Below are 57,671 nucleotides of genomic sequence, written 5' to 3'. Positions count from 1 at the left end.
TTACACTTACAGAATGATTTCCAACCATTCTAAGCAAACCTTTGAGCGCCTCCGTTACTATTTAGGAGGCGACCGCCCCAGTCAAACTGCCAACCAGACACTGTCTCCGAGCACGCTAAGTGCTCAGGGTTAGAGTGTTCACATAGCAAGGGTAGTATCCCACGGGTGCCTCCACCGAGACTAGCGTCCCGGTTTCAATGGCTCCTACCTATCCTGTACAAGCTATGTAAACACCCAATATCAAGCTACAGTAAAGCTCCATGGGGTCTTTCCGTCCTGTCGCGGGTAACCTGCTTCTTCACAGGTATCTTAATTTCACCGAGTCTCTCGTTGAGACAGTACTCAAATCGTTACGCCTTTCGTGCGGGTCGGAACTTACCCGACAAGGAATTTCGCTACCTTAGGACCGTTATAGTTACGGCCGCCGTTTACTGGGGCTTCATTTCGAGGCGTCGCCGAAGCTAACCTTTCCACTTAACCTTCCAGCACCGGGCAGGCGTCAGCCCATATACTTCATCTTACGATTTTGCATAAACCTGTGTTTTTGATAAACAGTCGTTTGAGTCTCTTCACTGCGGCTGACCTGACGGTCAGCACCCCTTCTTCCGAAGTTACGGGGTCATTTTGCCGAGTTCCTTAACGAGAGTTCTCTCGCTCACCTGAGGATACTCTCCTCGACTACCTGTGTCGGTTTGCGGTACGGGTAGTTAATTACTAACTAGAAGCTTTTCTCGGCAGCGTGACATCGGTTCCTTCTCTACTTTAATTTCGATCCTCATCATCGCTTGTCAACCCGGTGAGAAGCATTTCACTCCTTACCTGACTTACGATTTGAACATACTTTTCCAATCGTATGCTAAACCTAGCCTTCTGCGTCCCTCCATCGTTCAAACATAATTAACTAGTACAGGAATCTCAACCTGTTATCCATCGCCTACGCTTCTCAGCCTCGGCTTAGGTCCCGACTAACCCTGGGAGGACGAGCCTTCCCCAGGAAACCTTAGTCATTCGGTGGATCAGATTCTCACTGATCTTTCGCTACTCATACCGGCATTCTCACTTCTAAGCGCTCCAACAGTCCTTCCGGTCTGCCTTCATTGCCCTTAGAACGCTCTCCTATCACGCAACGTAGTTGCGTCCGCAGTCTCGGTAATATGCTTAGCCCCGGTAAATTTTCGGCGCAGAATCACTCGACTAGTGAGCTATTACGCACTCTTTAAATGGTGGCTGCTTCTGAGCCAACATCCTAGTTGTCTAAGCAACTCCACTTCCTTTTCCACTTAGCATATATTTAGGGACCTTAACTGGCGGTCTGGGCTGTTCCCCTTTCGACGATGGATCTTATCACTCATCGTCTGACTCCCGGACATAAATCAATGGTATTCGGAGTTTATCTGAACTCAGTAATCCAAGACGGACCCCTCGCTCAAACAGTGGCTCTACCTCCATGATTCTAATTCCGAGGCTAGCCCTAAAGCTATTTCGGAGAGAACCAGCTATCTCCAAGTTCGTTTGGAATTTCACCGCTATCCACACCTCATCCCAGCACTTTTCAACGTACACGGGTTCGGACCTCCGGTGCGTATTACCGCACTTTCATCCTGGACATGGATAGATCACCTGGTTTCGGGTCTACGGCAACATACTAATTCGCCCTCTTAAGACTCGCTTTCGCTACGGCTCCGCTTCTTCGGCTTAACCTTGCATGCAACTGTAACTCGCCGGTTCATTCTACAAGAGGCACGCTATCACCCCTTAACGGGCTCTAACTGCTTGTAGGCACATGGTTGCAGGAACTATTTCACTCCCCTTCCGGGGTGCTTTTCACCTTTCCCTCACGGTACTGGTTCACTATCGGTCACTAGGGAGTATTTAGCCTTGGGAGATGGTCCTCCCGGATTCCGACGCCGTTTCACGTGTGGCGCCGTACTCAGGATCCTGAACTGAGGGAATTCAATTTCGCTTACGAGACTATCACTCTCTTTGGTGCAGCTTCCCAACTGCTTCAGCTATCAAATTCTTTTGTAACTCAAATGTTCAGTCCTACAACCCCGAACCACGAAGGTTCGGTTTGGGCTATTCCCAGTTCGCTCGCCGCTACTATGGGAATCGAAATTTCTTTATCTTCCTGTGGGTACTTAGATGTTTCAGTTCCCCACGTCTACCTCTCCGCAGCTATGAATTCACTACGCAGTGATTAGTCATGACACTAATCGAGTTTCCTCATTCGGAAATCTCCGGATCAAAGCTTACTTACAGCTCCCCGAAGCATATCGGTGTTAGTTCCGTCCTTCATCGGCTCCTAGTACCAAGGCATTCACCATGCGCCCTTCTTAACTTAACCTATAATCCTGCGGATTATAAATCATTGAGTTTAGCGATCAAACTATTAAAAAACTCAAATTACACAATGGTTGTTCTCGGTTGAAATTATATTAACAATATAATTCTTACAGAAAATAATATTATCTAGTTTTCAAAGAACAAAAGTTGAGAGTAATCCTCTCAAAACTAAACAAGACTTTGATCGGTGTAAGGTTCCGTATTATTCCTTAGAAAGGAGGTGATCCAGCCGCAGGTTCTCCTACGGCTACCTTGTTACGACTTCACCCTAATCATCTGTCCCACCTTAGGCGGCGGACTCCTAACGGTTATCCAACCGACTTTGGGTGTTACAAACTCTCATGGTGTGACGGGCGGTGTGTACAAGACCCGGGAACGTATTCACCGTGGCATGCTGATCCACGATTACTAGCGATTCCAACTTCATGCAGGCGAGTTGCAGCCTGCAATCCGAACTGAGAACGGCTTTAAGAGATTAGCTTGACCTCGCGGTTTCGCGACTCGTTGTACCGTCCATTGTAGCACGTGTGTAGCCCAGGTCATAAGGGGCATGATGATTTGACGTCATCCCCACCTTCCTCCGGTTTATCACCGGCAGTCTCTCTAGAGTGCCCAACTGAATGCTGGCAACTAAAGACAAGGGTTGCGCTCGTTGCGGGACTTAACCCAACATCTCACGACACGAGCTGACGACAACCATGCACCACCTGTCATTCTGCCCCCGAAGGGGACACCTAATCTCTTAGGCTAACAGAAGATGTCAAGACCTGGTAAGGTTCTTCGCGTAGCATCGAATTAAACCACATGCTCCACCGCTTGTGCGGGTCCCCGTCAATTCCTTTGAGTTTCAACCTTGCGGTCGTACTCCCCAGGCGGAATGCTTAATGCGTTAGCTCCGGCACTGAGAGGCGGAAACCTCCCAACACCTAGCATTCATCGTTTACGGCATGGACTACCAGGGTATCTAATCCTGTTTGCTACCCATGCTTTCGAGCCTCAGCGTCAGATGCAGACTAGACAGCCGCCTTCGCCACTGGTGTTCCTTCATATATCTACGCATTTCACCGCTACACATGAAGTTCCACTGTCCTCTTCTGCACTCAAGTTTCCCAGTTTCCGATGCACTTCTTCGGTTAAGCCGAAGGCTTTCACATCAGACTTAAAAAACCGCCTGCGCTCGCTTTACGCCCAATAAATCCGGACAACGTTTGCCACCTACGTATTACCGCGGCTGCTGGCACGTAGTTAGCCGTGACTTTCTGGTTAGATACCGTCACGCCGTGAGCAGTTACTCTCACAGTCGTTCTTCTCTAACAACAGAGTTTTACGAGCCGAAACCCTTCTTCACTCACGCGGCGTTGCTCCATCAGACTTTCGTCCATTGTGGAAGATTCCCTACTGCTGCCTCCCGTAGGAGTATGGGCCGTGTCTCAGTCCCATTGTGGCAGATTACCCTCTCAGGTCTGCTACGTATCATCGCCTTGGTGAGCTGTTATCTCACCAACTAGCTAATACGCCGCGGGTCCATCCAAAAGCACTAGCGCAAAGGCCAGCTTTCAAACTAAAACCATGTGGTTTTAGTTGTTATACGGTATTAGCATCTGTTTCCAGGTGTTATCCCCTACTTCTGGGCAGGTTACCCACGTGTTACTCACCAGTTCGCCACTCGGTCCGATCTAAAATCCAACCCGTGCAAGCACGGTTTTTCAATTAGGAGACCGCGTTCGACTTGCATGTATTAGGCACGCCGCCAACGTTCGTCCTGAGCCAGGATCAAACTCTCATTTTAAATGAGAACTTTACTAGCTCTACTTGATTTGTTTCTTAAAGCGAATTGACTTCGCAATTGTTTAATTTTTAAACTTCCGTCTAAAAATTCCTTACACTTTTGTAATCAAAATCTTGTTCAGTTTTCAAAGAACTACTTTCGCACTGCTCTTGAGTGCATAAATAATCATACCTCGATCTAAGCCCAAAGTCAACCATAATTTTGAATTTTACTAATGAAATTTACCGCCTAAGTTCCCCCAAACAAAAAAGCCCTCAATCGCTTGAGAGCTTTTGTCAGTTATTTTAAATGCATGGATTGTGCAACCTGTTCAGCCAGTTGCCGTTGGGCCTTCTGTTTTAACTGTTGCTTAAATTCAGTCTGCCACTTCTTCATTAATTGTTGGCGTTGCTGGTCTGAAAGCTGCGGGTGTTTTTGCAACTCAGCTGCTAATTTACCCTGCACATACTGTTGCGCTTGTTGTTGAACTGCCATTTGCGCAGCGGGGTTTTGTTGTTGCTTTTGTAAGCCAGCGGCTGCCTGTTGCATCCGCTTGCCAAATTCTTTCGCCTGGTTGGGCGTCATCACAAGGTAATCTTGTGCCACGTAAAAGGTATTGGTCCGATTAATAAAGGTTTCCTTTTGCGCTAACCCAAATAACATCCGGTAAAAATTATTCTTATATACCCACTCTTGCTTTTGGGTTACTAATCGATTCTTGGTACCTTCATGATGAATCACGTTGTGCGTCTGCACCGCGGGAGTGGTCGTCGGTTTCTTTTGACTAGCAGTCCGCTTGTAAATCACAACCTGTTCGTTCCCCTGCTTACCGAGCTTTTGGTATAACACCATGTTAAGTTGCCGGTTAATAGAGGTAAACGATTGGGTCGTTTCAACCGTCGCTTTTTTCATTCCCCAGTGGTAATGAAAATTCCCAATGATACTCAAAACGGTCACAATTACTAAGAAACCAGCTACACAACCCGTCACGTTGGCAACCTTATGATTCGGAATTAAATTAAAACACAGGAAAAACGCAAGAACCGTTCCAATTAAAATCACAAAAATCATTCTTCGTCTCCCCCTTTCGTTACCGGACCCTTTTTCAACGCAAAGGCCACGATGAAGGCAATCACAGAAATCAGAAAGGCAATTCCAAAGGCGGCCGTATACCCCTTCAAGGTTGCCGAAATGGCTAAATCACGAAAATGAATCGGATCATTTACCTTTAAGGTTCCACTAGGCATGTTGTTTTTGGTGACGTTCGATAAGATCGAAACCATGACCGCCGTCGCAATTGAACCACAAATTTGCCGAATTGTGTTGTTAACGGCCGTTCCGTGCCCCATCTTCTGGACTGGCAAAGCGTTCATTCCAGAAGTTGTGACCGGCATCATCACCATGGCAATCCCAAACATTCGAACTCCATAAAGAACCATGATGTAAGCATTGGAAGTGTCTTCCGTTAAAAACATAAACGGAAAAGTTCCCACGGAAAGTAAGAACAGCCCACAAATGGCTAAGCGCCGGGCTCCAAATTTATCAAATAACATTCCCGTAATGGGACTCATTATCCCCATCATCAGGGCTCCTCCTAACAGAGTTAGTCCGGAATGGAAGGCCGTCATCCCCTTAACAATCTGCAAGTAGAGGGGCAGCACCATTTCGACCCCGATCATCGCCATGAAGGCAATGGAGGCCAGGGAGGTTGAGACACTAAATTCAAATGATTTTAAAACCCGTAAATCCAAGAACGGATTCTTCAGGTGTAGTTGCCGCCAAATGAAGATGGCAATGAAAAAGGCTCCAATCAATAGCGACCAAATTACCGTGGCGCTTCCCCAACCATCGTTCCCAACGCTGGAGAACCCGTACAGGGCGGAACCAAATCCAATGGTCGAGAGAATTAACGAAATGTAATCCAACTTTGATTTGTGCGTTGGTAAAACGGGTTTAATGAAGAATAATCCTGCAATCAACACAAACGCTGCAATTGGAATTAATAATTCAAAAATCAGCCGCCAGGAGTAATTATCAATGATCCAACCGGACAAGGTGGGACCAATCGCCGGAGCTAATCCAATGACAATTCCACCCATTCCAAGCGCCGCTCCCCGTTCGTTAGCAGGGAAAATGGAGAGTAGGATCGTTTGCATCAACGGCATAATGACCCCCACTCCCACGGCTTGAATAAGGCGGGCAATGAATAACACGCTAAAGGTTGGTGCAAAGGCCGCTAAAATGGTCCCAATTTCAAAAATTAGCATCGCACCTAAATACAACCACTTGGTGTTCATTCTTCCAGTCAGCCACGCACTCACTGGAATTAAAATTCCGTTTACCATCATAAATCCGGTGGTTAACCATTGAACGGTCGAAGTGCTAACGTGAAACGCCTGCATCAACGTTGGAAATGCCGTCCCCAAAATAGTTTGGTTTAAAACGGCGACAAACGCACCCACCAATAAGATGAGCACAAAGATTGTTCGATTATACGGGCGTCCGTTCGCATCAACGGTTTGTTTTTCGCTCATTGAAATACCTCCAGTTTTTTAAAGTCTACCAGTTACTATACGAGCATCAATTTTGCTTGTCAAGTAATCTAACAATTAATCTGGCCACAAAAAAAGATCGCTAAGTCCACTAGCGATCTTTTACAATTTCAAAAGGTAAGAATGCTTTATTCTCCTAATTTTTGCTTGCTAACCACGTTCAAGTTGGAATCAATGTCATACACAATTGGTTCCCCAGTAGCAATTTCAACATCCATAATGTCTGCATCAGAGATGTTTTCAATGTACTTAGTTAAAGCCCGGAGTGAGTTCCCGTGCGCTGCAATAATTACGTTTTTGTTATCTAATAACTTCGGTGCAATGTGATCCTGCCAGAAGGGAATTACCCGTTCCAAGGTCGTCTTCAAGTTTTCCCCAGCAGGAATGGACCGTGGATCCAAATCAGCGTAGCGACGATCTTTTGTGGCAGAACCTTCGTCATCAGCACTTAACAGGGGTGGCAAGACGTCGTAAGACCGGCGCCAGATGTGAACTTGTTCGTCCCCATACTTTTCCGCTGCCTTAGCCTTATTTTTACCCTGTAAATCACCGTAGTGCCGTTCGTTTAAGCGCCAGGTTTTCATTTCTGGAATCCAGAGTTGGTCGCTTTCATCTAAGGCGTAGTGTAAGGTCTTAATGGCCCGCTTCAAAACAGAAGTATATGCTTGGTCAAATTCTAACCCAGCTGCTGCAATCAACTTCCCGGCGTTTTGCGCTTGCTTGACTCCCTCTTCACTTAGGTCAACGTCTACCCAACCAGTAAACTTGTTTGCTAAGTTCCATTCACTTTGTCCGTGTCGAATTAAACATAATTTAGCCATTAGCTTAAACCTCTTTCATTAATTAGTTCGCTTTCATCATACATCACTTTGTTGCGTTTTTTAAGTTCTTTTTCTTTGGCTTTGGCTTCCGCAACCGGGGTCGATCGACCTTTTGCACTCCAAACACATCTAAGAAGAAGGTAAAGACCGGTACCGCTACGATTAATCCCCAAGTTCCCCAGAAGTGTTCACCAATTAACAAGACCACAAAGGTATAGAAAATCGGCAGTTCGGTCTTTGATGACATAAACTTCGGGTTCAGGACATAGGCTTCCAGCATGTGCACCACCACGACGATGATGATAACGTAAATCACGTACCGGATTCCGCCGACCGTATAGGCCGAAATCGACAGCGGGATTAACGATAAAATAACCCCCGCCACCGGGACCAAACTTAATAGGAAAATCATGATGGCAAAAATCACCAGTTGCGGCATGCCCAAGATGGCCAGACAGATGGTCGTTAGCACCGTATTACAGATGGCGATGAAGAACTGGGCTTCCAATACCACCCCAAAGGTTTTAACAAAGATGTTCCCAAAGTAGGCCACGTCTTGGAAAAACCAGCCGAAGGTGCTACTCAAAAACTTCTCGGAAAATTCCTTGGTCTGCTTGAGTTCGAGGGTAAAGAAGAAGCTCAGCAGTAAGGAGATAAACATCGAAAACCCAATGTTACCCGCACTCGTCACGTAATCTAAGATGACACCCATACTATCTTTCAACTGTTTGGGAACATTCACCGTCTTGATTAAATTAACGACCGCATCACGCACTTGCGGATTTTCAATTGTATGTGGGCGCTGGTAAAACTTGTACAGCACCTTTGAATACTCGATGCCCTGCTCCACAATCGTAGGCAGATACAAGACCGCAATCACAACAATCGAACCAACAATTAACAGATACAGTCCAATCACAAGTAGCGGCGTGGGAATCTGAACGCGTTTTCGGACCCATAACACCGCTTTGGTGACCAGTAACGTAAAAATGAAGGTTAACAAAATGGTGGTGATCATTTCCCGGCAAACGTAAATCAATCCAATTAACAGCATTAAGACGACGGCGCGCCGTAGCTGCACGTTCTTTAAAAAATTTTGCCAATGAGTCTCCATCTTAATTTATCTCCATCTGTTTAATTAGTTAAACCGGTTGGCGTATTCACCGGGGTTCGTGTAAACGTTGTACGGATCGTTGTTAGCCGTGTAATTGTTAGGGTCAGTTGCCCCAGCATTGTTAGCATTACCAGCATTTCCAGCATTTCCAGTGTTGTTCGAGTTATCTCCAGCCGTCGCATTCGAACTATTGCTGGTATTCATGTTTTGACCCGTCGTTGGATCTACAAACCGGTTGGCGTATTCACCAGGGTTTTCGTACACGTTAAAGTTGCTCGTGTTTGCAGTTGGGTTCGCTTTCTTCGTTGCGGCAGCTGCGGAGTTGGAGCTTTGGGCGTTGGCTTTCACTGCTGCTTGGGTTGAACCAACTTCATTAACAGCGTTGGTAACGCTCGCGCTCTGGTTGGCATCCATTGCTGAAGCTTGTTTAGCCTTCGTTGACATCTTCTTCAGTTCTTTGTCGTTTGACTTCTTCAGGTCCGTAGCTTTGCGCTTGATGTCACTGTAGTAAGATTGGTTGATTACCCGAGCTGTCAAAATGCCCTGTAGGGTTTGGTTCGAAGCATCGTACTTCTTATCATTGTGTTGCCGCACCGCTTCTTTGTAAATTTGTTTGAACAATCCATCATTTTTAATGACTTCGTTTACGGTTTTAACCTTACTGTTCGCCCGTTTCACCATTAGATCAGAACCGTTTTTTTCGTTCTTAACGGCCACGTAAGACTTCTTGGCGCTAGTAAATTCCTTATCCTTCATCTGGGTGTTTCCATCGATAAAGTGTTGGGTCTGGTTCAAGAGCGCGTTGGCTTCCTTAGAACCCGGTTTTTTATCAACCGCCGTTTGAAAGTCATTCTTTGCTTCCGTGTAGCTAGCGTCTTTTAGGGCTGTTTTCCCATTGCTAACGCTACTTGCGTATGCTTGGGTACTGTTCGTGTGAGCTGCATAATACCAGCCCCCACCAACGGCAATAATCACAACCGCGATAAGCGCCCAAATCCATTTCTTCATGCTAATTACCTCCATAAACTTCCTTTAGATTCGAGGTTCATTATATCATAGATACGAATTTGATTTCCGATTGCCACATTGGTTACGGAAAAAAAGAAAAAAGCATATAATGGGAATGTATTTCACACGGAAAAGCGAGGTTAAACCATGTTAGAGAAAATGTTTTACAACGAATTTTTGAAACGCAGTTTTGCCGAACCAATTGAAGTTACTTTTTGGGACGGTAAAACAAAGAAGTACGGGAATGGGACCCCCAAAGCTCACATTACGATTAATAAGCCCATTCCCATCCGCGAGCTAAAAAAGAATGCATCGATTGCGCTCGGTGAAGCTTACATGAACGGAACGGTAGACGTCGATGGGAACCTAGAGGATCTCATTACCTCGGCCTATGAAGCTGCCGATAGCTTTTTCCGCAATAAAAAGTTTATCAAGTTCTTGCCCCATGCTTCCCACTCTGAATCGGAAAGTAAGAAGGACGTCCAGGATCACTATGACATCGGAAACGACTTCTACCGACTCTGGCTAGATAAGACGATGACTTACTCCTGTGCCTACTTTGAAAAACCGACCGATTCACTGTACCAAGCCCAGGAAAACAAGATTCACCACATTATCCAAAAGCTGAACCCTCAACCGGGTCACACCCTCCTAGACATTGGCTGTGGCTGGGGAACCTTGATGCTAACGGCTGCTAAGCAATACAACCTACGGGTAACTGGGGTAACGTTAAGTCAGGAACAATATGACTACGTCCAGGCTCAAATCAAAAAATACGGCTTGGAAAACCTTGCCGACGTCCGGCTTCAGGATTACCGTGAACTGCCAAAGGATGAACAGTTCGACTACATCACTTCCGTTGGGATGTTTGAACACGTTGGAAAGGAAAATCTCGATGAGTACTTCAAAACGGTTAGCACCCACCTTAAAGACAACGGGAGCGCTCTGATCCATGGAATTACGCGGCAACAAGGTGGCGCGGTCAACGGGTGGATTAACAAGTGGATCTTCCCTGGTGGCTACGTTCCTGGTTTAACCGAAAACATCCAACACATTGTCGACAACCGGATGCAGGTTTATGACTTAGAATCGTTGCGGAGACACTACCAACGGACTTTGGAAGAATGGGATAAGAACTTTAACCGCGTTCGCTCTGAAGTAACCGAAATGTTTGACGAACAATTTGTTCGCATGTGGGATCTCTACCTGCAAGCCTGTGCCGCTTCCTTTAAATCTGGCAACATCGATGTCATGCAGTACCTCATCACGAAGGGACCATCCGGAGCATCGCTCCCAATGACTCGTGATTACATGGCTGACCACCACGACAACTAAACCAAATTAAAAAGAGCTGAATGACATTCAGCTCTTTTTTTATTTGCTTTATTTTGCTAATTACTGATCTAGAGCGCAAACGTTAACGCAAAGACCAGTCCCAACCCGATAATTACCGAGAGGGCCATCGACCGGGTCCAAAACGCCACCGCGATAACCACAACGCTTGCAATCAGCTCTGGTAACGAACCGGCCACGGAAAAGGTATAGTTCTTGGTAATAAAGAGGTCCTTCACAACTAACGAGGTAAACAAACAGATTGGCACAAACTCCATCCACTCGTTAAACCACTTGGGAATTTGCCGTTTTCGAAAGAAAAATAAAGGGACAAACCGCGGGACTAATGCCACAAAGAAACATAGTATCACTAACAGAAAGTGTTGCATTCCGTTCCATTCCATAATCTTCGTCCTTCCGCTTACTCTTTAGGGGTTCCGGCTGGGTTCTTAAACATTTTAACCAGCCGACTCTTCTTCTGTTGCTTCGTGAGGTAATTGTCTGCTAAAAAGCCGACGAATGAAGCCACCAGCGTCGCAAATACTAGTCCTAACGTGGACTTCGTTGTCACAAGGAAGAAGATTGCCAATACGGCTGCTAAGCCCGCAATGATAATCTTCAAAAAGCTTTTTATCTGCATCACAATCATGAAGAGGAAGAGTGCCGTGAGGGCAAAGTGGACCACGGTCAAATCAATCGTGATCGCTGTCCCCACCAAACTACCGATTAAATTGCTGACGGTCCAAAAGAGTAAGGACCAGTGCTCAATTTGCAGGGCATCCCGCTGGGTAAAGTGCTTATCGGTCGAAAACTTTAGGTAGTTCACCGCATAGTTTTCATCATTCATTGACCCGGCAAACAAAAGCAGGAACCATGTATTTTGCCCCCGCAGGTACTTTGATAAACTAGATCCGAGTAATGCATACCGCAATTCCAGGAAAAAGAGCATCAGCACAATGGTTAATAAGGGGGAATTGATGGTCAACATGGAGGCAATCAAAAATTGGGCGCCCCCAGAAAAAACCAACAACGAGACTAGAATTGTGTTAAAAGTGTTAAAGCCCGCGGCATGCAATAAAATCCCGCAGGCAATTCCGATTGGAATATAACTAATGTCTAATGGAAACGATGTGCGAAAATTTTTCCGCCAAGCTGGTTCATTTGGATTTGGTACCACTTTAGTCAATTGAAATCCTCCAATAATGATTTCATGAAATCCTCGGTTTGTTGCACCGTACACTTAATTATATTGGATTTAGAATGAATAAAAAACCATTTTCGCTCAATTTTTTAAATTAGTTGTGAGAGATTAAGTAGCAAAAAAACCAGTTAGGGAGCTAACTGGTTTTTTTGCTGGGTTGAATTGGTAACGTCACCGTAAACGTCGTCCACTGATTGTTAGAATCAACCGTCACCTGGCCACCCTGCCGACTGACAATCTCGCGGACAATCGCCAAGCCAAGTCCACTTCCACCCGTTTCCAGGTTTCTAGAACTTTCTTCGCGGTAAAAGCGATTAAAAATCTTGCGCAGCACCTTTTTCGGAATGGCTTTCCCATCGTTTGCGACCTGAAACGTCACCGTCTCCGCCGAGTCTTTACGAGCCGTAAGTACGATTTGCGTCCCATCGTTACCGTACTTCAAAGCGTTCGTAATCAAGTTATTAAAAACCCGCCCTAACAATTCGGCGTTCGCCACCATCGTGATGTCCGGATTCAGGGGGTGAACCTTGATCTGCATCCCCTGCTTTTGCGCCTCTAACGCAAATGACGTCTCTAACTGCGTCAGCAACTGGTTGACATCAATCTGATTCAGTTCTACCTGCTGGTCGCCTAGGTTGTTGGCCTGGGTGTACTCAAACAACCGGTCAACCAACTTCTTCATCTGTTGGGCCTTTTCGTAGGCAATGTGACAATACTTCCGTAGCTCGGCTTCAGTTTGATACTGATGGGCTTCAATTAACCCCAGATAGCCGATGATGGACGTGAGCGGCGTCCGTAAATCATGACTCACACTCGTCACCAGATCATCCTTTGATTTTTCGATTCGGCGTTCGTCTTCTAACGACTGAATCACATTCTCCACCAGCGTGTTAACACTATTTACCACCCGTTCGTTATCCCCCGTCAGGTGAAAGGGGATTTGGTGATCAAAGTGGCCGTTCGAAATGTAGTGCAGTTCGTCAATAATCCGACTAATTTGAATCCGGCGGTAAACTCGAATAATCCGCCACCAGACAATCACCGTATCTAAAAACAACATCAGAATCCAAAAGAGACCTTCCCAACTAAGAAAGTGTTGGTGCAGTGGCCCAAAGGTGATCGATTGTTTAATGATGAAAATCCCGTCGTTGACCCCTTGGTTCGTGCGAATGAAGTTCGTTAAAATGTTGCCGACTGCAATGTTAGCTAATAACAACAACACAATCGTCATGATGGTTTCAAACCACAGTTCGTTCTTTTCCCGATTAGTCAGTTTGAAATTCTCATTTGCCATTGCTTTAACCTTCAACCTTGTATCCAACTCCCCAAACCGTCTTAATTACATCCTGGCCATTCGTAGCCGCCTCAATCTTGTCCCGTAGGTGACTCATGTGCACCATCACGGTTTTCGCTGAAATCACGCTTTCCTGCTTCCACACCCGTTCAAAGATTTCATCGGCTGAAAAAACGCGGTTGGGATGACTGGCAAGCAGATATAAAATTCCAAACTCAATCGCCGTTAGTTGAATCTTGGTTCCATCTTCCGTGACCACTTCGTGTGAATCACGATTAATCGTCAACATGTCAGCATGAATTTCTTCGGGCTCAGCGTTCTTCATCGCATTTTCACTTCGGCGTAACAACGAGTGAACCCGTGCCATGACCTCTAACGGATTGAAGGGTTTGGTGACGTAGTCGTCCGCACCGGTGGTTAGACCCTGGATCTTATCGAGGTCTTCCGTTTTAGCGGACAACACGATGATCGGAATCTGGGAATCCTTGCGAACCTGGTTGATCACTTCCATCCCGTTAATGCCCGGCATCATGATGTCCAAGATGACTAACCCAATGTCTGATTCAGTATGCAACTTGGAGAGGGCTTCTTCACCGTCGTAAGCGGCTACGGGCTCGAACCCTTCGTTTTTAATGTAAATTTCTAATAACTGGGCAATTTCTTGATCGTCATCAACTACTAATATTTTCATCTGTTGAACCCCTTTTTCGTTGTTTTTGTTTAGTTTACCAAATCCAACTCCAAAAGAAAGAAATTTGGCTAAAGATAAGAAAAACTTAGCAAACAAAAAACGGTCTTCGCAAGAAAACCGTTCTCATAATTTAGCGACGACCCGCAAAGATTCCACTCGTGATTTTGAAACGGGAGCGCATGTATAAAATTGCTACAACCCCAATTACGCCAATTACGATGTTAACAATCGGGTTCACAACGGGGTTGATGATCCGGGGGAGGAGATTGGAGCCATAAAAGACCAACATCCATACCAAAAACATCAACGCCATCATTCCTGCTCGAACCAGCCAATTATGCTTGTGCTGAACGTCCGGAGCAAAGAGTTGGGTTACAAACGGCATTCCCAATCCCGCTACGATTGATGAAAGCACAATACACGTAATTCCGGCTGCGCCCGCTTGATTAGCGGAATCCGGAGCCATAAATGCCATTGCCCCATACATAAAATTAAAGAGAATCAGGAACCAGAGGAAGTTATACGTAGCATCCGTCAGGTACCGTTCCTTTGTCATTGGTCCAGCTGGTTCCTTAGGCGGATTCAACGTTACCTTCAACTTTTCTGTGACCGTCCCATACAGATTTTTGGCAGTGGTACCCCGTTTTTGGGCTGCTAAAATTTCCTGCATCATGGTCTGAATCAACTCAGTTCGTTGTTCTGCCGGATAGTTAGTGTCAGCTAACGCTGCACTAAATTTCACCATGTATTCTTCATTGCGTTTGGTTAAACCCTGGTTTGCAAATTCCGCGTACCGTTCCTTCTGACTCGAAGGGCGTTGTTGTACGTGGGCATTCCGTTTTTCCTTTTCAGTCGCCATAGTTCCTCCTACACGTTAAAGCGGAAGTTTACGATATCGCCATCCTGCATTACGTAGTCTTTTCCTTCAATTCTCAGTTTCCCGGCTTCCTTCACAGCTGCTTCACTTTCGTACTGGTCCAGATCGGCAAAGGACATGACCTCGGCCCGAATGAACCCGCGTTCAAAGTCGGAGTGGATGATTCCCGCGGCTTGGGGAGCTTTGGTGCCCCGTAAAAAGGTCCACGCCTTGGTTTCCTTGCCTCCAGCAGTAAAGAAGGTTTCTAAGTCCAGTAGTTGATAAGCTGCCCGAATTAACTTGTCGAGCCCCGGTTCTGTTACCCCGGCGGCGGCTAAAAACTCCGCTTTGTCATCGTCATCAAGTTCTGCAATTTCCTCTTCACTTTCAGCAGCAATCCCAATTGCTTCGGCCCCATGTGCTGAAGCGTACTGCTCCACTGCTTGAAAGTACGGATCCTGTTCGGGATGAGCCATCGATGCTTCACTCACGTTCGCCACGTATAGCACTGGTTTCGACGTTAACAAGAACAGCCCCTTTACAATCTTGGCCTCTTCTTCATCAAAATCAAGGTCCCGCGCGGCGCCCCCGTTTTCTAACACCGGTTTTAGCTTGTTGAGCACGTCCAGCTCTGCCTGGGCTTCTGCACTCCCCTTGGCAGCTCTCGTTACCTTGCCAATCCGTTTGTTAACGGCTTCTAGGTCAGCCAGGGTTAATTCCAAGTTGATGGTTTCAATGTCTGCAACGGGATCAACCTTGTCAGAAACGTGGGTAATGTTGTCGTCATCAAATGCCCGGACCACGTGCACAATTGCGTCCACCTGCCGAATGTTTTCCAAGAATTTATTTCCGAGGCCTTCTCCCCGGCTCGCACCTTTAACAATCCCGGCAATATCGGTAAATTCAAAGGTAGTTGGCACTACTTTTTTTGCTGGGATCAGTTCCTGAATCCGATCCAACCGGTGGTCTGGTACTTCTACCATTCCGACGTTCGGATCAATGGTGGCAAACGGGTAGTTCGCCATCTCCGCCCCGGCTTTGGTAATGGCGTTAAACAGGGTTGACTTGCCGACATTCGGCAACCCCACAATTCCCGCTGTTAATGACATCTCGATTCCTTCTTTCCTACTCTTCAGTGTGTTTACTTAAAACTTTTTTCATCCGCTTTTCGAACTGTCTGCGTGGCATCATCACGATGTGACCACATCCCTGGCATTCCAGTTTAATGTCAGCCCCAACCCGAATGATTTCCCACCGGTTGGCACCACATGGATGGGCTTTTTTCATTTCAACCACATCATGTAAGTCATACATCCCAATTCCTCCTAATCTAGATGAACATCTAATAGGTCTAAAATCCGGTTTAAGTCGTCGTTGGACAGATAATCAATTTCAATCTTGCCTCGGCCTGATTTCGGCCGGCTTTCACTAATTGCCACCCGGGTTCCAAACTTATCCTGGAGCTGTTCTTCACCCGCGCGCAGGTAGGGCGACTTCCGGTTCCGCTTCGTTGCTTTTGGTTGCTGAGGATTCTTTTGGTTTAAACGTTCAATTTCTTTTTCGAGTTGCCGGACCGTAAGCGTTTTGGCAACGGCCTGTTGTGCTAACTGCACAAGTTCCTGCTTATTTTTCACGGCAAGCAAGGTCCGGGCTTGGCCCATCGATAGCTGCCCCTTTTGTAACATTTCTTTTACAGGCAGCGGAAGGTTTAAAAGCCGTAAGTAGTTCGCGATGTACGGACGACTCTTCCCTAACCGTTTTGAAACCTGGGCCTGGGTGATATCTAGATTCGTCATCAGCATCTCGTAGGCCTTGGCTTCATCTAACGGGTTCAAATCTTCCCGTTGTAAGTTTTCCATGACTGCGATTTCCATCATCTGGGCATCGGTCGCATCCCGAATAATCGCTGGAATGGTTGTCTTCCCGGCTGCCTTTGAAGCCCGGAATCGCCGTTCTCCTGCGACAATTTCGTAACTCGCCACGTGGGGATTTGGTTGCCGGACAATGATTGGTTGAAAGACCCCTGAAACCTTAATGGAATTGGTTAAATCCTGCAAGGCCTTCTCATTAAACTTCTTCCGTGGTTGGTAGGGATTCGGTTGCAACTGTTGTAAATCTAGTTGTTGCACCGCTTCATCGTTCACGCTAATGTCGTTGCCATCAAAAAGGGCATCCAACCCCCGGCCGAGGCCCTTGCTGTTTTTACTTATCATTGGCCGCCAATACCTCCTTGGTTAGTTCCAGATAAACCTGTGCACCCTTTGAACTTGGATCATAGTCAATAATCGGCAGCCCATGACTTGGCGCTTCCGACAGGCGAACGTTTCTGGGAATGACCGTTGCATATACCTTATCCTTAAAGAATTTTCGGACTTCTTCATTCACCTGCGCGCCGAGCTTCGTGCGGGCATCGTACATCGTAAGTAACACACCCTCAATGTACAGATTGGGATTAAAGTGCTTTTGAACCAGTTGAACGGTATTCAAAAGCTGACTCAGCCCTTCTAGGGCGTAGTATTCGCTTTGCACGGGGATTAAGATTGAATCACTCGCCGTAAAGGCGTTAATGGTAATCAACCCCAGCGATGGCGGACAATCAATCAGCACAAAGTCGTACTGGTCGTCAACTGCGCCAAGGGCATTTTTCAGTCGGGTTTCCCGCGCCATTTGGGGGGTTAATTCAATTTCTGCCCCGGACAACTGAATCGTCGCAGGGACAATATCCAAACCGGGGTGTTGACTGTGCATGATGACGGACGTCAACGGTTCCTCATTAACCAAAACATCATACACATCGTGTTGGATGTCTTGCTTACTAATTCCAACCCCACTCGTGGCATTGCCCTGGGCATCGGAATCAATGATTAGAACACGTTGTCCTTCACTTGCTAAATCTGCTCCCAAATTAACGGCCGTGGTTGTTTTTCCAACCCCACCCTTTTGGTTTGCTAACGCAATAATGTGTGCCATCTGGTAACCTCCTTGTTGGTTATTGAATCGGTTCCTTATTAGGTGTTCCAGCTTTGCGGGGATACTTGCTCGGAGTCTGCTTTACTTTTTCAATGACAATAATGTGGCGTTCTTCGTGGCTCGCTGGCAACGTAAACGAATTGTCTTCAGTGACCTTCCCACCTAAAACGTGGATTGCTTTGGTGGCCGCTGTTAATTCTGCTTCTGCCTTCGCCGCTTTCAGGGCAATTAGTGCGCCCCCGACTTTAACGAGTGGCAGACACAGTTCACTCATCACATGCAACCGGGCAAGCGCACGGGCAGTCGCATAATCAAACTGCCCGCGATCATGCGACCGGCGTCCGCCAAACTCTTCTGCGCGAGCGTGGACAAGCCGAACGTCAGTCAGACCGAGTCGCTCGACTAACTGCTGTAAAAAGACAATTCGCTTATTCAATGAATCAACGATGGTCACTCGTAACGCCGGATTCAAAATTTTCAAGGGAATTGAAGGAAACCCTGCTCCTGCGCCGACGTCGACCAGCGTAGCATCAGTACGCAACCCCGACACGTAGAACGCGGGGGTCAGTGAGTCATAAAAATGTTTCAAATAAACGTCTGCTTCCGCCGTAATCGTCGTTAAGTTAACCCGTTGGTTATACGCAACGAGTAATTGGAAGTATTCGCGAAACTGTTCCAGTTGGTGGTCGCTCAATTTAATTCCCTGCTCGGCCACGGCCTGTTGAAACTCTTCTGGCGTCATTAATAACTCCTAACTACCACGCGGACGGGTAACCTGCTCCCGCCACCATTCAGCACTTGTGTAACTCTTATCATACTATACATTATAACGAAAATTTACCCGTTTCGTTACAAAGAATAAAATTTTGCCAAAGAAACCGGGGATCTGTTGTGCAGGATTCAATCCCAAAAATAGTCATCAACTAGCTTTACGAACCCACCCCATGAGCTTAGCTTTAGCCAACGTTTATTATTTAAATGTGATTCATCATGATCCATTTTGGGGCAATTTCAATTCCTTGTAACTTACGTTCTCTAATTTTTTGCGTTCTACTTCCGGATGATAGTTATAAATTTCAATAATTAAATTAGAATCCGTTATCACATCAAATGATGTTAAGGATAAGGCCCAAAAAGTAGCTTGTTTTTCTCTAATTTTGGTAATTAGAGCACCCTCAAAATTCACAAAAAAAAAGGAAAAATGCAAAACGCAATATTATTATCAGACCATATTAAAGGAGTTGATAATAATGAACGAAAATAACATTTGTTTACTTAGTTCGATAATTTCGATGTTAATATCTATTGCAATATTTAAGAGCAAAAATAGAATGTTGATAACATTAGCTCACTATTTAGGATTCATTAATCTAAAAAATATTGTGAAGCTATTAATATATTTAATTCTATCGATGATTTAACCCATAAATTTTGGTATGGTAACTAATTAAATGAACAGTACCACAATCTTTAATTTGTACAGAATAAACATTTAACTAAACCAAAAGAACCCTTAAATTGTAATTTCCAATTTAAGGGTTCTTTAAAATTCAATTATAACTAATCCATCACCACAGATTACTTCATCCCGCGCACTTGCGCAATGAACCACTGGTTAAAGGCGGCTGCATCAATGGCAGTGCCGACGAGGGCATTGGTCTGACCTTGATGATAAGCCCCACGCACATCCGCAACCGTTTCCCCAATCGCTGGCCCGGTCGTCTGAATGTCAATCCAGTACGGCACCGTGGTCACTGCTTCCGGATGCCGCAGGTAAAAGATCGTATTCACATCGTGCATGGCCACTCCGGCTGTACTCTGATCCCCATCGCTACTGATGATATCATGGAGCATTTCTCCCGCGCGGTTAAGGTTCTTGATCGTTGCCAACGTTTCCGGCGTCAACAAGGCCTGAAGGGTCACATCTAAGCCAATCATTACAATGGGAATGCCTGCTTGATACATGATTTTCGCCGCATCCGGATCGGTAAACACGTTAAATTCAGCAGCGCTGGTCATGTTTCCCTTGCCCAGGGTGCCACCCATCGCCACAATCTTTTTAATTTTAGGTTTAACCGCTGGATACTGGGCCAGTAACAAGCCAATGTTCGTATACGAACCCGTGGGCACGAGGGTAATTGGTTCGGGACTAGCCATGATCGTATCATAGAGAGCCGTGACCGCTGTCTTAGCAATGGGCGCCGTCTTCGGGGTAGGAAAATCATAGCCCCGCATCCCAGATTCTCCATGAATCCGGGCGGCATCCTCAAACGGCTTAATCAGTGGTTGGGTAGCCCCCGCGGCAACCGGAATATTCCCGGCCTTGCCAAAAAAATCCAAGATCTTCAAGGCGTTTTGGGTCGTTTTATCCACCGTGACGTTCCCAGCCACCGTGGTCACCAACTGCACGTCTAACTCTGGATGGTTAATGGCAACCGCCAGGGCCGCTGCATCATCAATTCCGGGATCCGCATCAATGATAATTTTTTCCATTACGATAGTTCCCCGTTAAGAAATTGTTGCTTTCCGTTTCCGAAACTAAAGTCTTCCGCGTGGTTCGTGGCAAACACAATCATAACGTCTGCTGGATCCATGCCCAGTTCCTCGTGAAAAGTCTGTGCCATGTCCTGGCAGTATTGCTTCTTTTGCCCCATGGTCCGTGGCGTTGACAAAATATCAAATAACAAAATGTCATCACTCCGTTTGATGCCTAAGCCAGCATCCATCAGTTTCATTTCGTATGCTTCGTGTTGCGTTACCACTTGGAACCGGTCATCTTCCGGCACTCCGAGGTCTTTACGCGTTAGGTCATACGATAACTGCATCACCCGTTTAATTTCGTCCGGTGTCCGCCGGCCCTTTACCATGTCAATTCGCATTAATGGCATTTCATTCACATCCAATCTCTTAGTTTGCCTCCATTTTAGCATAGCTAGCCAATTTTACCGGTTCAAACGCGTTGACCAATAAAAAAACGCCCTTTCTTTCGAAAGCGACGTTTGAATTTATTCTATAAGTGTAAGGATTGCTTACCAAACAAAGAGACCCACAATTCCAGCGGACATCAATGAAACTAAGATTCCAGACAGGAAGAGGTACACAATGTTTTTGGAAATAAAGTCGTTCTTTTCCCGACTCACAATTCCCTTCAAGCAACCAACAATCATTCCCACCGTACTGAAGTTCGCAAAGGAAGTTAAGAAGACCGTGAGTTGAGCTTGGTAGTGGGGACTAAAGAAGTGGTGGTTGTTAATGTGGGGAGCAATCTCACCCATTACCACGAATTCGTTCGTCACTAACTTTGTTCCCATGTATTGAGCAAACTGGAAGGCATGGTTGACATCTAATCCCATTAGCCATGCAAACGGGAACATGATGGTTCCCAGGATGTGTTCGAGTGACAACCAGGGATTGATTAAGCCTAATAGTTTACTAATCAAGGCTGCCAGCGCTACGAACGCAATTACGTTGGCTACGATGATTAAGATCAACTTTCCCGCTCCCAAGATGGAATCCCCTAAGAACGAGAAGAACGGTTCCTTGTGGGGTTTTTCTGGACGATCATCGACGGTCTCTTCTGCAATTTGTTCGTCCGCAGTCGAGCTTCCACCAAACTGATAAATAACGTCTTCATCGGGAGTAACCTGAACCGGGTTTAACAGGTTTGTAATGATGATAGCATTCAAAATGTTCAAAGGAATGGCCGTCAAGACATACTGACCGGGAACCATTTGGGCGTAAGCACCCACCATGGCCGCCGTAATACATGACATGGACATCATGGAAATCGTTAGGACCCGTTTCGCTGAGATGTTCTTTAACTGTAAACTGGAAACCGCCATGGCTTCTGTATTACCTAAAAACATCATTTCAACGGCATAGAACGATTCAAACTTCGGTTGGCCAGTCACAAAGGCCATCCCCCGCCCAATCCATTTGATACAGAAGGGCATGATCCCAAAGTACGTCAGGATATCAAACAAGGGCACAATCATTAAGATTGGCATCAGAGCCGCGGTAAAGAAGTTCATTTGCTTTACGTGAACCCAATCAGGAAACGCAAAGGCAATCCCGGTGTAAGAAACGTTTACTAACCACTGGAATCCTTCGGCCACGCTCTTAACTAAGTCTCGACCCAAACTAAAGTTGGTCAGCAGGTAGGCCACCACTAAGTTTAGTACCAAGACGATTAAAACCGAACGCCAGTTGACGTGCTTGTGATCCTTCGAAAACAAGAAGGCAATTCCTAAAAAGACTAAAACCCCAATAATATTAACAAGTAGATACATGTTAAAATCCTTTCATTGTACGGCAGCAGCTAATCGACTATTACTTCTGAGTTGGGTAACAAGTTATGTTTGGGCGAGATTACATCCTGTTGCAGGCCAAGGGCCGCCAAAACGGTCCCCCCGACTTCACATACAAACGGTTTATCCAAGAGATGTTCCGCTTTCAGGTTCTGATTGTAGAGCATAAACGGCAGGATTTTGTAAGTCGAAAACCCGTCTTTAGAACGGTTATCCCCCACGCGACTAGAAACGACCATCAACAAGTCATCGTCATGTAATTGCTCCATCACCTGGTTTAAGTACTGATCCACATCGTTTAAGGCATCCGTAAAGTCCTCAAACTCATTTTCCTGGGCGTACGTTTGTAGACTCGGCACCTGGAGGTAAAAGAACCCGGCTTGGTTCTTTTCTAACTGGTGCTTTAAAACCGCAAAGGCATCCTGGTCGTTGCCGACTTGAATGTGGCGACTGTGTTCCTGCGAGAACAGGTAGCTCACAAACCGAGAAATTGTAATGGAATTAGTCCGTTTGCCGACCTCTTCAAAAACACTAGAAACCCGGTAACTCAAGGCACAATCAAACATCTCACGCAGACCGGAGCACGCCTTATTTACGATCGAGCGGGTTCTGGTTAGGCCGTACGTCGCAATCGGCGGATTATCGGATTCCTCATCGCTATCAAAATAAACGTTAAACAACCCTAACTTATGAAAGGTTGGTAACGCCGATTCCGCGGATTGGTTTAAGACGTGAGTCAACAACGTATCATTATCTGAATTATGTTGAGCAGACTCATTGTCAGACCGCAATCCCAAGGCTGCCAAATCAACTAATATAACTCGTTTATAACTCACTTGTTTGACCTCCATAGAGTAATCATCTTACGCTTAATAATAACTTAATCTTTCTCTCCTAGCAATAAGGAAAACTTCGGATTATGTTAAGATAAACAAAAACACAGGAGGGCCTTATGACTACTACCAAGCACTTAATCATGTTAGGTGATTCCATCACAAATGGGTTTGATGGAACGCGGGATCTGACCCACAACCTTTCATACTACTTACACCAATTACTCCCTAACTGGGAAATCACCAATGCCGGCGTAAATGCGGGCGCCATCATCGGCACCACCGAACGCGACCTGACCTTTCAGGTTGAAACGCATTCCTTTCAGGACTATCAGTTAGCCACCCTGTTCTTTGGCACGAACGACTTTGCCCATTCGGAAGCCCCGCTTTCCCAAGTTACCCAGACATTAACAACGAACATCACCCGGATTAAGGAAGAGAATCCGAACATTACCGTAGTCGGAATTTTGCCCCTTAAACGGTTCGATGGCGGGGTCGACAATCAAACCATCACGGGCCTTGGTCAGTACACCCTAGATGAACTAGACGATGCCCTCACCACCGTTTATCACCACTTTAACATTCCCGTGCTCGACTGGCGGACCGTTGCCCCGGAACTATTAACCATTGACAACTACCAAACCACTCTAGCCGATCAGCGGTTACATCCTACTGCAACCACCTATCACGAGATGGCGGTCATTCTTGCAGACTTTCTGCACCAACACCACCTCAGCTAACTAAAAAAAGCATTCGCAACCGCGAATGCTTTTTTTACTGCACAATTTGATTAGTTTGAATTTCTAATGGTTGCCCTGCGCCAGCAGCCACCCGGGCCTGATAACGATTATCGAGGGTTCCCGTCGTGTCGTTAACCTTCACGTCACTTTGAACGCGGTACGTTACGAGACTCGCATTGTCATTCAGGGGTTGGACCTTTTCAATTTGTAAGTGAATGGTGCCAAACTGTAAATGACTCTGTTGGTTTTGCTTCACCACGTCGTTCAGCGCTTGGTAATCAGGATTATTCGTACCGTCCTGAAAACTTCCCGCCACGTTCTGATCATCCAAACTCCGGTTTAAATTGGTGGCGTTCCCAATTCCCGTCCATAAATTTTGGAACAACTGGAAACTATCGTCTTTACTTACCACGCTCGGAAAGGTGTAACTAAGCAACTTGCCGTTATCCCGTTTCGTTAACGTGCGATTCTCGCTTCTAACCGTTTGACCATCTACGTTAACTTGTAACCAGGTCGTGTTCTGCTGGTTCATCGGGACATCCGTGACGGCCCCAGTCCCATCATTTGCAATCGTGCCCCGCCGTTGATCGTTCACGTAGATTTCAGCTCCCGCTGGTCCCTTCACTCGAAACGATAACATCGCTAACGGAACGGTTACCTTTTGGTGTTCGTTGGCAAAGAAACTAGTCTGTTTAAAGGCTGACAGGTGCTGTCCGTCAACCTCAGCGGTCACCTTGACACTATGAAACCCAGGAATAAGGGCGGGAGCCTGGAGTTGCTGCTCTGCGTCCGTTTGCCCGATTGAGTGGCCGTCAACCTTAATTGTGGCACCCGGTGCGTTCGTCTGAATAATTGGTCGAATGGGCGTAATGGCGAGCCGGTAGTGTGGGAAAATCCCAAAGTAGGTGCCCTTTTTCACCAAGCGGAACCCATTCGGAGCGGCGTTATTTTGCTCTAGCTGATCTTTTAATACCGCTAATTCATGAGGATGTTGCTGGTAGTAGTTCACCACTGGTTTCATGGTATCAGAGGTGACGGTCCCCGTTCGCCCGGTGATTTGTACATTATCCGCAAACGTCTTTTCCTGTTCGTTTAAAATACCACTGGTAATCCGATCGACCTGCTGATCCTTCGCATAGTAGCGGTAGCCGATAAACAATAGTCCCGCTGCTACTACAACGAGGATGAGGATTAGCAAAATCCGTTTCCAGGGCCGGGGGCGCGTTGGTTGCTCGTGTTTCGGTTTTGTCATTCGTTAACTCCACTTTCAGTTCAATTCGGTTGTCACGTTGCTGATTCTATCATACTCTCCCTAATTAGTAGGTCATGACGCTACGAAAAAAAGCATCTGATTCATGCAGACGCTTCTCTGAGTTCTATGCACAACTAATTATCACTTGAAGTCGTTGGGTTCGCGTTTGGAGAACTCGCCGCGTTCCCCACCGTTGGCTTATTAACGACCGCCGGCGTGTTAACCGGTTGGACCTGATTCGTAGGCGCCTGATTAAGCGGGGACTCCGGTAACTTCGCCTGCACTGGCGTAGCCGCCTTTAATTCAACCTGCTTAGTTTGGGGTTGGTACGGATCACCCGTTACCGTCACCGGATCACCGAGCGTGGCCTCATTGGGATCAGCCTTTTCCGTTGGCGCCGTTGTAGACGCTCCGTGGGGATCAAAGGCCACCACTTGAGGATTGCGGTCGCGATCGTCACCAGTGTAATTGGCCACCGCGGTACTGTTATCAACGTTTGGTGTCGGTGTAAAATCAGTCGGAGCGCCCTTGGAGTACGGATCGTTGCCATTTTGACCGTTCGGAGTCGAATTAGTGCTCGCTCCTGAACCAACCGGTCCCTTGTAATCATCCGGAGCATTGAACGCTTCCTGATCCACCCGCTCCAAATGGTTTTGTTGAATACACATAATCAGAGTTTGGGCGTAATCGGGAGCCGTCGCATAACCAGCTTCATGCAAAGCGTTCGCTACCGAAACGTAGTCCCGCACGCCGATTAATTTGGCATACCGACTATTGCTATGTAAAAAATCTCCGTAATCTTGAATACTCGTGGACCAGTCCGGGTACGCCCGAAAGGCATCGGTAATGGTAACGTACCCGCCCCCACTAAATTCTTGGGTTGGCAAAAAGACCGCCTGCCCGTTCCAGGCTCCTTTAATCCCAAACAGATTGTGGCTTTGCGCGGCAAGGCCTGACGTTCCCCACGCACTTTCGATAATTGCTTGGGCAATGGCGACGGACGGTAAGACCCCATATTGTTTCCACGCCATTATGGCACCCGGGCGCACCTGATTAATAAAATTGCGTTGCTGCGGGGCTAAATCTGCAAAGTCATTAGCTTGCGCTTGCGGTGCCGTTGGCTGGGGATCAGCGTGGACTGTTTGGTGATTCAAACCACTTCCCGCCAGTAATAACGATGAGAATAGAACCATGTGTAGTTTTAAAAATTTCATTAGCATGATCTCCTCTATCCAGAGCTGGACAGCACTTAACAATGTTTCTAGACACGTTTAAATACGACAAAATCGCATGATTTCGTCGTAACAAGCAAAAATTCATAATCTAATTATAGCACAACTAAATCGAAACCTTTTTAAATCGTATCAAATTTGCATAAAAAAAGAACAATTCCTAAGAATTGTTCTTTTCCCCGTGCTTACTGCTGTTCGCCGGTCTCGCCCAGCTCCACAACTTTGCCAGTGTCACTGTAAATCAGGTACTCGGCGAGGTTCACAATGTGATCACCAATCCGCTCTAGTAACCGAATCACCATCAGATAACTAGACGCCGCCACTGCCGTTTCGGGATTAGCCAGAATCCCTTCCGTAATCGCCGTCCGTGTGTTCTGGTAGTACTCATCGATGCGCCGGTCCTCCTGCACAATTACCGGGGCAATCTGAGCGTCAAAGGTGGTATAGGCGTCCAGGATTTCCTCGAGCATTTTACGGATGTGCTTTGTGATCTTAGCAATCACGATTTCAACGTCTGGAATCCGGGGATTTCCCTTCGCCTGTAAGGTTTCGCGCGCGATGTTAACCGCATTATCCCCGATCCGTTCGAGGTCCGTACTCGATTTCAAGTAACTAATGATAATCCGAAAGTCGCGGGCCACCGGCTGTTGCAACGCAATCAGGTTCATGGCATCCTTTTCCAACTTCGTTTCGTTTCCATTAACTTCGTTATCGCCATCGATCACCTGGTTTGCAAGGTCAACATCATGGTCAATGTAGGACTTCGTGGACTGGTAAATCTGCTCACTAACGTCCACGCCCATGTCCGTGAAACTCTGCCGTAACTTTGCTAACCGATCGTCAAACGTATTCACCATGTTACTTCCTCCTCTGGTCCTTAACCAAACTTCCCGTTCAGGTAGTCACTCGTCTCCTGTTTTTCCGGATTCAAAAAGATGTGCTTTGTCGCCCCCACTTCGACCAAGTCCCCGTTGAGCATAAATGCCGTCCGGTCAGAAATCCGTGAGGCCTGTTGCATACTGTGGGTCACAATGATGATGGTGTACTGATCCTTGATTTTTAACAGGGTTTCTTCAATTTTGGCGCTGGAAATCGGATCCAGGGCACTCGTTGGTTCGTCGAGCAAAATCACTTCGGGGCGCACCGCTAACAAGCGGGCAATGCAAATCCGTTGCTGCTGACCACCGGAAAAAGCCAGGGCGTTTTTATGTAAATCGTCCTTGACTTCATCCCAGACCGCAGCTTGGCGCAGACTCGCTTCCACCCGCTCGTCTAGGACGTGCTGATCCTTGATGCCCTGCACCCGGAGTCCATACGCCACGTTATCGTAAACCGAGAAGGGAAAGGGGTTCGGCTGTTGAAACACCATGCCGACCCGTTTGCGGAGCGCAACCACGTCCTGTTTTGGACTATAAATGTCTTGTCCGTCTAACCGAAAACTCCCGGTAATCGATACTCCGTCCACCAGGTCGTTCATCCGGTTGAGACACCGTAGGTAGGTTGATTTTCCGCATCCCGAAGGACCAATTAAAGCGGTAATTTCGTGTTGATCAAAATCAAGGTTAATCCCGTGTAACGCCTCGTGTTCTCCATAGTACAGGCGCACATCATTCGTCGTTAAGAGCGGTGTTTGGGTGCTTGTCATGCGTTCCTCCTTAACCAAAGTGCCCGGAAATGTAAGCTTCCGTCGCTTGCATGCGCGGGTTGGTAAACAATTCTGTGGTTTTATTAAACTCAATCACATGACCGAGGTGAAAGAAGGCCGTGAGATCACTGGCCCGGGCCGCCTGCTGCATGTTATGCGTCACAATGATAATCGTATAGTGGGCTTTGAGCGTTTGCATCATGGTCTCAATTTTTCGACTCGAGATGGGGTCTAGGGCACTGGTGGGTTCGTCCATCAGTAAAATATCGGGCTTCACGGCAATCGCGCGGGCGATGCATAATCGCTGTTGCTGCCCTCCCGACAGGGATAGTGCGCTCTGGTGTAGCTTATCCTTAACCTCGTCCCACAGTGCTGCGTCCTTGAGGCTGGTTTCCACCTGTTCATCCAGATTATCCGTCATCCCGTTCTCGCGCAACGCAAAGGCAATGTTTTCGTAAATGGACTTTGCAAACGGATTCGGGTGCTGAAAGACCATTCCGATGTTTTTGCGCACTTCGTAAACGTTAATCTGGGGTTGGTTGATGTCTAAACCCTGGTATTCGATCGCTCCTTGAACGGTGGCGACGTTATCATTTAACCGGTTCAAGCTGCGTAAAAAGGTTGATTTCCCCGACCCAGAGGCCCCGATGAGGGCGGTAATCTTATTCTTCGGAAACTGCAGGTTGGCATCAAAGGTGGCCTGCTTGGCGCCATAAAAGACATCCAAATGTTTGGTTGCAAGGGCCACGGGGCCGTGCACCGGCAGTAAGTAGTGCTCATCTAAATTATAAGTTGCCACAAGCGTTCCTTTCTCCTACTTGGTTCCACTTAGTTTCCGGTAACAGTAGTTGCCGAGGTACCGGGATAACAAGATAATCAACAGAATGACAATGATTAATACGGCCGAGGCCCCACTAGAAATCTGGTCGGCATCCGGCGTAATCCCATCCGTATTGAGCTTCCAAATGTGGACCGCCAGGGTTTCAGCCGGACGCATCGGGTTTAAGAAACTCGTCGGACTAAGGGGATTCCAATCACTGTAACTCACCACTGGGGTACTCTGACCAGCAGTAAAGATGAGGGCTGCGGCTTCTCCAAAGATCCGGCCGGCACTTAAAATAACTCCCGTTACTAACCCGGGCACGGCGGCCGGTAAAATAATCTTGGTAATCGTGCGCCACTGGGACAATCCGAGGGCCCAACCGGCCTCCCGCTGGGCGTGGGGCACGGCGGTGAGGGCTTCTTCCGTATTCCGCGTGAGTAAGGGAATGTTGACAAACATTAACGCAAAGGCCCCGGAAATAATCGAGAAATCAAGCTGAAACTTGATCACCAGGACCAGGTACCCAAATAACCCGACGACAATCGATGGCAGCGAACTTAACACCTCGATCAGCGTGCGGACCGTCCGCGTTAACCACGACGGTTTGGCAAATTCGGATAGATAAATTCCCGCGCCCAGCGCTAACGGACAGGAAATCACGAGGGTGAGGAGCAAAATATAAATCGAATTAAACAGCTCGTTTGCAATTCCCCCACCGGCCCCAAATTCCTTAGAAGCGGAGGTTAAAAAGTGCCAGGACACGTGGGGTAGGCCCGTAATCAGGATGTAGCCTAACAGGGCAATCAGGATTAACACCACGATTGCGACCATGCCCTTAATTCCTAACAGGGCTAACCGGTTGTTGCGGTTGGCTCTGGTCGTCGTTGTTTCGTTCATTTTTTCAGCTCCCCTCGACTTCCGATGAATTTCACTAGGACATTAAAGATGACAGACATAAGTAACAGCACCAGGGCTAAGGACCACAAGGCGTTGTTGGGTAAGGTTCCCATGATGGTGTCCCCCATTTGGGACGTTAATTGACTAGTTAAGGTCGACGTTGGTGAAACCAGGTTCGTGGGTGTGATGGCCGCGTTTCCAATTACCATCTGCACGGCTAAGGCTTCACCAAAGGCCCGTGCCATCCCAAAGACCACGGCCGTCATAATCCCCGGCAGGGCCGCCCGTAAAATCACCTTATAGATGGTCTGCCATTTAGTGGCGCCAAGCGCTAGCGACGCATCCCGGTAGTACCCAGGAACTTGCTTCAAACTGTCAATCGTCAGTGACGTGATCGTTGGTAGAATCATGACGAAGAGGACGATGGCTCCGGCTAACACTCCAAATCCGGTTCCGCCAAAGACGGACCGAATGGCGGGCACTACCACGACTAAGCCGATAAACCCATAGACAACCGACGGAATTCCAACTAACAACTCAATGACGGGTTGTAACATCCGTGCCCCCCGTTTGGGAGCTAACTCCGTCATATAAACCGCAACGGCTACCGCAAACGGCGTGGCAAACAACGCAGCCAGCAACGTCACCGCGAAGGACGCCACGATCATAGCTAGTGCGCCAACTTCCGGCTTGCCGTTTGGTCCCATTTGGCCAGGATTCCAATCACTCTTGGTAAGAAAGTCCCACACGGAAATGTGATTCTCAGTAAAGGTGGCTAGCCCGTGAATGGCGATAAAGCCAATGATGGCAACCGTTAAAACCATGATAAAGCTCACGCAGATAAAACTGATGAGGCGCCCCCGGCGGTCCTGATGGGTCGCCGCACTCGGCTGCACTAATTTCTTTTGAATATTATTCATCTGTTCCTCCTTTATTGGTTCCCAGGAAGTACCCGATCATCGGGAGTCATGTGCACCTTCATGTCGTGGATACTGACGTACCCAGCTTCCTTGACCAATTTAGCCTGGACCGGTTTCGACATGAGGTACGCTAGAAACGCTTGGGTTGGTTTGCTAGGTTGTTTGGAGGTATACATGTGTTCATACGACCAAATTTTCCACTTATTCGTCGTAATGTTGCGCGGGGTGGGAGCGACCCCATCCACCTTGACCGTTTGCAGTTCGCGGTTTAAGTAGGGTAACGATAGATAACTAATCGTGCCCGGTGTGTTTTGGACAATCTTTTTAACCGTCCCGTTTGAGTCCTGTTCCTGACTCTTGACCGGTTGTTGTCCCTTTAAAACCTTAGCTTCAAAGGTTTTCCGGGTTCCGCTCCCCTGGGCTCGGTTAATCACGATGATGGGGAGGTCTTTGCCCCCCACTTCCTTCCAGTTTTTAATCTTGCCCGTAAAGATGGCCGCTAGTTGACGTTGCGTCAGGTTGTTGACCCCGTTGTGTTCGTTACTAACGGGTGCGATGCCCACGACAGCGACCCGGTGGTCCTGAAGGCGGTCAGCGTGAATCCCGTCCTTTTGCTCCGCAAAGATATCCGAATTCCCAATGTTAACCGCGCCGGTTTCCGCCTGGCTCAGTCCAGTTCCGGAACCGCCCCCCTGGACGGTCACCGTATACTGTTGATTCTGCTGTTGAAAATCACTCCCAGCCTTTTGCACCAACGGCTGCATGGCCGTTGATCCCACGGCGGTCACGGCGTGCTCTTTATTCTTGGTTCCGCATCCGCTTAACAACAAACAGCTCGTCGCCACTAACCCAATGGCCAGTCCCTTTCCCAATCGCATACGCGCCTCCATCTCATTTCTGCATTTCGTTACAAAACCAAGTATAATATCATTATGTAAAGGTGCTGTGTGCTTTATGTAAAGATTATGTAAATAATTGAGGTGAGCGTGTGCAACACATAACGTTAGTAACCAACCAACTCCGATTAGCCATTGAGCTGAGCCAGGCCTTTAACGACCAACAATACTTTGTTGATACCATTGACGATCCAACCCAGGTGGAGACGTTAATGCAGCGCAAACAAAGCGTTGGTTTACTGTGGGATTTAACCGCCTTTCCCTTTGCCGAATATCAGTCCGTTCTCAGCGACGTGCGGCACCACTACCAAGTGCCCATCCTCAGTTTGGCCAATTCAACAGAAGCTGCCACCGCCATTTTTCAAACCGGTTTAGACGACTATGTCCCCGCTCCCTGGCCGGCCGCGGAGCTTATCGCCCGGTTTGAACAAAAGCACCGGCTCTACCAGCGCTTGAAAGAATCACAAGCTCCCCAGTCCCCAACCAAAGACCGCCTGCAGTTTGCCGACGTGGTGATTGACCGGCAAAAATACAAGGCCTTTCGCAACGACCAGGACTTAGGGCTAACTCCCAAGGAATTAAAACTGCTCCTCTATTTAATTGAGCACGCTCCGCAGGTCCTCAGTCGGACGCAGTTACTTGCGGGGGTGTGGGGTGATCGTTACGACATTTCCGAAACGTCACGGATGGTCGACATCCACATCAGTCACCTCCGCGATAAAATTGAAGCTGATCCTAAGCATCCCGACTACATTCAAACGGTCCGGGGCTTTGGTTATCACTTTGTTACTGATGATCCCCAGCCGAAAGATTGAGCGCATTACCTCGAACGGTGGTTCACGTAGTCGCAAACGGCCTGGGCCATCTTCTCGGATTGCTGGTTAAAAAACGGGGGCAACGCGGTTAAGGGAAAATACCGCACGGCGCTGGTTTCTGTGGTCTGCTGGCGCAGTAGGTGCCCTCCGGTCTGCCGGACTAAGTAAAAGTGTGTAATGCACTGAACTTCGTCACCATTGGGATATTTAAAACAATCGCCATCAAAAATGTGCAACAACCGCACCGGGGCAACCGCAAGACCGGCATCTTCTTTAAATTCTCGTTTTAGGGTCGCCACGATTCGTTCACCATATTCCATGTAACCACCCGGAAAACACCAATCGTTGTACCCCGTTCGTTCCTGCAGTAAGACTTCCTGCTGCGCGTTTAATAAGGCACCCGCCGCGGTGGTCAAAATCAACGGTCGGTGCCCCACCAACTGCCGAAGCTCGTGAATGTAATCTGCCATTGAAATCCTCCTCTCATTAATCACTAACGTTTTTTAATTAAAATAGCACTAAAATCACTAATTAACGAATAATTACGTATTTTTATCATTTAAACGTTGCAAAAGCCGAAATAAATTGTTAAACTAGGAAAAACCTTCTTGCTGTGTAGTTCAGTTGGTAGAAACACCTGACTGTTAATCAGGATGTCGCTGGTTCGAGCCCAGCCACAGCAGTTTGTAACAAAAAAGACCGCGCCCATAAGGCGCGGTCTTTTATTTTTAACGACGTTGGCGTAACTGACCGTCTAGCAATTCATAGAGATGATCGGCGTAGGGGTACATCCGGTCGTCGTGGGTCACGATGACCACGGTTTTCCCCTGCTCCCGGGCAGCGGCGGCCAGCAACTCACACACTTTCGTGACCCGAGCTTCATCAAGGGACGCCGTCGGTTCATCCGCGAGGATTAACTCTGGTTGCGTATACAGTCCCCGGGCAATGGCCACCCGTTGGCTCTGGCCCCCGGACAGTTCAGCAGGATAGTGCGTTTTCAAGTCGGCGATGTCCAAGGTTTCCAGAAGCTCCTGTTGGTGAGCGGGCGTTAAATTCCCGGTTGGTTTGACCTGATCAACTAACCGAAATTGGTCGTGAACCGTCAAAAACGGCACTAGGGTGTGGGCCTGTAAAATAAACCCAATTTTTTCTAGGCGGAAGTGATCCTGGTCCCGCTGGCTGAGCTGGTTCACCTGGGTGCCGGAAAGCCACACTTCTCCCGCATCGGGATTCCGGAGCGCCCCCATAATTGTCAGTAACGTACTTTTGCCGGAACCAGACGGACCAGTAATAATGGTGACTTCCCCGGCGTTACTAACAAAGTTGACGTGGTCTAAGACGAGTTCCGAACTGGTCGCCGTTCCAAACCCCTTCGTAATGTTGTTTAGTTCAATCGTTGCCATCGTTATCCTCCAATCGCATCCGCGGGATCAATTTGCACAATTAATAAGGCTGGTAAGCAGGCACCTAACATCGAAGTGCCCAGTAATCCAACCACCGTTGCGAGCATGATGGGCCAACTAATGGCCACGGGCACCGCTGCTGGTAGCACGAAGAGCGTTACTAAGGTCAGCAAGAGGCCGGCCCCCATCCCACTGACAACGAGGATTACCGTTTGTGCGATCGTGGCGTTAACCAACTTCCGGGCCGGAATGCCTTGCGCCCGGAGCACCGCATAGTTCGGCAGTTTCTGCATCGTTAAGATGTATAGAAACACGGCGATGATAATTAACGAAATTATCATTAAAAACCCAATCATCAGGGTAAAGGTCAACGTCTGCGCGGTATACCCGGGCAGGTTATTAATCACCGTTTGCGGTTTATAGCTATGTAGTTGCGAACTGGGAATCTGGAAGTGCGCGCGTTGACTGAGCACCGCACTCCCCGCAAACCGGCCGTCCAAGTTGCGTAAGGTGTGCCAGGTTGACAGCGAGCCGTAGACCACCGGGGCAATGTTATACTTCGCGTTTTTCACAAACCCCACGATTTGATACCGGTTGGAACCGCCGTTAAATTGCAGGTGATCGCCAAGCTGATAGCCCGTCTGTTTGAATTTCTGGTCTACTACCACCTGCTGAGCGTTCCGGGCCGCATGCCCACTGGTTAACTGGAGCTGCTTGGCCACGTACTGGTGCGGATAAAGTCCCATGAACTGGGACGATACCTTGGCATGTTTGCCGGTGGCCACCACCGGGGCGTTGCCGACGACCGCTTCTGTCCGCGGATTGAAGTGGGCCTTGTCAAGATCGCTTTGCAATAACAGGGACTGTCCGATGTTGACGTTGGCGTTCTTGTTCAAAACAATGCTCTTCGGTTGCCAACTCTTAAGGGCTTGGGTATTTTGCGACGCTAATCCCACCGCTAGGCTGGTCAAAATAAAAATTAAGTAGCTGATCAAAAGGATCATCGTCATGATTAAACCGTATCGAAGCTTTGCATATTTAATTTCTCGGAGTGCTAAAAACATTGTAAGCCTCCTTAACTAAACAACTGGGTTAAAGTCCGCTCTAAGCGAGCGAGGTAATCGGCCTGGCGCTCCGGATTCAGCAAGATTTCCTTAATGCTTTGGTGAATCAGGACCGAGCTCGCCCACTCCCGTTCGGTGGGGGTGCGCGGTGAAATATCGGTTGGCAGTAGATACTGGTTGCGTTGGTAATACAGGCGCATGAAGCTTCGGTACTCACTGTGCGTGCTTTCCGTGACAAACTGCGCAACCATCCGGACCATTTCGGAAACGTCCACGGTTGAAGCGCCCCGTTTAAAGGGGGCGTGTAGTTCCGACATGACCTGCTGAAACTCGTGGCGGTAGGCATCAGAAATATCATTAAAGTATTTATAGAACGATCCCCGGGAAATCTCGGCATCCGCTACAATTCGAGCGACCTGAGCTTCTGCGAGGGAATAGGCCGAAAACTCCGTTAACAGGGCCGCGTTAATCCGGGCTTGTTTCTCGGCTGGTAATTTTTCAAAAGTGCTAGTTGGCATGGTCTGTTCTCCTTTTACTAACTTGGTTTACCTGTAATTTACCATTACGGTGACACGGTGTCAACATTTTAACCAATAAAAATGACACTCCGTCACAATAATTCCTAAAAAAACAGCCCCCGCATCACGAAGGCTGTTGTGGGTTGCTAATTTAACTAAGACGACGGGCGCTAGTAAAAAGTGGGGTGGTCATAGCGATCAGAACCCGGTTCATAAATCCCAATCGAAGCACGTTGGTAATCAGTGGCTCCGGCTTGCACTAACTGGGTTATGAAGTTAGCCACGGCTGAGCGACTAATCTGCACCCCGGCCTGGGGTTCCCCTGGTTGGGTAATCACATAGTCGGTCTTTTGTGGATCATTATATAACCAAGTCATCCGCACATAGGTGTAGTCCAGGTCACTATTTTCAAGGGCATGGAAGCCTTGAATAAAGGGAGCAATTAAGCCCCCACTCATCTTGCGGTTCCATTCGCCAAATTTACCAGGAACTTCATCTTCGACACCAATGGCCCCCGCAACAATTATCCGGCGCACGCCCGCCGTGTCCATGGCATTAATCACACTATCAGCCACGTCCTGATCGGGCGTCACTGCTAGAATCACCAGGTCTTGACCGTGCAAGACGGCGGCTAGCTGACTAGTTTCCAAAAGGTCTAAATCCACGAGGGTCACCCGCGGATCAGTAAAGTTCGCCAAGCGGGCCGGCGCGTCACGGGCCACCAAGGTTAATTCATCAGTCGTGTCGTTCAATAAGTCGGCGGTGACCAGTTCTCCAATTTGTCCTGCCGCAGCTAAAATCGTTACTTTCATCGGTTCAACTTCCTTTCCAATCCTCTGCTTTTAATCTGCTTCCTTCATCATACTCGTTTACTGGGCAATCAGCCGTTCTGGATCATTCAATTCTTTAAATTGGGTGGGCGTGAGTGCAACTGTTCCACTGCCCAGCACCGGAATTCCACTAATTTTGGCCAGCCGGTAGTTGGAATAGACCACCACGGTTAATTTCAGGTTGTGCTGGCGCTGGTGAATTACGTAGCGGTAATTGACCTGAGCATCCTTTGGAACCGCCTGATGGCGAAACGCTTGGTACTTGTGATTCGTAATGGCGTCTAGTTGGCGCACGTGGGTGGCCTGGCGTACGAGCTGGTGGTTTGCATCATACACTTTCACAGAATCGTGCCCCTGGTCCGTGACGGAAAAGTTTTGACACCCGGCTAGGGTGAGGAGTACGAGACAGCCCATGATTAGCAGTAGTCCCATTCTAGTTCGTCGCATCGTAACCCTCCTTAACAGCTCTAATTACCTTAATTATAGTAGTTTCCGGTCCGCTAGCAAAGGATTGTAAAATTGGTATGCTTAGTTCGGTATCTATGCTATTGTAGTAACAACTTAATTAAATTTGTAAAGGAGTAGTTATGACGATCTTTTCCAACGCATCCCATTACGAAAAAGTAAAACCGGGGCTGGTGCAGCGAGACGGCCACAAGCACCTGATTGCGTTTAAACTAAGTGGTTTTACCTTTTTCTTTGATAAAGACACCAATCAGGTCATCGAAGAGGTGATGAGTGGGCTCCAATATGATGGCTACGAAATTTTAGACACCGATATTACCTATCAAAATGCCTATAAATGCATCATGACGATTACTTACCAATAACATCCGGCGATCCTGAGCATTTTAATAAAAAAACAGTCCTCTCGGGACTGTTTTTTTATTTATCCGTATTTAAATCAATTTTGGGGGCCGCTTGCGCGTTCGCATCCGCCTTAAACGTTGGGTACGGCTTCAAGCCCTTAAAGTGGGCAATCAGGTCCCCCGGAAACACCGAAATCTGCGTGTTGTATTCGGTAACATCCTGGTTATAGGTCCGGCGCGCCTGACTCACACGGTTTTCACTGCCTTCAATCTGGGTCATTAGCTCAGAAACTTGATTCGAGCTCGCCAGGTTAGGGTAATTCTCCTGCACCGCATTTAACAGGACGTTGGTTTGCTTGTCCATGTTCTGCACCGCTTGGTTTTTATCCTGCAACGTCTTCGCATTCGCATACTGGTTTCTGGAGGCCGCAATGTCACCAAAAATCTTTTGTTCGTTTTTCATGGAACCCTTTAAGGTGCTGACTAACTGGGGCGTTAAATCCGCCCGGCGCTTGAGTTGCACCTCAAGGTTCCCCTGATCCTGGTTAATCTGTTGCTGGCCGCGCACAAACCCATTACTTGTCCCAATCAACCACCCACCTAGGACCACGATGATTAGGGCGATGACCCCCGTAATGATGTAGCCTTTTTTCAGTTTCATGGTTTCTTCCTTTCTACGTCCGGTCGTGTTGCTTGGTTCTTATTATACTGGCTTTTAAAGCTGGTTACCAGCCACTGGAGTCGCCACCGCCACCGTCAAATCCGCCGGTGTCGCCCCCAAAGCTGTCACCAAACGAACCACCGTCAAAGAAGCCGCCAGAGCCGCCATCACCACCAAAGAACGAACCGGGACCGTCGTCAAAGTGGTCATGGTGATCGGCATTCGCCCCCCATGAACCTAACAGAGCAGCTAGGGCTGATAGTAAGAGGACGCTCCGAATGTTACCACCGTTATAAATGCGCTCCACACGCCGCCGACTCAACCGGTTCACGTAGTCGGCATACGGTCCCATGAAACCCTCGCGCTGTAGCTGGCGTTGGGTGTCTGGGTCAGTTTGCATGAAATTAAGCACCATGTGCCGGCGAAATTGGTCGGCAATCGTGGCAGTAACCGCCGCATAATTCGTCCCCGTTGCAATGTACTGTTGCACGGCGGGGGTTCCCAAGAGGTTCACCAGAAACACCGCCGGATCATCGGGATAACCCTGCTCGCGGAGATAGTTGGTGGCCGCCGTTTTGACCGTTTGCGTGCGGGTCGCTTTTTTCTGCTCGTATTCCGCTAACCGTTGCCGGTAGGCGGGCACGCTCAGGGGCCCCTGCTTCAACTCAGGGAAAGCCTCGACATGCTGAATTCCCTGCTGCTTTAAGTTTTCTTCGTTAAAGGCCTGCCATAGCGCGGCGGGCGTGGGTTTAACCTGTTTAGCCGTGAGATTGTCCACCATCCGGTTTAAGAGGACTTCATTCTTCACCGGTAACTGTTGGTGCTGTAAGAAGGCCAAGACCTTTTGATCGTAGGACTTGCGGCTTCGATGCCAGTGTCCCTTTAACGAAAAGACAAGGCTCCCAAGCCCCACTAACAGCAGTAATAAGATTACAAACAGTAAATTCTGGTGGCCCACGTGGTGATCCGCCCGGGTCGTCTGCCGTGATTGCGTCTGACTTGGCGGGTCAATCTCTTGCTGATGCTCGCGCAGACGCCGTGCCACTAACGTACTAATCGTTTGCACCGCTCGATCGTAATCCTGCTGGCGGAGCGCATTGTGCACCGCGGGGGTGGCAAAGATTTGGGCAACGGCACCATCTGGCAGCGCCCCTTGCAACCCGGTTCCCACTTCTAAGCGCGCGACGTGGTGGCCCGGTTGCACGTTGACTACCAATAAGATTCCATTGTGCCAGCCCGGCCGGCCAATTTTTAACTTCCGGGCCGTATCAATCGCATAGTCATCGATGTTGGTATCTCGGGGAAGCCCATTCTTAGTGATCACGGCGTACTGCGGCTTCCCCTTCACATGACTGAGCTGGTACTGATTGACATTATCCACGGCCTGAAACGTGGACGGGGATAATACGCCCGCCTCATCTTGGACAAACCGACTTGACTGGCCGGCCGCGTGGGCCACAGCGCCCAGTCCCCATAAACTCACCATTAGGGTGAGCAGCAAGCCGAGCCATCGGGTAATTTTCATGCGTACCTCCACCTCATTTCTCGTCGTTATGGTTACATAGCGCTATTTTCTTATAGTCCTTAAAAACTGTCAATTCACCGCACCGAGTGCTTTTTAACGCCCGGCCGGCTACCATTCAGTATAATGAACATACTATCAACGAAAGTGAGAAACGCGCATGTCCCAATCATTTTTCCTCGCCTGGGCCTGGCAAACCGGTAAGTTAGCTGGCTTTTTAAGCATCATTTTAATTGGATGGCCGTTACTAGTCGGCTGGCTAACCGCCCACTTTGCCCGCCGGGTCCAACGAACGCTCGTCACGACCTTTAGCGAGCGGGCGCAGTACTGGGTTGGCGGTCTCGGCGTGATCATCCACGAACTGGGACACCTACTCTTTGCGCTCGTCTTCCTGCATCACATTAGTTCTTTTAAACTACTAAACCTGTCAGGCAATCGAGATGGCTCCCTAGGAAGCGTTGCCTCCAGTTATAACCCGAGAAATTGGTACCAAGCGGTGGGTAATTTTTTCATCGGACTCGCCCCGATGTTCAGCGGGATCTTCGTGCTCGGCTGGTTGGTTAAGGTGCTCTGTCATCCGACCTGGTCGCCCATTCAAGCGCCCGCATTTATTAACCAAGCCCATCCGGTTGCGGACTACGCCAGCTTTGCCTGGCAGACCTGTCTCACCTGGCTTAGCGAAACGGCGCAGGCCTTTTTAACCAGTGCTAGCTGGCAACAAGTCTTGCTCATCCTGTTAATCGGCATGATTAGCACGACCACCTTTAGCCTCTCTTCTGCCGACCTAAAGAGTTCGTTACAGGGCGCTAAAACTTACCTGGTGTTAGTCGTGGTCTTCAGTATAGTCATCATGGGAATCGCCATCGTGAAACCACAACTGACGTACCAGCTGGATCAATTCGTGTTAATTAGTGCCGCCGTATGGCTGGTGTTACTAATTCTCATCAGTCTGTGTCTCGTAATCAGTTGGCTAGAAATCACGCTTGTTGCGCTGCTGTTGAAACTCCTGCATCTAAAATAAGCCTCCCCATCCAATTAGGACGAGAAGGCTTATTTTAACTTGGTGGTAATTTTAAAACCAAACTGGCGGTGTAAATAAATATTTCGTAACACTGGAATTTTGGGGATTAAAATAATCATTAGCGCGATGACCACTAAATGAAGTGCTACAACAGCAACTACCCCCACGAGACTAAATCCAGACGTACTTAAAAGGGAAAAGACCCGATTAGGGAGACTAAAATTATCTAAGTCAACATCGTGAAAACACATGGCAATTAATGAATATTTCCCTAAATTCGTTAGCAATGTCAGTCTGGTTACATGAGCTACTGCCCACTTGGAAATCACAATCAAAGCGTAACTTCCGCCCATGCCTCCCAGCACCGCCAGCAAAGGATTTGTTGCAAATGCAACGTTCATAAAGAAAAAACCAGAACAAGTTGAAATTACCCACAGGACAATTCCAACGATAAAATAGTAGCTAGTTCCAGCTTCGACTAAATCATAGTGTCGTAATGCATAGCCAAACCAATAAAAAATTGGACTAATTAATGCCGCATTAATGGACCATGGTAATATCAGTACTTTTGCCGTCGTAAAACCAAGCAGAGCTGTGATAATACTTAGGACCAAAGTCAGGGTCATTGAGTATCGAACCAGACCGGTCAGCTTTACAATTACATTGAACAGAAAGTTGCCAATTAACATTGCTAACAAGAACCAAATGGCACCAATCGCGGGAATAACCAAATGAAAAGTGCCTAGATTAAGCGTGGTCGGGCTTCCAATTCCATACCCAGCTGCGAGTAACATTTGTTGTCCATTACCCGGGGATTGTAATCCCTTTAAGTGTGGAAAATGCACGGCAATTATGGAAAGCATTACAATAATAAGGGCAGTTCCAATGTAGGGTAACAAAAGATTATCCATCCCTCCATGTGCAAATTTCTTCCATGGTTTGACCTTGAATAGGTATCCCGACAAAACAAAGAAGATAGGAACATTGACGGCAAAAACTGCTTTCGAAAAATCAGAATTAGTATAGTTCATTAGGGAGTGTCCAATAACAATTAACAACATTCCGATTCCCCTCGTCACATCAATCCATTCAATTCTTTTCATTATTGGACTTCTCCCTTGTTAAAGTAATAACTTGTCTATATTTAAGCATACCAAAAATGATGGGGTAAAACATTGGAAACTTAATTTTTCAGGATAAACAAATCAAAAAGCTCATCTCCCGATGACTAACTAAAAACCACTTAAATGGAAATCCCCATTTAAGTGGTTTTTTAGTAATAATTGTAAAGTCTTATCCGTTAATCACCGTAAAGCGACGATTGGCATGCTCTGGGTGGAGCACTTCTTTAATCACACTAGCTGCCATCGTCCCTGCCGTGGTTTCTGAAACGTGATCCTTGTTAAACAGCAAGTAGTCAGTTCCTTCCATGACCTGCGCTGCTTTGGGACCCGGTACAAAGTTAAAGCCCGGAGAAACCCCAAACCAGTTAACGTTTTTCACGTTCTGTAAGAATTCTAGCTCATAGAGCTGATTTTCGGGAATTGCCCGCCAGGAAGCAGTGGATTGATCAGCTTTGATATCATCATACGCCACGCGCTGACGCGTTTGATCGGTGTATAAACTCCCGGCTCCTAAAATGAAGCCCAGGCGCTTGTTACTGTTTCTAAACATCGCGATTAGTTTCGTCGCTAAATCAACGTGTAAATACGCCTGCTTCGGCGTGGTGGCAAACGCATCAATAATTACATCGACATCGGAAAAATCAGCTGGTTCCAACGCGAAAGCATCCTTAGTTAAAACTGTAATTTCTGGAAAGTCAGCTTGTAAGTCGGCTAACTTGTCCGCATTTCGCGCATTCGCTACTACCTGGATCTGATTGGCCACGGCTTCTGCCACTAATTCTTTACCAGTCATTCCAGTGGCCCCAATAATCATCATTTTCATTGTTTGACCCGCTTTCTGCTTACTAAGCATTAATCCTAATGATTACATTGTAATCGTAACACTCATGCTTAAAATCACCTACGAATTCTAATGATTATGGTCGTCAAAAAAGGTCCCGATGAATAAGATTTCAAGAATATTGGGAATTGCCGCTAAGCACCCCATAAAGATCAAGCCTAACGCTAACCACAGGGAACCCATTATGATCGATAAGAATACCAGGACGGCAATCACGATTAAAACCGTCCTAATCAGCTTGGAACGTTTGGTTCGTTGCGCTGCCTGCTTTTTTCCCAATTCGGCCCGCTTGTGCGCTTGCCATTGTTCATAATTAATGACCATTACCTCTTAACCATTCTTTAAGAGTTACAATTTTTTCACCATCTTGCGGATCATTTATCCAAAAATGACTCCCTCCATAACTACCAGCAGATGAATAATCAATATATTGATATAATCCTAAATATTCCTGACCATGAAATGTATCTGATTTTGTTTCAAGAATTGGTAGAATACATACTTTCCCATTATTCATACCATCACCAATCCCCAACTCCCAAGGGCACCATTTTGAATCAACAATATTTTTTGTGGCAATATAGGCTAATCCCGTACACTGTTTAATCCGATTTTTAATTACGTTCGCTGTTCTAGAAGTAACATTTAACCTATCTAGTGTCGAATCCTGGATCCAATCAATATATACCGATATTCCATCTTTTTCAAAAAGGGATGCTAAAGCTCCAATTAAATTTTTATCTTTAAAACTATGCGAAATGAAAAGATCATATGAAGAACTATTACCAAAAGCCCGACCAAGGTTTTTTTGAACTTCATTTCTAGGATCATTTGCTATACCATATAAAAATTGTTTATTTAAAATCATTTATATTTTACCATCTTTCGCTAATTCAAAATATCGTTTTCCTAAAAATGTAAGCCTACATGATTTATTATTCATAGCTGCAAAATACATATAGTCTTCATCAACTGGTTCAACTAATCCTATTTTTTGATATAACTGTAATTCTTTAAACTTTGATACATTTTCACTAGACGCATATGGCTTTTTTATATAATGCTTTTCTTTTGGGGAATTAGTAAACTCATAAGAAGGATCTAATTCAAATTCACTATTTTCAGTCTCAAAATAATTTTTGATTCTTCTTAATACATCTAAACTAACGTCAGGTGTAGATTTTCTTAAATAATAAAAATTTTGAGTGTTAGTTTTGAAAATAGGTCTTTGGTCCCAAGGACCTAGCGTTTGATCAATAAAAGAATAAATACCTGCTGGGGTAATATTTCCCATAATATCTGAAGCATATCCTTCAAGAGCTTTTATAAAAAGAGAAGTAAACAAACCATGTCCACCTCGTTCTAAAGAAGGCTCTTTTTCTGAACTTGCTGTCATAATTGTTAAACCTTTGCTAATAGCAGATATATTAGATTTCAAGGGTTCCGATCCACCCATACTACCTGAAAAACAAGAATCTAAAATTATAATTTTATTTTCAATTTGAGAATCATTTGCAATCTCCAATAAATCACCTGCAGTTATCCCCATATCTCCCTCAGAAAAATCTGGGGTTACAATTCCATTTTCATTATCAATGGAATAACCATGACCAGAAAAGTAAAATAAGGCTACACTAGCATTTCCTGAAAATAAATCTTTAATGTAAGTTTTTAATTTTCCTTTAGTTGGCACGTTGCATTCAAGTCTAACATCAAAATTAGGCGAATCATCCTCATTTTTTTCTAATAATGACGCAATTGATTTGGCATCATTTACGCATCCTTTAAGTTTTGCATTAGGATAGTTATCTATTCCTACAATTAGTGCTTTTCTTTTAATCATAAATGTTATCTCCTTAATAAATTCCTATAATTTATCTATCCATTTTTCTATATTATCCCATTTCCAATTTTTAATTTTTGATGAATTTACAAATCCTGGAACATACGACAAATGTTCTTTGTACCCCCAAACAAAAAGAATGGGTATATTATTATCTTGTGAACATTTAATTTCCCAAAGTTCACCATTTGCACTTTTAGTTTTACTTGTAATAAATGCAATTACACCATCACAACTTTTAATCTTAGAATTACATTTAGTCTTCCAAGAATTTGTCCATGGTTCTTTAACAGACATATCAATAAATTCAAACGGTGATTCCTTGTTTTTAGATTGTCCAACAATAAAATCACGTAATTTTTCATCTTCAATAGCAAAGCTTATAAAAATCCTTTTTTTCAAGAAATTACCCTCTTCCATAAAACAAAACGTTTTAAATTAAATATAGATATTAGGGAAATTTTTTGATGTCAAAAATAAAAAAAGTCAAAATGACTTTAATTATAATCTCAAAAGACATACATCTAAAATCTAATATCTATCAACAAATCATTTTTAACATAAATTAGATTGAAAGTCAATAAATATGGCCGCAAATTATCAATCTCATTGAAATGACATACTACTAAAACAGTATACCCAAAATGGAATTGCAGTTGGTAGTTCTTAATCTCATTGAAATGACATACTACTAAAACTACATCATCACTATTTACTAAATTTTCAAGGTTCTTAATCTCATTGAAATGACATACTACTAAAACATAGGTACCGCCTAAATGCTTCCAATAATTGTTCTTAATCTCATTGAAATGACATACTACTAAAACGGAGGACGTGACCATTGAAAGCGCCAAGACGTTCTTAATCTCATTGAAATGACATACTACTAAAACCATAAACTGACCACGGATGAATACAATCCCGTTCTTAATCTCATTGAAATGACATACTACTAAAACCGGTGACGTGTGTAAAACAGAATTTGTGTCGTTCTTAATCTCATTGAAATGACATACTACTAAAACAAAAAATCGCAAAAAATTTCAAAAATTTTGGTTCTTAATCTCATTGAAATGACATACTACTAAAACTAGCAAACGGTAAAAAGTGGTACTACTTCGGTTCTTAATCTCATTGAAATGACATACTACTAAAACACGTAGTTTGTAAAGTTCAACTCTTGGGAGGTTCTTAATCTCATTGAAATGACATACTACTAAAACATGTTAAAAATGTTTTAGCTATTTCTGCTCGTTCTTAATCTCATTGAAATGACATACTACTAAAACCGTCTGTAATATTTCATCCGTTAACGCTCAAAGATTACAAAATCCTTGTCAACGCTGTAATAACGGCATTCTTCTAACAATTGGGAATATGGTTGCCAGGAAAAATCTAATAGTAAGACATGTAATTCCAACTTTTTAATTAATTGAAATATCTGAAGTTGTTGGGCTTCTTCCAAGTAATTAAAGAGATCAGCAAGAACCAGTAGTTTTTTAGCATTAAATTGATTATATAAGTTAAGAACTTCCTTAATTATATCATAGGGAGTTGCTTGCGCATCATGCAAAAAGTTAATCCCACAGTACTTATACTGCTTTTTCACGTCCCACTCATCATTAATTGTTAGCGGAAAATCCTCTAAATAAGCAGATCCCAAGAAAATACTTTTAAGTTCGCAATCTAATTGATATAGGCGTTGGCGTTCCTTCTCGTTTAAATTTTCCAGAATTTCCCGTTCAATTTTCAGTTTAAAGGGCGTAAACAGATCTGGATTAGTAACCACGTTTCCTATAAATTGTAAATAGTCATTGAGTTCAAGTACTTCATCATTATCACTCAAAACGATGTCTTGCTTACTTTGCAAGCCTAAACTCAGACTAGTATAAAAGGCTTGATTATTAGTCCGAATAACAGTGGGAACTCCCGCATTAATTTCAAAGGGAGCATTCGGATACAAAGTTAGCTTCATAGCACCACCGTCCGATCTGAGGTATTCCGGACATCATCCTTTTGCTCTCCAACCAAAAAGTGCATACTATTGTATTGTTTTTCGGTTACCATCAACGTCTGAATCAATCCACGGGTAGGTAAAAACGTTTTAATCCGATTTTCCGTAAACTGAGCGGACTGTTTGGTGACACAAACCCGGGCATAGACCGAATACTGGATCATTAAGAATCCTTCGTTGATTAACTCCTTGCGAAACTTCCGGTAATTCCGCTTATCTTCACTAGTATCCATTGGCAAATCAAACATTACGATTAAGCGCATAATCCGATATCTCATCTCCTAATTCCACCTCAACTTTAGCAGTCTCTCGTTCTCCATTTAAATAATTAATGCAGTTCGTCACGTGCGTTTTTAGTGCATTTCTTAAAATTGTATTCTTGCCGTTAAACTTTAGTTCTAGGTTCAACAAATCAACTAACTTAATCTTAACTTCTGGAGTTAATTCCTTAATCTCTTGTTCACTTACCCACCAGTCGATAATGGGTCGAAACGGTTCCATCAAATCTGACCCCAGGTTAAATTGATTTTCATCGTTGTGATGATGAATCCCTAGCTGCGTCAAACATCCCGTGGCGACAATGTTACGGTTCACCAATGACAATAAAATTGAATAACCGTAGTTTAAAGCAGCGTTAGCGGGCTGGAAATTCCGTCGTTCAAATCCAGTTTCAAACAGTAACGGAAAATACTTGCGCGCAACGACTGCTTCACGGTTACTAAGATCATTAATCTCAATTTTGCGGAATTCATAATCAAGATCACTCGCATCAATGTGACGTTTTTGTAAAACCGTGATTTGCATCTGAACCTTAGCGGTAACTAACCAAGTCCATAGTAGTTCTTTGCGAGCTTCATCCCACTCAAACTGCCGTTGTAAAACTGACATACTACGATTATTCGGTAAATAATCAACCGTTTCACAGACCGGTTCCCCAGTCTCGTCTGAAAAAATCACTTTAACTGCGGCACGTGCTAATTCACTAATAGCCCGCGCCGTTAGTACTGCCTGTGTGTTACTAATCAGCAGTACCTCGATATCATCGATTGGAACTTCGGCCACCGTTTGGTTAGTTTGGACGATGATCCGTCGTCCGGAATATGATACCTTAGCGTGTTGGGTGATCACAACGCTTCTCCACACCATCTTCCTACCTCCTTGACTTTCCTAAAAAAAGTCGTTATATTGATATTGTTGGTTGGGATGCCAACGGTTTTTAATCTCATTGAAATGACATACTGAGTTAAAATCAAACAATGCCTATGGCGGAGTTTATCCTTGTGAGCCCTTAAGGGCCGTACATATTAGAAAAGGGAAGCTATCATCTGATAGCTTCCCTTTTTTGGTGCTTCAGTTTTACAAATCAGAAATTTTAACTTGCCGGGAAAATAGACCAGTTGGAGATTGGTAAATAAATTTAGTTTCAGGTTTCAATTTTATACCTGATGTTAAAATGAACAATCCTAAATATTTAGGTAACCCAACCTTTGAAACATCAGCATATGGCGCATTGGCATGCATTCCAATCAACAAGTTGTTAATAATTGTTCTCATATCATCGAAATCAGCTAACTCACTAAATCGAACTTTTGCTTCTTCACTATTACTAAAATCATAAGCTTTAAAATAGCGTTGTCCCTTATCAACAATTTCATTGAAAACAAAAATCAAATCATCCCGAGTAAGATCAGTTGGCTTACTGCTTAAAATTTTCATTGCTTGGTCAGATAACACCAACTGTTGAGCATTATGCCGATATTGCTTACTTGCTAACGTAAACATTGACCCATCCTCATTAACTAGTTGATTAATGTATACCTTGCTTTTAACAACCTGATAATCATTTACCTTACCGTTCTTTCCTGTAAATTGGGGACGAACAGATTTATCGACCATCTCAGCAAAGGACATTCCCTGTTGTTGCCAAACTAAATTAGCTAACGGAACACTTGCAAGCCGATATTCGACTTTCGCTCTTTTTTTCACGCGAACTAATGTCATGAAAGCCGCCGTTTTACTGGTATAACCACCATAAATGTCACTCGAACGATTAGCTTTAGGGTTAATCAACTTTCGTGGCTTCTTCATCTTTTTATCATGGGCCGGCGCCGGAAAGACCGTCTGCTTAAATAAATTCCCGTGATTGGTTTCCAGTTCTTTGGTTACCAGCATCCGTTTTAATTGATACAACTTGCGCATGTAACCCAATAACTGGTCTGGATCAGTTTTAATCTGCCCATCTTCAGCTAACTCATGTTGCTTTTCAAAGCGGTATAAGAAGTTAAAATGCTTCAAGTCCTTAATTCCACCCTTGGCATAATCACCATAAACAAAGTATGGCTTCAAATTAGGATATTGTTGTAACAACCAATTTCCTACAAACACTGATAAGTAGGCATCAAAAGCATGGTGATAATCATTCACATTCCGGTTTTTATAGAAGTTGAATTTCGTCCGCATGTGATGGGTTAAGTTCGCTTTTACCGTAACAATCTCAGTCTGTCCCTCATCGGCATAGCGGTTGTGCAAAATCTCTGCAATTAGTTTAATGACCTGGCGGGTTTCAACCAGTTGCCGATTAATGAACCGACCTTGATTGTTAAACTTACTAATTTTATCGGGAGTTAACATGAGATTATTGTACTTCTTCCAAGTCATCAATCCGTGCTCGCGCAGAGTGTTCCAATAACCCTTCATCTTATCCCCAAAGAGTTCTCCAGGGAGCCGGTCAGCCTTGGTCTGGTTATTATCCTGAGCTGTTAACACACGATTATCCAACGAGTTATCCAAAATAAAGGACTGCGGTAAGATATGATCAATTTGATAGTTGGAAAGCCGATCAATATCGATTGGCTTCCCGGTATATAAATCCTTACCGCCTTGAACGAAGTACAAATAGAGCCGGTCATTAAATTGCGCCTTATCTTTGATTTTCGCTTTTAATTCCGCCTGCACATCCTTGCTAATCTCAGCCTTTGCGTTCTGATACGTTTTATCTAACTGGTTAGCCCGTGAATTAACTAAGCGATGATCGTTTCGATCTTCGCGGGCAAATTCAATCATAATGTTTGCAGGAGCGTGACCCATGGCCTTTTCAATGTCATCAATCACTAATAAGACCTGGCGCATGGCCTTTTTATTTTGTGGAGATGTATACAAGTCATCAATCACGTCGGAAACGTTTTGTTGGTCTAACTGGTCTCCGTTAAATTCTTGAATCGCAGCCTTGAAACTATCATCAGCCAGGGTTTCCATCAAGTTTTGATCCGTGTTCCACAACACATCAATTACCCGTTCTCCGTTGGCGTTTGTTATCCCAGCTAACAATTGTTTCGATAATCGACCCCAACCTTGGTACCGGTGTTTTGCTAACTGGGTTTTTTGTTCCTGTGTAAGCCATTTAATTGTATCCAGCTTTAACTTGAAAATGTGTTCATCTTCAAAGATGGTCGACCACTCAATGATGCGTTCAAGGTCCGCCTGGCGATCCGGATTATCCAGCTGGGAACCAAAGATCGGTTTAAAATCATTATACGTGCCCAATATATTGTTAACGTTCTTTTGATCGGTCGTTCCTGAAAGATCGGCATCTGTATTAATCCAACCCTGGGCCTGCATAAACTCCTTGATTCGTTTCAAGGAAACGCGTTTGTGGTTTTTATAAACCTGATTAAAAATCGCTTGTTTCTGGTCTGGTTCTAATGCAAATTTCTTTCCATTCACATTCACTTTTAACTTATTTAACTCGTTTAAAACCGTGAATTCTTGGTATAACAAACTATTTTTCGGCAACACCGGTGCTCCAATTAGGTAGGTATCCGTGGCCGTCATCCGTTTGATAAAATTCGTTGCTGAAGTCGTTTTATCAACTTTTTCCGCAAAATTCCACGGAGTGATGCTCCCCTGATCTTTGCGTTTCATCCACGCAAATTTGCCGTTTTCAGCACTAACTTCTTCTGGATCAACCATCGGACCGACGTAGTAAGGCACCCGGAAGGAAATCAGCGCATCCAGGTGCTCTTTAGCTTCACGAAGCCAGGGATAATACTGTCCCTGATTCTCAATGATGGCGTCGAGCTCCTGTTGCTGCAGTTGATATGGAATCGCCCCATTTTCTTTGGAACGTTGTTTTGGCATAAATTGCCCCGTATCAATCTCCGATTTAATTTCAGTAGCCACTGCCGAATCATCCAGTTGCTTCCCCACCCGCTTCATAAATTCATCCAACGGGAGTTTCTTATAGCTACTAACTTCACCATCAACGTAATCGGCGTAAGCCTGTTTCAGAGCCGTGGCTTGTTCCACCTTTCCCGCTTTCTTGAACTGCGCTGCTAATTGTTTTAACTTCTCTAAGTCATCATGATGCCGTTCATACCGATCAATCATGGCCTCCGAGATACTTGAGAACATCTTCCCCGTGGTCGGATTCTGTAGGATTCCAGCTAAATCAACGGCAAAGTATAGCTTTTGCAGGATTGCCACGATTTCCTGATCCTCATCCGTCACTTGTGAGCCTAAATCAGCTAACTTTTGGTCAAAATCATCGCTATTGAAAGTTAACGAAAACTCCTTAGCATTCGGAACATCCTGTAGCCCAAAAATCACGTCAAACTTAGCTTTTAACCCGACAATTGCCTTCACAATTTCCGTAGCAAGCTTTTTATTAAGCTTATCCTGATCCTTGTCACCTTTCACAAAAATTTCACTCGCAATTTGCTTTTGGCGATCACTCTTACTAAAGTTAGTATCTGTCAAAATTTTCACCAGGTGATTGACGTCCGTGGTTTTTAACCGCACGTCATCACGTTGTTGCTGGGCAAAAATATCATCTAACTGCTGAAAGGCTGTAGCTAGATCGATTTCCCCCGCCTTGAACTTATTGGCAGCCGCCTTGTTCAAAAAATGGCCTCGGTATTTAATCAAATGGTGCACGGCTAAATAGATTAACCGGACATCAAACTGCCGTTGTTCCGTAGCCAGTTTATGCCGTAAATGATAAATCGTTGGATACTCATGGTGATAATCTCGATCGGTAAAGTCCGGATCTGCAAATAAGATGTTATCTGCAAATTCATGCTTTTTCTGTGGATCTAACGGCGACACGCTTGATTGCCGTAATCGAGCGTAGAAACTCTGGTCCACTGCAGCAATCGGAGCATCAAAAATTTCCGCCAACAGCCGTAACCGCCATTTTCTTCGCGATAAGCGCCGTCGCGTTGTCCGAAACCCGCGCCGGTCGGCAGCTGCTTCGCCTTCCTTAAACAACCGCGTCCCAATTCCATAATGACCCTTAACTGAAATCAAGCGGTTATTTTCGTCCGTGATGGCCCACCCAATCGAGCTGGTCCCAATATCAAGTCCCACATTATACGGTACATCTGTCTTCATGATTGCCTCCCAGATTATTAATGTCATTATTATATCATGTACAAATCATTATTATAAAAGTTAATTAAAATTCAATTGTTGCTACTTAAGCTACTTATGATTAGTCTTCGTTCGAGAATCCAGTCCAATTTATGATGTAGAGAAACCGGAATACTTTGTGACAAACTGAACTAAATCAGCAGTAAACCGGTCCGTTTCGTCAATCATCAAGTTGTGACCTGAATTTCCGTACTGCTTAATTCCTAGCTCAGGATACTTGAGAGTTAATAACTTAACCGGGTCTTTGTGTCCAACAATATTATCGTAGCGTCCCACTAACAACATTGTGGCAACCGGCTCAATTGCATTTAACCAGTTTGGCAATGAGTAAAGGTCTGAATTCATTACCCTAGTCAGATTTGTGCTTTGATTATAGGCTAACGGCTTCTCAATCAATCGTTGGTATAATGCAAATTTTAGGTGGTTCAAAATTACATTTACCGCTTTAAAATCATCCGTAAATTGGTCTGAATTAGAACCAACGTACGGGTGGGCTAAGTTATCCAAGGTCCGTTCCGCAAGTTTGGGAACCACCATTGGCACTACTAACAGCTGAGCCTTCATTGCGTGGGGAAAATCTTTCTTTAATCCCGTCGCTAAATACCCGCCGTATGATTGGCCCACCACTAGAAACCGGGATAAATTTAACGCGCGTAATGTTTGCACAAGCTCTTGCAGCGTCGTTTTGGCATCAATAAATTCAAGTTCGCGGGAACGCCCCATTCCCGGTAAATCAATGTAAATCCGTTGATACCCGAAAAGGAGCTTTTTAAACACCGGCTCGGTTAGTGGCATTAGGCTAGTACCATCTAGTTCATATCCATGCAAAAAAATAATTGGCATTCCGGTACCAACTTTAGTGAATTTCAGCATAACTTCCTCCATCCCTACTCAGCCATTCTCCGACTCCGCCACGCAAACCAAACGTAGCCACCCACGGACAACAGCACAAACAATCCCACGGCTTCTACTGCCACGACCGGAAACGATTGAAAGTGGTCCAGAACCCCCACGCCCCACAGCAGTAACAGCGACACCACGCTTCCCAAGGTCCCAGAAACCGCCGTGACCGAGGCAAGGGACCGTGCTGGTGCTTGGCGTTGCAGGTTCACCAGCAATTGGGTACTATAAATATTAAAGGGCACTAAGAAGAGGCAGGTTAAACTAACCATCCCAAACTGCCAATGCTGACAGGCCAGGGCGCTAAGGAACAGACTCACCATCAGCAATACTAAGAATACTTCGCCCCGGCGAAAGTTCCAGCGGGCAAACACCCAGTTACTGCCTAACGCGATTAGCTGAAACCCAACGTAAAACAAGCCAAACTGGGTTTGCTTAAGCCCGGCACCTAGAAACAACACCTGCCAGAACTGGAAAAAGAGTTGCGCCACGATTTGTAATACCGCTAACTGCCCGATTGTCAGCCATAACTGCGCCGACAAGCCCGTTCGCAGTAAAGCCACTAACTCGCAGAAGCTGCTCCGCTGTTCTGCAGCTTTGCCGGCGGTTCCGTGAAAGCCGAATAAGATTAAGCAGAAAGCAACCCCAATCAGAACAATCGAAATGATGTACAAGGCGTTCTCTAAGTAAGCATAGATAAAGGACCCTAGTCCCCCACCGAGCAGGCTACTCATCAAATTGGTATTGTTAAAGCGCACGTTAAACCGCTTGATCAGGGGCTCGTTGTGTTGATACTGCCGCAGAAAATAGGTTTCTAGCGAACTACTGATGGCCGCACTACTAATCCCGTAGATAAACCAGGACCCACTCAGGATCCAAAAGGAATGCGACCACATGATTAATCCGTACGAAAGTGCTAGTAACAACAGTGACAATTCGTACACCCGTTGCTCTGACCAAGTGTCCGTCAATAGTCCCGATGGCAGTTCGAATCCCAACACCGCGATCATGAAGAAACTCTGAATCACCGCGATTTGTCCGACACTCATCCCCTTATTAAGCAGGATTACGGTCAGCACGGCATGTGGGAGCACCCGTGCAAAGTTATACAAAAAGAAAGAGGTTAAGTAGACGATTAGATTGGTTTGGGAACGTGATAATGCTGGCATTAGTTGGCCTCCCGTCGGTTAATTATGCGCATTATACCATTTTCCCCCAGTGGTTCCCGTGCCAATTTCAGTCCCTTATCCACAAAAAAACCACCGGTTCAGTAACGAACCAGTGGTTTTTTTAATCAGTTATTTGGGATCTTAGACTTCGCGGTTAGTTTCCGTTTCGACGCCAATCCCATCGTATTCATCGAGAATAATTTGTTTCAAGTCCGCAATCAACGGTTCCTTCGGGTTGGCAGTTGTACATTGATCCCCGTAAGCCAGTTCCGCTAACCGTTGTGCTTTATCTTCCAGCTCCTGGCGATCAACGCCTTGGGCTTTCAGGCTCAACGTTACGCCAACGGAGTGCGCCAGCTCAATCACTTTGTGAACCAAGGCTTCCTTCAGTTCTTCGTTCGTATTCCCTGGCAAACCAATGTAGCGGGCAATTTCAGCGTAGTCTTGATCAGCCCGGAAGGATTCGTACTTCGGCCACGTTGCAATCTTCTTCGGTTGCTTGAAGTTGTACCTAATAACGTGTGGCAGAGTAATGGCAATCGCAATTCCGTGGGTAATTCCGAATTGACCCCCGAGTTTGTGGGCAATCGAGTGGGTAATCCCAAGGAAGGCGTTCGCAAAGGCCATTCCGGCAATCGTGGAAGCAGTGTGCATCTTGTCGCGCGCTTCCATGTCGCCGTTGTAAGAAGCCGTCAGGTTTTCAAAAATCATCTTGATGGCTTGCAGTGACAACGGCCGCGTGTAATCAGAGGCCATCACGGAAACGTAGGATTCAATCGCGTGCGTTAAGGCATCCAGTCCGGAAGCAGCAATCGTACTCTTGGGCACCGTTTTGACAAATTGAGGGTCAATGATGGCCACGTCTGGAGTCAAAGCGTAGTCTGCCAGTGGGTACTTAATGTGGAGCTTAGCATCCGTAATTACGGAGAACGGCGTTACTTCTGAACCAGTTCCTGAAGTACTTGGGATGGCAACCATCTTCGACTTACTTGGTTTTTCGAAGCGGTAGGCCCGTTTCCGGATGTCCAAGAATTTCTGTTTAGCTCCAAAGAAGTCCGTTTCGGAGTTTTCGTAGATTAACCACATCATCTTAGCAGCATCCAGTGGTGATCCACCCCCGAGTGCAATGATGGTATCTGGTTGGAAGCCCCGCATTTGCATTACTCCGGCATCAACCGTTTCGGTGGTTGGTTCGCCGTGAATGTCATCAAAGATGTAGTATTGAACGCCATCATCCCGGGCGTTTAATTCATCGAGCACCTTGTCAACGTAGTGGTATTTAACCATGGATGGGCTCGTCACGATGAAGGCCTTTTGGATGTTTGGCATGTCCTTCAGGTAGCGCACGGAGTTCTTTTCGAAGTAAATCTTTGGTAGTTTAATCCATTGCATATTATTTCTTCTCTTTGCGATTGTTTTGATGTTCAACAGGTCATAGTCCGTCACGTTATGCGAGATCGAGTTTTGTCCCCATGATCCGGTTCCCAGCGTGAGGGACGGCGTCATGTTGTTGTAGAGGTTTCCAACTCCACCAAGTCCAGATGGGGAGTTCACGATGACCCGTGAAGCCTTTACGAACACGCCGAACTGCGTTGCGAGTTCTTCGTTCGTAGTTTGAATGGCCGCGGTGTGGCCTAACCCACCGTATTCCAACAGTTTGTTGACGATTTTAAAGGCCTCGTGATGATCCTTAGCGTGGTAAACCGAGATTACGGGTGAGAGCTTTTCACCAGACATTGGGTACTTCGGGCCAATTCCCGTCATTTCAACGGCAAGCACCTGGGTGTCTTCTGGGACCTTAATCCCGGCCATTTCAGCAATTTGCTTTGCCGTTGCCCCCGCGATGGGACCTTTAACGCTCAACCGGGTGCTATCAAACATCGCATCGGTCAGTTGTTGTTTCTCGGCTTCCGGCACAAAGTACACGTTGTTACGTTCCAGTTGTTCTTTCACATCGGCGTAAATCTGATCGTCAATGACGGCACTGTTTTCCGTGGCACAAATCATCCCGTTATCGAAGGTCTTTGACAACACAATGTCGTTTACGGCTTCCGGAATCTTGGCCGTTGCTTCGATGTAAACTGGACCGTTTCCAGGACCTACCCCTAAGGCTGGTTTCCCAGTTGAGTAAGCGGCTTTGACTAGGCCAGGGCCACCGGTGGCTAAGGTACATGCTACTCCGGGGTTCTTGATCAAGGCGTTAGTTGCTTCCCGACTTGGTTCGGCAATCCACTGGATACAATCCTTAGGCGCCCCAGCGGCCACAGCTGCATCGCGCATGATCCGCGCAGCTTCAATCGAGGATTGTAAGGCCTGCGGGTGCAAACTAAAGATGATCGCATTCCGAGTTTTCATGGAAATGATTGACTTAAACAGGGTGGTTGAGGTTGGATTGGTAACCGGTGTAATCCCGGCTAACACTCCGAGGGGTTCGGCCACTTTTATTAAGTCTTCTTCCGAATTCTCGTCGATGACCCCGACCGTCTTATCGTTGCGAATGTCGTGCCAAATTTCTTCGGTTGCGAACAGGTTCTTGATGGCCTTGTCTTCGGCAACTCCCCGTCCGGTTTCTTCGTACGCCATTTTACCGAGACGTTGGTGAGCATCCACCCCAGCAATTACCATGGCGTGGGTGATTTCATCGACCTTGGCTTGGTCAAAGTTACTCATTTCGTCTAAAGCAACGTGCGCCTTTTTAACCATTTCGTCAATCGTCGCGTCAATTGCTTTGTTTTCTTGTGCTTCTTTTTTGTCAGACATGTTCTTTCCTCCGGTTATTCTTCTGGGTTACAGGGGCGCGTGCTACAAAGCGCCCGGTTGCCGGTTAATTCTTTTTAGGCCGTTGCGCCCGTGAAGTCAAAGACGACCCGACCCACAATCTTGCCGGCCTTCATTTCGTCAATGACGTGATTAATGTTTTCCAACTTATCGGTCTTAACGATTGGTTTAACTTCGCCAGCGGCACCAAACTGGAAGGTTTCGCGCAGGTCTTCCCGCGTTCCTACTAGGGACCCAGCGACTTTGATTCCATCTAAAACGGTTTTATCAATGTTTAGCGCCATGTCACCCTTGGGTAAGGCCACTGCCACTAACGTTCCGTTGGGAGCCAATGCGTTTACAGCGTTCGTAAAGGCGGGGGCACTAACGGCCGTCACGATTGCAGCGTCAACGCCACCATCCGTGGCCTTGATGATTTGCTCCGTTGCATCGTCATCGTGCCGGTTAATCACAACGTCCGCCCCGTTTTCTTGCGCAGCTTGCAGTTTGGCAGGATTACCGTCGGTAACTACCACCCGGGCGCCAAAGACGTGCTTAGCAAGTTGAACGGCCAGGTTTCCAAGGCCACCAGCTCCAACGATTTCAACCCAATCACCGGGCTTCGTGTCGCCTTCTTTTAGGGCCTTGTAAGTCGTTACTCCCGCACAGGTTAACGACGTGGCCTGGATGGGATCCAGTTCATCGGGCACTTTAACCGCATACTTCGCATCCACGATGCATTCTTCTGACATCGCACCGTCAACGCTAAACCCAGCGTTTTTAACGTTCCGGCAGAGCGTTTCGTTTCCAGTAACACAGTACCGACAGGTTCCGTCAGCGGAGTAGAACCAGGCAATCGAAACCCGGTCGCCGACCTTCAAGTTGTCAACGTCTTTTCCGACTTGGGTTACCTTCCCCACGCCTTCGTGACCAATGATCCGACCTGGAACTGGACCAAAATCACCAGCGGCCACGTGTAAATCGGTGTGACACAACCCACAATATTCAATCTTAACTAGTGCTTCATGGTCCGCAATCGGACGGAGATTAACATCCTTGATGTCAACGTACCCATCTGAGTTGGGACGAACAACAGCTGCTTTCATCTTTTATTCCCCTTTCCAAACCTTTACTTTACGATTATATTATATTGTTCAAATATTCACATGTCAACGAAAAAAAGTTATTTTAATTATTAAAAAAGATTAAAACAGAGCGCAAAAAGGCTATAATCGCGCATTCCATCGCTCTTAAACCCGTGAAACATAATTTTGTGTTTAGTTACACAAAATTAGGCAATTTGCCAAATAAAAAGAGTGAAACCCGCTTTTACGTGTTCCACTCTCACTGTCATTATAATCGGGATAACAGGAATTGAACCTGCGACCTCATACTCCCGAAGCATGCGCTCTACCAAGCTGAGCTATATCCCGGTAATTTTCATTACTAGTTAAT

54 protein-coding genes, 2 tRNA genes, 2 rRNA genes and 1 CRISPR repeat array (1 of these 59 running past the window's edge) are annotated in these 57,671 nt (G+C 46.1%); of the genes, 6 read left to right on the top strand and 52 right to left on the bottom strand.

What is annotated here, in order from left to right; genetic code table 11:
- From M3M35_RS05975 to M3M35_RS05945, 7 genes are all read right to left on the bottom strand, one after another.
- Positions 1–2,344, bottom strand: a 23S ribosomal RNA gene (locus M3M35_RS05975); it reaches 572 nt to the left of the window's first position.
- A 212-nt stretch (positions 2,345–2,556) separates the two neighbouring features.
- Positions 2,557–4,132 (bottom strand): 16S ribosomal RNA (locus M3M35_RS05970).
- The 16S and 23S rRNA genes sit together here, the layout of an rRNA operon.
- A 279-nt stretch (positions 4,133–4,411) precedes the next feature.
- Positions 4,412–5,182: a DUF4811 domain-containing protein gene (locus M3M35_RS05965; protein ID WP_252749752.1), complete on the bottom strand. Its 771-nt coding sequence runs from the start codon at positions 5,180–5,182 to the stop codon at positions 4,412–4,414.
- Positions 5,179–6,645 carry an MDR family MFS transporter gene (locus M3M35_RS05960; RefSeq protein ID WP_252749751.1) on the bottom strand — a complete coding sequence of 489 codons (1,467 nt, stop codon included), beginning with the start codon at positions 6,643–6,645 and terminating at the stop codon, positions 5,179–5,181. Before M3M35_RS05960 ends, M3M35_RS05965 begins: the two co-directional genes overlap by 4 nt.
- Positions 6,646–6,791: 146 nt before the next feature.
- A complete protein-coding gene (locus tag M3M35_RS05955; protein ID WP_252749750.1) occupies positions 6,792–7,484 on the bottom strand; it encodes a 2,3-diphosphoglycerate-dependent phosphoglycerate mutase in 693 nt (230 codons plus the stop codon).
- A gap of 43 nt (positions 7,485–7,527) precedes the next feature.
- Positions 7,528–8,598, bottom strand: a complete 1,071-nt coding sequence (locus M3M35_RS05950) for an AI-2E family transporter (protein ID WP_252749749.1) — start codon at positions 8,596–8,598, stop codon at positions 7,528–7,530.
- 24 nt (positions 8,599–8,622) lie between these two features.
- On the bottom strand, positions 8,623–9,606 hold the full coding sequence (locus M3M35_RS05945; protein ID WP_252749748.1) for a hypothetical protein: 984 nt from the start codon (positions 9,604–9,606) through the stop codon (positions 8,623–8,625).
- Positions 9,607–9,753: 147 nt separating this feature from the next.
- On the opposite strand from M3M35_RS05945, the gene M3M35_RS05940 reads away from it, so the two are divergent.
- Positions 9,754–10,941: an SAM-dependent methyltransferase gene (locus M3M35_RS05940; protein ID WP_252749747.1), complete on the top strand. Its 1,188-nt coding sequence runs from the start codon at positions 9,754–9,756 to the stop codon at positions 10,939–10,941.
- Between the two features lie 68 nt (positions 10,942–11,009).
- Here the strand turns inward: M3M35_RS05940 and M3M35_RS05935 are convergent, their stop codons facing one another.
- The 14 genes from M3M35_RS05935 to M3M35_RS05870 all read right to left on the bottom strand — a co-directional run bounded on the left by M3M35_RS05935 (position 11,010) and on the right by M3M35_RS05870 (position 23,093).
- Complete coding sequence (locus M3M35_RS05935) at positions 11,010–11,342, bottom strand: AzlD domain-containing protein (RefSeq protein WP_252749746.1); 333 nt, start codon at positions 11,340–11,342, stop codon at positions 11,010–11,012.
- A gap of 17 nt (positions 11,343–11,359) precedes the next feature.
- Complete coding sequence (locus M3M35_RS05930) at positions 11,360–12,124, bottom strand: AzlC family ABC transporter permease (RefSeq protein WP_420842380.1); 765 nt, start codon at positions 12,122–12,124, stop codon at positions 11,360–11,362.
- Between the two features lie 151 nt (positions 12,125–12,275).
- A complete protein-coding gene (locus tag M3M35_RS05925; RefSeq protein WP_252749745.1) occupies positions 12,276–13,433 on the bottom strand; it encodes a sensor histidine kinase in 1,158 nt (385 codons plus the stop codon).
- 4 nt (positions 13,434–13,437) lie between these two features.
- Positions 13,438–14,124 (bottom strand): response regulator transcription factor, encoded by a 687-nt coding sequence (locus M3M35_RS05920; RefSeq protein WP_252749744.1) that lies wholly within the window; start codon positions 14,122–14,124, stop codon positions 13,438–13,440.
- 130 nt (positions 14,125–14,254) lie between these two features.
- Positions 14,255–14,983 (bottom strand): DUF1129 family protein, encoded by a 729-nt coding sequence (locus M3M35_RS05915; RefSeq protein WP_252749743.1) that lies wholly within the window; start codon positions 14,981–14,983, stop codon positions 14,255–14,257.
- Positions 14,984–14,991: 8 nt separating this feature from the next.
- Entirely contained in the window at positions 14,992–16,089 is a 1,098-nt protein-coding gene (gene ychF / locus M3M35_RS05910; RefSeq protein WP_252749742.1) for a redox-regulated ATPase YchF, read from the bottom strand.
- Between the two features lie 16 nt (positions 16,090–16,105).
- Positions 16,106–16,294, bottom strand: a complete 189-nt coding sequence (locus M3M35_RS05905) for a DUF951 domain-containing protein (RefSeq protein ID WP_252749741.1) — start codon at positions 16,292–16,294, stop codon at positions 16,106–16,108.
- Between the two features lie 11 nt (positions 16,295–16,305).
- Positions 16,306–17,193 carry a ParB/RepB/Spo0J family partition protein gene (locus tag M3M35_RS05900; protein WP_252749740.1) on the bottom strand — a complete coding sequence of 296 codons (888 nt, stop codon included), beginning with the start codon at positions 17,191–17,193 and terminating at the stop codon, positions 16,306–16,308.
- Positions 17,183–17,950 (bottom strand): ParA family protein, encoded by a 768-nt coding sequence (locus tag M3M35_RS05895; protein WP_252749739.1) that lies wholly within the window; start codon positions 17,948–17,950, stop codon positions 17,183–17,185. The genes M3M35_RS05900 and M3M35_RS05895 overlap by 11 nt, the downstream gene beginning before the upstream one ends.
- A 19-nt stretch (positions 17,951–17,969) precedes the next feature.
- Entirely contained in the window at positions 17,970–18,692 is a 723-nt protein-coding gene (gene rsmG, locus M3M35_RS05890; RefSeq protein ID WP_252749738.1) for a 16S rRNA (guanine(527)-N(7))-methyltransferase RsmG, read from the bottom strand.
- A gap of 836 nt (positions 18,693–19,528) precedes the next feature.
- Positions 19,529–20,443, bottom strand: a complete 915-nt coding sequence (gene rihC / locus M3M35_RS05885; protein WP_252749737.1) for a ribonucleoside hydrolase RihC — start codon at positions 20,441–20,443, stop codon at positions 19,529–19,531.
- Positions 20,443–20,838 carry a tautomerase family protein gene (locus tag M3M35_RS05880; protein WP_252749736.1) on the bottom strand — a complete coding sequence of 132 codons (396 nt, stop codon included), beginning with the start codon at positions 20,836–20,838 and terminating at the stop codon, positions 20,443–20,445. The genes rihC and M3M35_RS05880 overlap by 1 nt, the downstream gene beginning before the upstream one ends.
- A 141-nt stretch (positions 20,839–20,979) precedes the next feature.
- Positions 20,980–22,239 carry a NupC/NupG family nucleoside CNT transporter gene (locus M3M35_RS05875; protein ID WP_252749735.1) on the bottom strand — a complete coding sequence of 420 codons (1,260 nt, stop codon included), beginning with the start codon at positions 22,237–22,239 and terminating at the stop codon, positions 20,980–20,982.
- Between the two features lie 29 nt (positions 22,240–22,268).
- A complete protein-coding gene (locus M3M35_RS05870) occupies positions 22,269–23,093 on the bottom strand; it encodes a phosphopentomutase (RefSeq protein WP_252749734.1) in 825 nt (274 codons plus the stop codon).
- A gap of 116 nt (positions 23,094–23,209) precedes the next feature.
- On the opposite strand from M3M35_RS05870, the gene M3M35_RS05865 reads away from it, so the two are divergent.
- On the top strand, positions 23,210–23,830 hold the full coding sequence (locus M3M35_RS05865) for an SGNH/GDSL hydrolase family protein (protein ID WP_252749733.1): 621 nt from the start codon (positions 23,210–23,212) through the stop codon (positions 23,828–23,830).
- Between the two features lie 34 nt (positions 23,831–23,864).
- On the opposite strand, the gene M3M35_RS05860 is transcribed toward M3M35_RS05865, so the two are convergent.
- From M3M35_RS05860 to M3M35_RS05825, 8 genes are all read right to left on the bottom strand, one after another.
- Positions 23,865–25,082, bottom strand: a complete 1,218-nt coding sequence (locus M3M35_RS05860; RefSeq protein WP_252749732.1) for a PEGA domain-containing protein — start codon at positions 25,080–25,082, stop codon at positions 23,865–23,867.
- 134 nt (positions 25,083–25,216) lie between these two features.
- Positions 25,217–26,296, bottom strand: coding sequence for a glycoside hydrolase family 73 protein (locus M3M35_RS05855; protein WP_252749731.1), 1,080 nt, complete (start codon positions 26,294–26,296; stop codon positions 25,217–25,219).
- A gap of 203 nt (positions 26,297–26,499) precedes the next feature.
- A complete protein-coding gene (gene phoU / locus M3M35_RS05850; protein ID WP_252749730.1) occupies positions 26,500–27,171 on the bottom strand; it encodes a phosphate signaling complex protein PhoU in 672 nt (223 codons plus the stop codon).
- A 20-nt stretch (positions 27,172–27,191) separates the two neighbouring features.
- A complete protein-coding gene (gene pstB, locus M3M35_RS05845; RefSeq protein WP_252749729.1) occupies positions 27,192–27,959 on the bottom strand; it encodes a phosphate ABC transporter ATP-binding protein PstB in 768 nt (255 codons plus the stop codon).
- Positions 27,960–27,969: 10 nt separating this feature from the next.
- Positions 27,970–28,758 (bottom strand): phosphate ABC transporter ATP-binding protein PstB, encoded by a 789-nt coding sequence (gene pstB / locus M3M35_RS05840; protein ID WP_252749728.1) that lies wholly within the window; start codon positions 28,756–28,758, stop codon positions 27,970–27,972.
- Between the two features lie 15 nt (positions 28,759–28,773).
- The gene (pstA, locus tag M3M35_RS05835) at positions 28,774–29,679 is read right to left on the bottom strand and encodes a phosphate ABC transporter permease PstA (protein ID WP_252749727.1); all 906 of its coding nucleotides are present in this window, start codon (positions 29,677–29,679) and stop codon (positions 28,774–28,776) included.
- The gene (gene pstC, locus M3M35_RS05830) at positions 29,676–30,599 is read right to left on the bottom strand and encodes a phosphate ABC transporter permease subunit PstC (RefSeq protein WP_252749726.1); all 924 of its coding nucleotides are present in this window, start codon (positions 30,597–30,599) and stop codon (positions 29,676–29,678) included. Before pstC ends, pstA begins: the two co-directional genes overlap by 4 nt.
- 11 nt (positions 30,600–30,610) lie before the next feature.
- The gene (locus M3M35_RS05825) at positions 30,611–31,477 is read right to left on the bottom strand and encodes a phosphate ABC transporter substrate-binding protein (RefSeq protein ID WP_252749725.1); all 867 of its coding nucleotides are present in this window, start codon (positions 31,475–31,477) and stop codon (positions 30,611–30,613) included.
- Positions 31,478–31,587: 110 nt separating this feature from the next.
- Here M3M35_RS05825 and M3M35_RS05820 point away from each other — a divergent pair, with 110 nt between their 5' ends.
- A complete protein-coding gene (locus tag M3M35_RS05820; RefSeq protein WP_252749724.1) occupies positions 31,588–32,310 on the top strand; it encodes a winged helix-turn-helix transcriptional regulator in 723 nt (240 codons plus the stop codon).
- A 5-nt stretch (positions 32,311–32,315) separates the two neighbouring features.
- Here M3M35_RS05820 and M3M35_RS05815 read toward each other — a convergent pair whose 3' ends face one another.
- The gene (locus tag M3M35_RS05815; RefSeq protein WP_252749723.1) at positions 32,316–32,780 is read right to left on the bottom strand and encodes an NUDIX hydrolase; all 465 of its coding nucleotides are present in this window, start codon (positions 32,778–32,780) and stop codon (positions 32,316–32,318) included.
- A gap of 139 nt (positions 32,781–32,919) precedes the next feature.
- Here M3M35_RS05815 and M3M35_RS05810 point away from each other — a divergent pair.
- A tRNA-Asn gene (locus M3M35_RS05810) sits at positions 32,920–32,993 on the top strand.
- A gap of 45 nt (positions 32,994–33,038) precedes the next feature.
- Here M3M35_RS05810 and M3M35_RS05805 read toward each other — a convergent pair.
- The 5 genes from M3M35_RS05805 to M3M35_RS05785 form a co-directional block, all read right to left on the bottom strand.
- Positions 33,039–33,713 carry an ABC transporter ATP-binding protein gene (locus tag M3M35_RS05805; protein ID WP_252749722.1) on the bottom strand — a complete coding sequence of 225 codons (675 nt, stop codon included), beginning with the start codon at positions 33,711–33,713 and terminating at the stop codon, positions 33,039–33,041.
- 2 nt (positions 33,714–33,715) lie between these two features.
- Complete coding sequence (locus M3M35_RS05800) at positions 33,716–34,777, bottom strand: ABC transporter permease (protein WP_252749721.1); 1,062 nt, start codon at positions 34,775–34,777, stop codon at positions 33,716–33,718.
- Between the two features lie 11 nt (positions 34,778–34,788).
- Entirely contained in the window at positions 34,789–35,295 is a 507-nt protein-coding gene (locus M3M35_RS05795; RefSeq protein ID WP_252749720.1) for a TetR/AcrR family transcriptional regulator, read from the bottom strand.
- 170 nt (positions 35,296–35,465) lie between these two features.
- Positions 35,466–36,107: an NAD(P)H-binding protein gene (locus M3M35_RS05790; RefSeq protein ID WP_252749719.1), complete on the bottom strand. Its 642-nt coding sequence runs from the start codon at positions 36,105–36,107 to the stop codon at positions 35,466–35,468.
- Between the two features lie 57 nt (positions 36,108–36,164).
- The gene (locus tag M3M35_RS05785) at positions 36,165–36,572 is read right to left on the bottom strand and encodes a hypothetical protein (RefSeq protein ID WP_252749718.1); all 408 of its coding nucleotides are present in this window, start codon (positions 36,570–36,572) and stop codon (positions 36,165–36,167) included.
- 140 nt (positions 36,573–36,712) lie between these two features.
- On the opposite strand from M3M35_RS05785, the gene M3M35_RS05780 reads away from it, so the two are divergent.
- Positions 36,713–36,955: a hypothetical protein gene (locus M3M35_RS05780; protein ID WP_252749717.1), complete on the top strand. Its 243-nt coding sequence runs from the start codon at positions 36,713–36,715 to the stop codon at positions 36,953–36,955.
- Positions 36,956–37,010: 55 nt separating this feature from the next.
- Here M3M35_RS05780 and M3M35_RS05775 read toward each other — a convergent pair whose 3' ends face one another.
- Positions 37,011–37,595 (bottom strand): LemA family protein, encoded by a 585-nt coding sequence (locus tag M3M35_RS05775; protein ID WP_252749716.1) that lies wholly within the window; start codon positions 37,593–37,595, stop codon positions 37,011–37,013.
- 64 nt (positions 37,596–37,659) lie between these two features.
- A complete protein-coding gene (locus M3M35_RS05770; RefSeq protein WP_252749715.1) occupies positions 37,660–39,120 on the bottom strand; it encodes a TPM domain-containing protein in 1,461 nt (486 codons plus the stop codon).
- A 157-nt stretch (positions 39,121–39,277) separates the two neighbouring features.
- On the opposite strand from M3M35_RS05770, the gene M3M35_RS05765 reads away from it, so the two are divergent.
- Positions 39,278–40,138, top strand: a complete 861-nt coding sequence (locus tag M3M35_RS05765) for a hypothetical protein (RefSeq protein ID WP_252749714.1) — start codon at positions 39,278–39,280, stop codon at positions 40,136–40,138.
- Between the two features lie 29 nt (positions 40,139–40,167).
- Here M3M35_RS05765 and M3M35_RS05760 read toward each other — a convergent pair whose 3' ends face one another.
- From M3M35_RS05760 to M3M35_RS05690, 15 genes are all read right to left on the bottom strand, one after another.
- Complete coding sequence (locus M3M35_RS05760) at positions 40,168–41,241, bottom strand: acyltransferase family protein (protein ID WP_252749713.1); 1,074 nt, start codon at positions 41,239–41,241, stop codon at positions 40,168–40,170.
- A gap of 190 nt (positions 41,242–41,431) precedes the next feature.
- On the bottom strand, positions 41,432–42,085 hold the full coding sequence (locus M3M35_RS05755; protein WP_252749712.1) for an NAD(P)-dependent oxidoreductase: 654 nt from the start codon (positions 42,083–42,085) through the stop codon (positions 41,432–41,434).
- An 87-nt stretch (positions 42,086–42,172) separates the two neighbouring features.
- On the bottom strand, positions 42,173–42,427 hold the full coding sequence (locus M3M35_RS05750) for a hypothetical protein (RefSeq protein ID WP_252749711.1): 255 nt from the start codon (positions 42,425–42,427) through the stop codon (positions 42,173–42,175).
- The gene (locus M3M35_RS05745; protein WP_252749710.1) at positions 42,417–42,971 is read right to left on the bottom strand and encodes a toll/interleukin-1 receptor domain-containing protein; all 555 of its coding nucleotides are present in this window, start codon (positions 42,969–42,971) and stop codon (positions 42,417–42,419) included. Before M3M35_RS05745 ends, M3M35_RS05750 begins: the two co-directional genes overlap by 11 nt.
- Positions 42,972–43,946, bottom strand: a complete 975-nt coding sequence (locus M3M35_RS05740) for a caspase family protein (protein WP_252749709.1) — start codon at positions 43,944–43,946, stop codon at positions 42,972–42,974.
- A 24-nt stretch (positions 43,947–43,970) separates the two neighbouring features.
- The gene (locus tag M3M35_RS05735) at positions 43,971–44,348 is read right to left on the bottom strand and encodes a TIR domain-containing protein (protein WP_252749708.1); all 378 of its coding nucleotides are present in this window, start codon (positions 44,346–44,348) and stop codon (positions 43,971–43,973) included.
- A 194-nt stretch (positions 44,349–44,542) separates the two neighbouring features.
- Positions 44,543–45,238: a CRISPR direct-repeat array (repeat unit 36 nt; unit sequence GTTCTTAATCTCATTGAAATGACATACTACTAAAAC).
- A 20-nt stretch (positions 45,239–45,258) separates the two neighbouring features.
- On the bottom strand, positions 45,259–45,924 hold the full coding sequence (gene csn2 / locus M3M35_RS05730) for a type II-A CRISPR-associated protein Csn2 (protein WP_252749707.1): 666 nt from the start codon (positions 45,922–45,924) through the stop codon (positions 45,259–45,261).
- A complete protein-coding gene (gene cas2, locus M3M35_RS05725; protein ID WP_289847035.1) occupies positions 45,921–46,226 on the bottom strand; it encodes a CRISPR-associated endonuclease Cas2 in 306 nt (101 codons plus the stop codon). Before cas2 ends, csn2 begins: the two co-directional genes overlap by 4 nt.
- The gene (gene cas1, locus M3M35_RS05720; RefSeq protein ID WP_252749705.1) at positions 46,204–47,109 is read right to left on the bottom strand and encodes a type II CRISPR-associated endonuclease Cas1; all 906 of its coding nucleotides are present in this window, start codon (positions 47,107–47,109) and stop codon (positions 46,204–46,206) included. The genes cas2 and cas1 overlap by 23 nt, the downstream gene beginning before the upstream one ends.
- A 210-nt stretch (positions 47,110–47,319) precedes the next feature.
- On the bottom strand, positions 47,320–51,351 hold the full coding sequence (cas9, locus tag M3M35_RS05715; protein WP_252749704.1) for a type II CRISPR RNA-guided endonuclease Cas9: 4,032 nt from the start codon (positions 51,349–51,351) through the stop codon (positions 47,320–47,322).
- A gap of 129 nt (positions 51,352–51,480) precedes the next feature.
- Positions 51,481–52,233 (bottom strand): alpha/beta fold hydrolase, encoded by a 753-nt coding sequence (locus M3M35_RS05710; protein WP_252749703.1) that lies wholly within the window; start codon positions 52,231–52,233, stop codon positions 51,481–51,483.
- Positions 52,234–52,277: 44 nt separating this feature from the next.
- Entirely contained in the window at positions 52,278–53,459 is a 1,182-nt protein-coding gene (locus tag M3M35_RS05705; RefSeq protein WP_252749702.1) for an MFS transporter, read from the bottom strand.
- 141 nt (positions 53,460–53,600) lie between these two features.
- Positions 53,601–56,219, bottom strand: a complete 2,619-nt coding sequence (gene adhE, locus M3M35_RS05700) for a bifunctional acetaldehyde-CoA/alcohol dehydrogenase (RefSeq protein WP_252749701.1) — start codon at positions 56,217–56,219, stop codon at positions 53,601–53,603.
- Between the two features lie 74 nt (positions 56,220–56,293).
- Complete coding sequence (adhP, locus tag M3M35_RS05695) at positions 56,294–57,322, bottom strand: alcohol dehydrogenase AdhP (protein WP_252749700.1); 1,029 nt, start codon at positions 57,320–57,322, stop codon at positions 56,294–56,296.
- A gap of 253 nt (positions 57,323–57,575) precedes the next feature.
- Positions 57,576–57,649, bottom strand: a tRNA-Pro gene (locus tag M3M35_RS05690).
- Between the last annotated feature and the right edge of the window lie 22 nt (positions 57,650–57,671).

The organism is Fructilactobacillus myrtifloralis (assembly GCF_024029335.1).
In the GTDB taxonomy this organism is placed as follows: Bacteria; Bacillota; Bacilli; order Lactobacillales; family Lactobacillaceae; genus Fructilactobacillus; species Fructilactobacillus myrtifloralis.
Note: the sequence above shows the minus strand (reverse complement) of the source record. Positions and strands in the feature narration are given on the sequence as shown.

Coding starts and splice junctions, on each gene's coding strand:
- pstA (WP_252749727.1), bottom strand. CDS start 29,679: ATGAACGAAACAACGACGACCAGAGCCAACCGCAACAACCGGTTAGCC.
- M3M35_RS05705 (WP_252749702.1), bottom strand. CDS start 53,459: ATGCCAGCATTATCACGTTCCCAAACCAATCTAATCGTCTACTTAACC.
- cas9 (WP_252749704.1), bottom strand. CDS start 51,351: ATGAAGACAGATGTACCGTATAATGTGGGACTTGATATTGGGACCAGC.
- M3M35_RS05775 (WP_252749716.1), bottom strand. CDS start 37,595: ATGAAACTGAAAAAAGGCTACATCATTACGGGGGTCATCGCCCTAATC.
- M3M35_RS05780 (WP_252749717.1), top strand. CDS start 36,713: ATGACGATCTTTTCCAACGCATCCCATTACGAAAAAGTAAAACCGGGG.
- M3M35_RS05740 (WP_252749709.1), bottom strand. CDS start 43,946: ATGATTAAAAGAAAAGCACTAATTGTAGGAATAGATAACTATCCTAAT.
- rsmG (WP_252749738.1), bottom strand. CDS start 18,692: ATGACGCCAGAAGAGTTTCAACAGGCCGTGGCCGAGCAGGGAATTAAA.
- M3M35_RS05960 (WP_252749751.1), bottom strand. CDS start 6,645: ATGAGCGAAAAACAAACCGTTGATGCGAACGGACGCCCGTATAATCGA.
- M3M35_RS05760 (WP_252749713.1), bottom strand. CDS start 41,241: ATGAAAAGAATTGAATGGATTGATGTGACGAGGGGAATCGGAATGTTG.
- M3M35_RS05785 (WP_252749718.1), bottom strand. CDS start 36,572: ATGCGACGAACTAGAATGGGACTACTGCTAATCATGGGCTGTCTCGTA.
- M3M35_RS05880 (WP_252749736.1), bottom strand. CDS start 20,838: ATGCCATTAATGCGAATTGACATGGTAAAGGGCCGGCGGACACCGGAC.
- M3M35_RS05815 (WP_252749723.1), bottom strand. CDS start 32,780: ATGGCAGATTACATTCACGAGCTTCGGCAGTTGGTGGGGCACCGACCG.
- M3M35_RS05745 (WP_252749710.1), bottom strand. CDS start 42,971: ATGATTTTAAATAAACAATTTTTATATGGTATAGCAAATGATCCTAGA.
- M3M35_RS05950 (WP_252749749.1), bottom strand. CDS start 8,598: ATGGAGACTCATTGGCAAAATTTTTTAAAGAACGTGCAGCTACGGCGC.
- M3M35_RS05875 (WP_252749735.1), bottom strand. CDS start 22,239: ATGTATCTACTTGTTAATATTATTGGGGTTTTAGTCTTTTTAGGAATT.
- M3M35_RS05920 (WP_252749744.1), bottom strand. CDS start 14,124: ATGAAAATATTAGTAGTTGATGACGATCAAGAAATTGCCCAGTTATTA.
- M3M35_RS05770 (WP_252749715.1), bottom strand. CDS start 39,120: ATGAAAATTACCCGATGGCTCGGCTTGCTGCTCACCCTAATGGTGAGT.
- adhP (WP_252749700.1), bottom strand. CDS start 57,322: ATGAAAGCAGCTGTTGTTCGTCCCAACTCAGATGGGTACGTTGACATC.
- M3M35_RS05755 (WP_252749712.1), bottom strand. CDS start 42,085: ATGAAAATGATGATTATTGGGGCCACTGGAATGACTGGTAAAGAATTA.
- M3M35_RS05955 (WP_252749750.1), bottom strand. CDS start 7,484: ATGGCTAAATTATGTTTAATTCGACACGGACAAAGTGAATGGAACTTA.
- M3M35_RS05915 (WP_252749743.1), bottom strand. CDS start 14,983: ATGGCGACTGAAAAGGAAAAACGGAATGCCCACGTACAACAACGCCCT.
- rihC (WP_252749737.1), bottom strand. CDS start 20,443: ATGGAAAAAATTATCATTGATGCGGATCCCGGAATTGATGATGCAGCG.
- M3M35_RS05825 (WP_252749725.1), bottom strand. CDS start 31,477: ATGCGATTGGGAAAGGGACTGGCCATTGGGTTAGTGGCGACGAGCTGT.
- M3M35_RS05765 (WP_252749714.1), top strand. CDS start 39,278: ATGTCCCAATCATTTTTCCTCGCCTGGGCCTGGCAAACCGGTAAGTTA.
- pstC (WP_252749726.1), bottom strand. CDS start 30,599: ATGAATAATATTCAAAAGAAATTAGTGCAGCCGAGTGCGGCGACCCAT.
- M3M35_RS05710 (WP_252749703.1), bottom strand. CDS start 52,233: ATGCCAATTATTTTTTTGCATGGATATGAACTAGATGGTACTAGCCTA.
- M3M35_RS05905 (WP_252749741.1), bottom strand. CDS start 16,294: ATGTATGACTTACATGATGTGGTTGAAATGAAAAAAGCCCATCCATGT.
- M3M35_RS05895 (WP_252749739.1), bottom strand. CDS start 17,950: ATGGCACACATTATTGCGTTAGCAAACCAAAAGGGTGGGGTTGGAAAA.
- cas2 (WP_289847035.1), bottom strand. CDS start 46,226: ATGCGCTTAATCGTAATGTTTGATTTGCCAATGGATACTAGTGAAGAT.
- csn2 (WP_252749707.1), bottom strand. CDS start 45,924: ATGAAGCTAACTTTGTATCCGAATGCTCCCTTTGAAATTAATGCGGGA.
- phoU (WP_252749730.1), bottom strand. CDS start 27,171: ATGGTGAATACGTTTGACGATCGGTTAGCAAAGTTACGGCAGAGTTTC.
- pstB (WP_252749729.1), bottom strand. CDS start 27,959: ATGACAAGCACCCAAACACCGCTCTTAACGACGAATGATGTGCGCCTG.
- ychF (WP_252749742.1), bottom strand. CDS start 16,089: ATGTCATTAACAGCGGGAATTGTGGGGTTGCCGAATGTCGGCAAGTCA.
- M3M35_RS05900 (WP_252749740.1), bottom strand. CDS start 17,193: ATGATAAGTAAAAACAGCAAGGGCCTCGGCCGGGGGTTGGATGCCCTT.
- M3M35_RS05865 (WP_252749733.1), top strand. CDS start 23,210: ATGACTACTACCAAGCACTTAATCATGTTAGGTGATTCCATCACAAAT.
- M3M35_RS05940 (WP_252749747.1), top strand. CDS start 9,754: ATGTTAGAGAAAATGTTTTACAACGAATTTTTGAAACGCAGTTTTGCC.
- M3M35_RS05935 (WP_252749746.1), bottom strand. CDS start 11,342: ATGGAATGGAACGGAATGCAACACTTTCTGTTAGTGATACTATGTTTC.
- cas1 (WP_252749705.1), bottom strand. CDS start 47,109: ATGGTGTGGAGAAGCGTTGTGATCACCCAACACGCTAAGGTATCATAT.
- M3M35_RS05805 (WP_252749722.1), bottom strand. CDS start 33,713: ATGGCAACGATTGAACTAAACAACATTACGAAGGGGTTTGGAACGGCG.
- M3M35_RS05945 (WP_252749748.1), bottom strand. CDS start 9,606: ATGAAGAAATGGATTTGGGCGCTTATCGCGGTTGTGATTATTGCCGTT.
- M3M35_RS05965 (WP_252749752.1), bottom strand. CDS start 5,182: ATGATTTTTGTGATTTTAATTGGAACGGTTCTTGCGTTTTTCCTGTGT.
- M3M35_RS05855 (WP_252749731.1), bottom strand. CDS start 26,296: ATGAAATTTTTAAAACTACACATGGTTCTATTCTCATCGTTATTACTG.
- M3M35_RS05800 (WP_252749721.1), bottom strand. CDS start 34,777: ATGTTTTTAGCACTCCGAGAAATTAAATATGCAAAGCTTCGATACGGT.
- M3M35_RS05750 (WP_252749711.1), bottom strand. CDS start 42,427: ATGGTCATTAATTATGAACAATGGCAAGCGCACAAGCGGGCCGAATTG.
- M3M35_RS05925 (WP_252749745.1), bottom strand. CDS start 13,433: ATGGCAAATGAGAATTTCAAACTGACTAATCGGGAAAAGAACGAACTG.
- M3M35_RS05795 (WP_252749720.1), bottom strand. CDS start 35,295: ATGCCAACTAGCACTTTTGAAAAATTACCAGCCGAGAAACAAGCCCGG.
- M3M35_RS05790 (WP_252749719.1), bottom strand. CDS start 36,107: ATGAAAGTAACGATTTTAGCTGCGGCAGGACAAATTGGAGAACTGGTC.
- adhE (WP_252749701.1), bottom strand. CDS start 56,219: ATGTCTGACAAAAAAGAAGCACAAGAAAACAAAGCAATTGACGCGACG.
- M3M35_RS05860 (WP_252749732.1), bottom strand. CDS start 25,082: ATGACAAAACCGAAACACGAGCAACCAACGCGCCCCCGGCCCTGGAAA.